The sequence below is a fragment of the Ligilactobacillus saerimneri genome (assembly GCF_036689625.1).
GTDB classification, from domain to species: domain Bacteria; phylum Bacillota; class Bacilli; order Lactobacillales; family Lactobacillaceae; genus Ligilactobacillus; species Ligilactobacillus saerimneri.
This window is the reverse complement of record NZ_CP144759.1, coordinates 1,095,001-1,152,671: the sequence shown is the minus strand read 5'-3', so window position 1 is coordinate 1,152,671 and position 57,671 is coordinate 1,095,001. Positions and strand designations below refer to the sequence as shown.

The 57,671-nt window shown below is 39.4% G+C and carries 45 protein-coding genes, 1 rRNA gene, 1 other RNA gene, 1 pseudogene and 1 CRISPR repeat array (2 of these 49 only partly in view); of the genes and pseudogenes, 42 read left to right on the top strand and 6 right to left on the bottom strand.

All coding sequences use genetic code 11. The features are described from left to right. From trhA to V3C97_RS05530, 14 genes and pseudogenes are all read left to right on the top strand, one after another. A protein-coding gene (gene trhA / locus V3C97_RS05595) for a PAQR family membrane homeostasis protein TrhA (protein ID WP_338433967.1) crosses the window boundary here: on the top strand, positions 1 to 261 show its 3' portion. Its footprint begins 372 nt before the window's first position; only the last 261 of its 633 coding nucleotides appear in the window; its start codon lies beyond the left edge, outside the window; it ends in the stop codon at positions 259 to 261. An 89-nt stretch (positions 262 to 350) separates the two neighbouring features. Beyond that, positions 351 to 689: a metalloregulator ArsR/SmtB family transcription factor gene (locus V3C97_RS05590; protein ID WP_338433966.1), complete on the top strand. Its 339-nt coding sequence runs from the start codon at positions 351 to 353 to the stop codon at positions 687 to 689. Positions 690 to 773: 84 nt separating this feature from the next. After that, positions 774 to 1,472 carry a ribonuclease H family protein gene (locus V3C97_RS05585; RefSeq protein ID WP_338434551.1) on the top strand — a complete coding sequence of 233 codons (699 nt, stop codon included), beginning with the start codon at positions 774 to 776 and terminating at the stop codon, positions 1,470 to 1,472. A gap of 32 nt (positions 1,473 to 1,504) precedes the next feature. Next, entirely contained in the window at positions 1,505 to 2,911 is a 1,407-nt protein-coding gene (locus tag V3C97_RS05580) for a L,D-transpeptidase family protein (RefSeq protein WP_338433965.1), read from the top strand. 50 nt (positions 2,912 to 2,961) lie between these two features. Further along, positions 2,962 to 3,330: a transfer-messenger RNA gene (ssrA, locus tag V3C97_RS05575) on the top strand. Positions 3,331 to 3,916: 586 nt separating this feature from the next. After that, complete coding sequence (locus V3C97_RS05570) at positions 3,917 to 5,626, top strand: type I-E CRISPR-associated protein Cse1/CasA (protein ID WP_338433964.1); 1,710 nt, start codon at positions 3,917 to 3,919, stop codon at positions 5,624 to 5,626. Then, a complete protein-coding gene (gene casB / locus V3C97_RS05565; protein ID WP_338433963.1) occupies positions 5,626 to 6,222 on the top strand; it encodes a type I-E CRISPR-associated protein Cse2/CasB in 597 nt (198 codons plus the stop codon). Before V3C97_RS05570 ends, casB begins: the two co-directional genes overlap by 1 nt. A gap of 15 nt (positions 6,223 to 6,237) precedes the next feature. Further along, the gene (cas7e, locus tag V3C97_RS05560; protein ID WP_338433962.1) at positions 6,238 to 7,317 is read left to right on the top strand and encodes a type I-E CRISPR-associated protein Cas7/Cse4/CasC; all 1,080 of its coding nucleotides are present in this window, start codon (positions 6,238 to 6,240) and stop codon (positions 7,315 to 7,317) included. Next, the gene (gene cas5e / locus V3C97_RS05555) at positions 7,298 to 8,026 is read left to right on the top strand and encodes a type I-E CRISPR-associated protein Cas5/CasD (RefSeq protein WP_338433961.1); all 729 of its coding nucleotides are present in this window, start codon (positions 7,298 to 7,300) and stop codon (positions 8,024 to 8,026) included. The genes cas7e and cas5e overlap by 20 nt, the downstream gene beginning before the upstream one ends. Beyond that, positions 8,026 to 8,682, top strand: coding sequence for a type I-E CRISPR-associated protein Cas6/Cse3/CasE (cas6e, locus tag V3C97_RS05550; RefSeq protein WP_338433960.1), 657 nt, complete (start codon positions 8,026 to 8,028; stop codon positions 8,680 to 8,682). Before cas5e ends, cas6e begins: the two co-directional genes overlap by 1 nt. A gap of 5 nt (positions 8,683 to 8,687) precedes the next feature. Continuing rightward, entirely contained in the window at positions 8,688 to 9,641 is a 954-nt protein-coding gene (gene cas1e, locus V3C97_RS05545) for a type I-E CRISPR-associated endonuclease Cas1e (protein ID WP_338433959.1), read from the top strand. Then, positions 9,641 to 10,506, top strand: a pseudogene (cas2e, locus tag V3C97_RS05540) (type I-E CRISPR-associated endoribonuclease Cas2e). The gene cas1e and the pseudogene cas2e overlap by 1 nt, the downstream one beginning before the upstream one ends. 44 nt (positions 10,507 to 10,550) lie before the next feature. After that, a CRISPR array of direct repeats spans positions 10,551 to 12,535; the repeat unit is 28 nt; unit sequence GTATTCCCCACACACGTGGGGGTGATCC. 673 nt (positions 12,536 to 13,208) lie between these two features. Next, a complete protein-coding gene (locus tag V3C97_RS05535) occupies positions 13,209 to 13,478 on the top strand; it encodes a hypothetical protein (RefSeq protein WP_180848554.1) in 270 nt (89 codons plus the stop codon). 892 nt (positions 13,479 to 14,370) lie between these two features. After that, a complete protein-coding gene (locus tag V3C97_RS05530; protein WP_003709292.1) occupies positions 14,371 to 15,294 on the top strand; it encodes an IS30 family transposase in 924 nt (307 codons plus the stop codon). Positions 15,295 to 15,577: 283 nt separating this feature from the next. Here V3C97_RS05530 and V3C97_RS05525 read toward each other — a convergent pair whose 3' ends face one another. Further along, positions 15,578 to 17,239, bottom strand: a complete 1,662-nt coding sequence (locus V3C97_RS05525; protein WP_056968813.1) for an IS1182 family transposase — start codon at positions 17,237 to 17,239, stop codon at positions 15,578 to 15,580. Between the two features lie 276 nt (positions 17,240 to 17,515). Between V3C97_RS05525 and V3C97_RS05520 the strand changes: the two genes are divergently transcribed. The 10 genes from V3C97_RS05520 to V3C97_RS05475 all read left to right on the top strand — a co-directional run bounded on the left by V3C97_RS05520 (position 17,516) and on the right by V3C97_RS05475 (position 30,615). Next, the gene (locus tag V3C97_RS05520; RefSeq protein WP_338433958.1) at positions 17,516 to 18,139 is read left to right on the top strand and encodes a hypothetical protein; all 624 of its coding nucleotides are present in this window, start codon (positions 17,516 to 17,518) and stop codon (positions 18,137 to 18,139) included. Positions 18,140 to 18,176: 37 nt separating this feature from the next. Further along, positions 18,177 to 20,951 carry a CRISPR-associated helicase Cas3' gene (gene cas3 / locus V3C97_RS05515; protein WP_338433957.1) on the top strand — a complete coding sequence of 925 codons (2,775 nt, stop codon included), beginning with the start codon at positions 18,177 to 18,179 and terminating at the stop codon, positions 20,949 to 20,951. 180 nt (positions 20,952 to 21,131) lie between these two features. Beyond that, complete coding sequence (locus tag V3C97_RS05510) at positions 21,132 to 21,884, top strand: gamma-glutamyl-gamma-aminobutyrate hydrolase family protein (RefSeq protein ID WP_338434550.1); 753 nt, start codon at positions 21,132 to 21,134, stop codon at positions 21,882 to 21,884. Beyond that, positions 21,881 to 23,224, top strand: a complete 1,344-nt coding sequence (locus V3C97_RS05505; protein WP_422392860.1) for a glutamine synthetase family protein — start codon at positions 21,881 to 21,883, stop codon at positions 23,222 to 23,224. The genes V3C97_RS05510 and V3C97_RS05505 overlap by 4 nt, the downstream gene beginning before the upstream one ends. A gap of 8 nt (positions 23,225 to 23,232) precedes the next feature. Then, a complete protein-coding gene (locus tag V3C97_RS05500) occupies positions 23,233 to 24,333 on the top strand; it encodes an amidohydrolase family protein (RefSeq protein ID WP_338433955.1) in 1,101 nt (366 codons plus the stop codon). Positions 24,334 to 24,355: 22 nt separating this feature from the next. Further along, positions 24,356 to 25,678 carry an APC family permease gene (locus V3C97_RS05495; protein ID WP_338433954.1) on the top strand — a complete coding sequence of 441 codons (1,323 nt, stop codon included), beginning with the start codon at positions 24,356 to 24,358 and terminating at the stop codon, positions 25,676 to 25,678. A gap of 107 nt (positions 25,679 to 25,785) precedes the next feature. Beyond that, a complete protein-coding gene (locus V3C97_RS05490; protein WP_338433953.1) occupies positions 25,786 to 26,391 on the top strand; it encodes a tetratricopeptide repeat protein in 606 nt (201 codons plus the stop codon). A gap of 37 nt (positions 26,392 to 26,428) precedes the next feature. After that, positions 26,429 to 28,624, top strand: coding sequence for an RNA ligase (locus V3C97_RS05485; RefSeq protein ID WP_338433952.1), 2,196 nt, complete (start codon positions 26,429 to 26,431; stop codon positions 28,622 to 28,624). A gap of 238 nt (positions 28,625 to 28,862) precedes the next feature. Continuing rightward, complete coding sequence (locus tag V3C97_RS05480; protein ID WP_338433951.1) at positions 28,863 to 29,810, top strand: ATP-grasp domain-containing protein; 948 nt, start codon at positions 28,863 to 28,865, stop codon at positions 29,808 to 29,810. Positions 29,811 to 29,907: 97 nt separating this feature from the next. Beyond that, positions 29,908 to 30,615: a class I SAM-dependent methyltransferase gene (locus tag V3C97_RS05475; protein ID WP_338433950.1), complete on the top strand. Its 708-nt coding sequence runs from the start codon at positions 29,908 to 29,910 to the stop codon at positions 30,613 to 30,615. A gap of 57 nt (positions 30,616 to 30,672) precedes the next feature. Here V3C97_RS05475 and V3C97_RS05470 read toward each other — a convergent pair whose 3' ends face one another. Next, the gene (locus V3C97_RS05470; protein WP_338433949.1) at positions 30,673 to 31,191 is read right to left on the bottom strand and encodes a DUF1836 domain-containing protein; all 519 of its coding nucleotides are present in this window, start codon (positions 31,189 to 31,191) and stop codon (positions 30,673 to 30,675) included. Between the two features lie 150 nt (positions 31,192 to 31,341). Between V3C97_RS05470 and V3C97_RS05465 the strand changes: the two genes are divergently transcribed. The 3 genes from V3C97_RS05465 to V3C97_RS05455 all read left to right on the top strand — a co-directional run bounded on the left by V3C97_RS05465 (position 31,342) and on the right by V3C97_RS05455 (position 34,183). Then, entirely contained in the window at positions 31,342 to 32,181 is an 840-nt protein-coding gene (locus V3C97_RS05465; protein ID WP_338433948.1) for a DegV family protein, read from the top strand. A 143-nt stretch (positions 32,182 to 32,324) separates the two neighbouring features. Continuing rightward, positions 32,325 to 33,197: a UTP--glucose-1-phosphate uridylyltransferase GalU gene (galU, locus tag V3C97_RS05460; RefSeq protein ID WP_009554028.1), complete on the top strand. Its 873-nt coding sequence runs from the start codon at positions 32,325 to 32,327 to the stop codon at positions 33,195 to 33,197. Positions 33,198 to 33,310: 113 nt separating this feature from the next. Then, complete coding sequence (locus tag V3C97_RS05455) at positions 33,311 to 34,183, top strand: YihY/virulence factor BrkB family protein (RefSeq protein WP_157787042.1); 873 nt, start codon at positions 33,311 to 33,313, stop codon at positions 34,181 to 34,183. 141 nt (positions 34,184 to 34,324) lie between these two features. Here the strand turns inward: V3C97_RS05455 and recX are convergent, their stop codons facing one another. Then, positions 34,325 to 35,122: a recombination regulator RecX gene (gene recX / locus V3C97_RS05450; RefSeq protein ID WP_338433947.1), complete on the bottom strand. Its 798-nt coding sequence runs from the start codon at positions 35,120 to 35,122 to the stop codon at positions 34,325 to 34,327. A gap of 93 nt (positions 35,123 to 35,215) precedes the next feature. On the opposite strand from recX, the gene rlmD reads away from it, so the two are divergent. The 5 genes from rlmD (at position 35,216) to V3C97_RS05425 (ending at position 40,775) form a co-directional block, all read left to right on the top strand. After that, positions 35,216 to 36,604 carry a 23S rRNA (uracil(1939)-C(5))-methyltransferase RlmD gene (gene rlmD / locus V3C97_RS05445; protein WP_338433946.1) on the top strand — a complete coding sequence of 463 codons (1,389 nt, stop codon included), beginning with the start codon at positions 35,216 to 35,218 and terminating at the stop codon, positions 36,602 to 36,604. A 21-nt stretch (positions 36,605 to 36,625) separates the two neighbouring features. Beyond that, entirely contained in the window at positions 36,626 to 37,870 is a 1,245-nt protein-coding gene (locus V3C97_RS05440; RefSeq protein ID WP_338433945.1) for a serine hydrolase domain-containing protein, read from the top strand. Positions 37,871 to 37,953: 83 nt separating this feature from the next. Next, positions 37,954 to 38,499: a DUF402 domain-containing protein gene (locus V3C97_RS05435; RefSeq protein ID WP_027826874.1), complete on the top strand. Its 546-nt coding sequence runs from the start codon at positions 37,954 to 37,956 to the stop codon at positions 38,497 to 38,499. A 75-nt stretch (positions 38,500 to 38,574) separates the two neighbouring features. Continuing rightward, complete coding sequence (locus tag V3C97_RS05430) at positions 38,575 to 39,675, top strand: AI-2E family transporter (protein WP_009554018.1); 1,101 nt, start codon at positions 38,575 to 38,577, stop codon at positions 39,673 to 39,675. An 83-nt stretch (positions 39,676 to 39,758) separates the two neighbouring features. Then, positions 39,759 to 40,775 (top strand): NAD(P)H-dependent glycerol-3-phosphate dehydrogenase, encoded by a 1,017-nt coding sequence (locus V3C97_RS05425; RefSeq protein WP_216543381.1) that lies wholly within the window; start codon positions 39,759 to 39,761, stop codon positions 40,773 to 40,775. Positions 40,776 to 40,820: 45 nt separating this feature from the next. On the opposite strand, the gene V3C97_RS05420 is transcribed toward V3C97_RS05425, so the two are convergent. Beyond that, positions 40,821 to 41,309 (bottom strand): GtrA family protein, encoded by a 489-nt coding sequence (locus V3C97_RS05420; RefSeq protein ID WP_027826876.1) that lies wholly within the window; start codon positions 41,307 to 41,309, stop codon positions 40,821 to 40,823. Between the two features lie 157 nt (positions 41,310 to 41,466). Here V3C97_RS05420 and V3C97_RS05415 point away from each other — a divergent pair, with 157 nt between their 5' ends. Together V3C97_RS05415 and V3C97_RS05410 are read left to right on the top strand one after the other, a co-directional pair. Beyond that, the gene (locus tag V3C97_RS05415) at positions 41,467 to 42,846 is read left to right on the top strand and encodes an ATP-binding cassette domain-containing protein (protein WP_338433944.1); all 1,380 of its coding nucleotides are present in this window, start codon (positions 41,467 to 41,469) and stop codon (positions 42,844 to 42,846) included. A 41-nt stretch (positions 42,847 to 42,887) separates the two neighbouring features. Continuing rightward, the gene (locus tag V3C97_RS05410) at positions 42,888 to 44,465 is read left to right on the top strand and encodes a peptide chain release factor 3 (RefSeq protein WP_009554014.1); all 1,578 of its coding nucleotides are present in this window, start codon (positions 42,888 to 42,890) and stop codon (positions 44,463 to 44,465) included. A gap of 54 nt (positions 44,466 to 44,519) precedes the next feature. On the opposite strand, the gene V3C97_RS05405 is transcribed toward V3C97_RS05410, so the two are convergent. Beyond that, positions 44,520 to 45,632, bottom strand: coding sequence for a MucBP domain-containing protein (locus tag V3C97_RS05405; RefSeq protein ID WP_338433943.1), 1,113 nt, complete (start codon positions 45,630 to 45,632; stop codon positions 44,520 to 44,522). 137 nt (positions 45,633 to 45,769) lie between these two features. Then, positions 45,770 to 47,944, bottom strand: coding sequence for an ATP-dependent Clp protease ATP-binding subunit (locus tag V3C97_RS05400; protein ID WP_338433942.1), 2,175 nt, complete (start codon positions 47,942 to 47,944; stop codon positions 45,770 to 45,772). 150 nt (positions 47,945 to 48,094) lie between these two features. Here V3C97_RS05400 and V3C97_RS05395 point away from each other — a divergent pair, with 150 nt between their 5' ends. The 8 genes from V3C97_RS05395 to V3C97_RS05360 all read left to right on the top strand — a co-directional run. Then, entirely contained in the window at positions 48,095 to 48,289 is a 195-nt protein-coding gene (locus V3C97_RS05395; protein ID WP_009554011.1) for a hypothetical protein, read from the top strand. Between the two features lie 162 nt (positions 48,290 to 48,451). Next, entirely contained in the window at positions 48,452 to 48,718 is a 267-nt protein-coding gene (locus tag V3C97_RS05390) for a phosphocarrier protein HPr (protein WP_009554010.1), read from the top strand. Continuing rightward, complete coding sequence (gene ptsP / locus V3C97_RS05385) at positions 48,718 to 50,439, top strand: phosphoenolpyruvate--protein phosphotransferase (protein WP_338433941.1); 1,722 nt, start codon at positions 48,718 to 48,720, stop codon at positions 50,437 to 50,439. The genes V3C97_RS05390 and ptsP overlap by 1 nt, the downstream gene beginning before the upstream one ends. Before the next feature lie 153 nt (positions 50,440 to 50,592). Continuing rightward, positions 50,593 to 51,777, top strand: coding sequence for a glycosyltransferase family 4 protein (locus V3C97_RS05380; protein ID WP_009554005.1), 1,185 nt, complete (start codon positions 50,593 to 50,595; stop codon positions 51,775 to 51,777). Between the two features lie 21 nt (positions 51,778 to 51,798). After that, positions 51,799 to 52,818 (top strand): glycosyltransferase family 4 protein, encoded by a 1,020-nt coding sequence (locus V3C97_RS05375; protein WP_338433940.1) that lies wholly within the window; start codon positions 51,799 to 51,801, stop codon positions 52,816 to 52,818. 5 nt (positions 52,819 to 52,823) lie between these two features. Further along, positions 52,824 to 53,837 carry a lysylphosphatidylglycerol synthase transmembrane domain-containing protein gene (locus V3C97_RS05370; RefSeq protein WP_338433939.1) on the top strand — a complete coding sequence of 338 codons (1,014 nt, stop codon included), beginning with the start codon at positions 52,824 to 52,826 and terminating at the stop codon, positions 53,835 to 53,837. Positions 53,838 to 53,941: 104 nt separating this feature from the next. Further along, positions 53,942 to 56,005: an LTA synthase family protein gene (locus V3C97_RS05365; RefSeq protein ID WP_009554000.1), complete on the top strand. Its 2,064-nt coding sequence runs from the start codon at positions 53,942 to 53,944 to the stop codon at positions 56,003 to 56,005. A 677-nt stretch (positions 56,006 to 56,682) separates the two neighbouring features. After that, positions 56,683 to 57,671, top strand: a 16S ribosomal RNA gene (locus V3C97_RS05360) (it continues 585 nt past the right edge of the window).

Genomic DNA, 57,671 nt, shown 5'->3' with positions numbered 1-57,671 from the left:
ATTATTGGTAACAACCGGTCACAAGCAATCGAGACATTAATTTATATTGGAATGGGGTGGCTGTGCCTATGTGGTGGACGCCAGTTGTTCCAATCTTTGGGCATGACTGGATTATTGTTACTAGTTAGTGGGGGTATCTTGTATACAGTTGGTGCTTGGATATATAGTCGCAAGTGGGGGCGGTATAGTCATGTGTTGTGGCACTTATTTGTATTAGCAGGGGCTACTAGCATGTTTTTTTCATTATACTTGTATATTTAGGGAATAATTCATTATATTTGATATTCATTGCTTTTAATGATACATTTCAGTTAGGGTGTAAGGATAATATTCGAAAGGAGTGTGTTACTATGCCTACAGTTAATGCAAGCATTACCAGGGATGAAGCATTGAACAACTTTGTTGATAACTTTGATATTATTAATGCTCTAGCTGACCGCAACCGCCAACGAATTATTATTCTGCTTTTCCACCATATGGATGATGGAATGACAGTGACAGAAATCACACGGCAAATGTCAATTACACAGCCAGCAGTGTCGCACCATTTAAAGATTCTTCGCGAAGCTAATTTGGTTTCGTTTAAGAAAAATGGACTGCAAAGCTTCTATTACCTGACTCTAGAGCAGCCATTATCGCATTTAGAAAAAGTTATTCACGATTTACATCAGGAAGTAGCTGTAGAATGATTATCACTACTAGATACTAAAGTCCCCGCATTGGTTAGTGGGGATTTTTTTAGTATAATAAATTTAAAGAAATGAGGTGGAATGATGGCCCGAAAATTCTATGCGGTTGCTCGTGGGCGGAAGCCAGGGATATATTTGACTTGGCCTGAATGCCAAGCGATGGTTAGCGGCTTTCCTAAAGCTAGCTACAAGAGTTTTAGCAGTAGAGCTGCAGCAGAAGCCTGGCTTAATGGCGCTTCGCCAGAGGAACCAACGCCATCTAAGAAGCAACCGGCAGTGCCAGCTAAGCGCCCCGGAGAGGTGTTCGTATATACTGATGGTGGTTCACGGAACCATGGAAACGTAAAGGGGCAGCACGTCAAGGCAGATGATAAGGCTGCCTGGGCATACCTGATCATTCTCCCTGATGGTCAGCATGTTAGTGATACTGGGGGTGAATATGGGAGTACCAATAATCGGATGGAGATTATGGCGCTGGTAGCTGCCCTGACTAGGTTATTAGAATTGGGGCAAAAAGATGCCCCGATCACCTTGGTGTTAGATTCACGCTATGTGCTAAACGCTATTGAAAAGGGCTGGCTACAAAGTTGGCAACGACACGGTTGGCGCAAGAGCGATGGTACGCCAGTTCTAAACCAGCCTTTGTGGGTAATTGTCAGTCAACTATTACCACAATTTACCCACTTGCAGTGGTCATGGACTAAAGGACATGCAAATAACAGTGGAAATGTTTTTGTTGATCAGTTACTGAACAAGACGATGGACCAAATGGCATCTTATTGAGATAAGTGCCGATAAAAAGGAATGATTTTAGTATGAAGCGAACACATCGTAAACAGACACGGAGTAACATATGGGTATTGCTGGTAGCATTAGTGATTATTGTTATCGGCATCGGGGGTTTTGTGATGAACCGCCACCAACGTACACATTTCAACCGTAGCGTCAAGATCAATGGGATCGACGTTGGGGGGCTAACTGCAGATGAGGCATTGGCACGTTTGAAAAAGGTACAGTGGAGTAATCAAGTCTACGTAGGTCAGACCCTCATAGTGACTGGGAAAACGACAAGTGCGCATATTTCACAGGCAGATTTGCCAGCACTAGAGAAAATTATGCAACAACAATATAGCTTCTTTCCCCATAAGGTAAACCATAATTACCACCTCCAACCACAACAAAAGAATAGTTACCGGGAGAATGTTTTACGCCAAGCTCTACAAACAAAATTGGAGCAACTAAATCAAAAACGAACTCCGGCCCAAGATGCATATGCTCAATTAGTAAATAATAAAGTGACGGTTGTTCCTGCGCGAAAGGGTAACCAGTATAACGTTGCTAAGATCATGCAGGAGTATGATCACCAACAATATCAAGCAACGATTAGACTTAAAAAGAAAATCGTGCAACCTGTAACGGCAACAAGTGCAACTGTTAAAAGGCAACAACGTAAGCTGGATAGATTGGTCGATCGCCAAGTTGAATATACAGTTGTGGATAAGAAGCACACTATCACAGTGGCGGATGCATTTAGCAAGGTTACTTATCATGATGGTAAGTATGATTATGATGATGCCCCGCTACGTAAGCTCATTACCAAGATTAATAATGAGCAGGGAACTCTGCATAAGCGCTATGATTTCACTACTCCTGGTGGAAGCACTATAGCCGTTCAAAATGAGTCCTATGGGTGGGAGTTGAGCACCACAAAGGCACGTAAGACTCTTTCTCAAGTACTATTAACTGGGAAAAAACAAGTAGACGGTCGGCAAGATATTTATGGTTTAGGATATAATACTGGTGGCTTGGGCTATGGTTTAGATAATAATGGACTTGGTAAGACCTATGCAGTGATCTCGATTGCTGAACAACGTGCTTGGCTGTACCGGGATGGACAGATGGTACAGAGTTTCCGGGTAGTAACGGGAAATCAGGCAACGCATGAGGATACGCCAACAGGCGTGTACTACATTATGTATAAGCAATCGCCGTCAGTTCTGCGGGGTTATGCTGCAAACCGTGGAAAGTATGAGCAGAAAGTAAGTTACTGGGCACAGTTTACGGACAGTGGTTGCGGGTTTCATGATGCTGGTTGGCGGAAAGATTGGTCACCTAAAGCATATTTGAATCATGGTTCAGGTGGTTGTGCCAATACCCAACCAGCTGAGATGGCTAAGGCTTATGGGAATTTAGTTCAGAATGAACCAGTTATTGTATACTGAGTAAATTTTTTGGTGCTATTAATTATCTATGCTATAATTAGTAGCATTACGGGGATGTTATGGATTCGACAGGTATAGGTCGAGCCTAAATTGCGTTTGGTAGGTTGCGACTACCTTAAAACGCTCAGTTAAATATAACTGCAAAAAATAATAACTACTCTTACGCAGTAGCTGCCTAAAAACAGCTTAGCGTAAATCCACCCACGATCGTCCATGTTGTGGTGCTGGGTTTTATACTAAGTGGACTACTTTTGCTTACTTCCACCTGCAGTAGCAAAAAGAGATCATCAGGATAGTTAGTAGTGTTAGCCGGGTTGTGTGGCGGAGCTGCTAGCGAAATTTAAATAACATGACTATGAACGTAGAGGTTTAGGTGGCGATATGCTTGGACGCGGGTTCGACTCCCGCCATCTCCATATTTTATGTTTTTGCCGGTATTGGTGGGTGCTAAAAAGCCCGTCATACCGGCGTTTTCATTTGCTATTTCAGGATAAAAGAAAAAGTGATCAAAAAATGGTAAAACACAACTGAGATAGAATTAGCAGTACTAAGTTGGATATGTAATTAATAAAGGGGTGATGTGTGGGGTTGTAATTGCAAATGGAAGATTCATTAACTAAAATAAAGATGTAGTCCTTACTTATGTAAGGGTGATCCTTTGTTATGTTTTTAGTAGATGGGTAGTCCCTATATAATTAATAGGGGAATATAGCAAGGGATTTTTATCTTTTTCAATTTTTTTGTTGAATTTGTTATGTTTATATTATGTTGTAGTTGGTGAGGAAAAAGTATAAAAATGATAATTCATCATATCTAGATAATTAATATAGAAAAGTTCCTCATTAGTTTACAAGATGAATTAGCAAAATAAGGGGATATAAATCGGACTTGATAAATGCAAAAAAATGTTATCTTTGGGATAGTTTTTGCAGATAAATGTTAGCGCTTTCATTGCAACGTGATATCATTTAGTTAAGATGTTTGTATTAAAAGGAGGTTATATAGGTGAAAAAGAGTTTCAATTTAGTCAGTGAGCCGTGGATTAGGGTGCTTGAAACAACTACTAACGAAGAAACAATGGTATCTTTAAAAGAACTTTTCGCCAACGCCCAGAATTATCGGCAGTTAGCTGGCGATACACGTAGTCAAGACCTAGCGATATTAAGATTTTTACTAGCTATTTTAACAACCGTCTATTCGCGGGTTGATGGAAACGATCAACCGTATGACGGGCTGGAGCTAGATAATAATTTTCGTGTGGTTGATGCAGAAGATTTCTGTGAAGATTTTTCTGAAGAAGATGCCTTAGAAACATGGCATGCTTTATTTGCAAAGGGCATTTTTACTCCAGCTGTTGCACATTATTTAGATGCCGTAGCCGATAAATTTGATTTTTTTGGAAAAAAACCATTCTACCAAGTTACGCGTGAAAACTATAACAAGTTAGTCGAACCTAAAAAAGCAGTTAATGAAAATAGTATCAGGAAGCGTACAGGAACTGTAGCAGTGAAGCAGATAAATCGCTTGATATCAGAAAGTAACAATTCGGCAGCTGTTTTTGCGACAAAGTCGAAGCTATCTAAAAATAGGCTAACGTTAGACGAACTTGTTCGCTGGATAATAACTTACCAAAGTTTTACTGGCGTGACTGATAAGACAAAAACTATTAGTAAGGAAAAGTTTTCTATCTCACCTGGTTGGTTATATAAGCTCAATCCTGTTTACGTTGTTGGGGATAATTTATTTGAAACATTATTATATAATCTGGTTTTATTTGAGGATTATGAGTTATGGTCGCCAATTCAAAAGCCGGTTTGGGAATTTGAAAATATTGAAGCATACGTTAGTGAGATTCAAAAAGCAAATGTCCCAGATAATATTGCGCAATTATATACAATTTGGTCAAGAATTCTACATATTGAATGGGTGGATGATGAACCGATAATTTTCAGTGCAGGACTTCCAATGCCGAACGCTATAAATGCGCGAATCGAACCAATGACGACATGGAAAAGAGTCGATAAAAAAACTAATGACATTCGGCCAGCAACACGTAATTTGGGACAACTTGGGCAAGCAATGTGGAGGAATTTTGGTCAGTATATACGAACAACCGGAAGTGTTAACTCGCCTGAAATAGTAAATTGGCTTGAGGGAGTAACTAACGGTAACCACGATAAACTAATTACGTTAGCTACTGCAGTTTTGATTAGCGATGGAAATGCAACTTCGCAGTCACCAGCAGCTGAATTTACGGATGATTTTGCATTAAATCGTGAAGTTATTTTTGATAAGGAAATGATAAAACGTTGGCCTGAGCGAATCGAAAATGTTATAGAAGTAACACAAAGTGTGGGAAAAAATTATTGGATACTAGCACGACAAATTGCAGATATTCGTGATTTAGCTGATGGAGCAGAGTTTGCTAACCATATTCAAGCCAGATTTTATGAGCGACTAACTGTACCGTTCAAAGAGTGGTTAGCGAGTCTCCGTGTGAATGATGATCGCGATTTGAAACAGCGAGAATGGAAGAGAAAGTTGCAACAAATTGTGTATATATCATTAGCAGAGGATATTGAATCGGTTGCAACTCCACGTGATTTTCGTGGGACCCCAATGCAAGATAATGATAAGCAAGAGCCAGTAAATATTTTTACTGCAATTGCTTCATTTCGTATGCGACTGGCAAAATGCTTTAAGGAGGACGAGTAATGGCAAGACGAATACAAAACGCAACCCAAAATATTATTGATAATTTATTCAATAATGGAGCTGGGTCCCCAGGCAATATGGCAGCTTTAAGAGCTACTAAAACAATCGATGATCGTTATGCACAACGTATATGGCCGTTGATGATGCCGTATTTGAGTGCAGAATGGATCGATAATGACTACAATTATGAATTACAAGCAATTTATCAAACTCTGCGATTATATGCGTTACATCAACAAGGACAAAGTGATTATCGAGGAAACTTATTAATGGTTTCTGCTAGCAAGAAAGATGGAGGCATAGAATTGTTGGAAGCCTTGGCAATACTGCGCCAGGATAGGGATGAACGTGCTGGGGTGGATCGACAGGTTGCCCGAGTTTTAGCTGCTCCAAATTTACAATTTCTAATGAATGCGCTAGTACGACTGGTAAAAATTTTGAAAGCTAAAAAAGGCATGATTAAAATTGACTATGCCCAATTAGCGCAAGATCTATATTCATTCCAATGGGGTGGCGATAGCCTTCGCCATTTACGCTTTAAATGGGGAGCACAGTATTATTATAGTGATGTTTTAAAGAAAGAAGATTTAAAATAAGAAAGGAAAATTATTATGAATAAAAATTTATACCTTTGTTTACATGCTTTGCAAACTGTTCCACCAGCTAATTTAAACCGTGATGATACTGGTGCTCCTAAGTCAGCAACATATGGGGGAGCGTTAAGAGCACGTGTTTCTTCCCAAAGTTGGAAGCGAGCAATGCGCCAATATTTTGCTGTTAATGGACGTGCTAACGCAACTCGAACAAAAAAAATACCAACGATTTTGGCCGAGAAAATTAATACCTTAAACCCAGAATTAGCTTTGGAAGAGGCTCTTGAGAAAGCCAAAGCAATACTGGCCGTGGTTGGAATCAAAAAATACGAAAAAAATAATATTGATACTAAAGTTCTGTTAGCAGTTAGTCCAGGACAACTGGAAAAATTGGCTAAATACAGTTTGGAGCATGAGGAACTAGACAAAAAGGAAATTAAACAAATTTTGCAAGGCGATGATTCGTTAGATTTAGCGCTCTTTGGACGGATGGTCGCGGATGATCCAGAGTTGAATGTTGAAGCAACAGCGCAAGTAGCACACGCTTTATCGACTAATGAAATTACACCAGAATTTGACTATTATACGGCAATTGATGACTTGCAAAGCGAAGATACTTCTGGGGCATCGATGTTGGGGGATATTGAGTACAATTCTTCCACCTTATATCGGTATGCTAATGTCAATGTTCGCGAGTTGATCGCGGATCTTGGTGAAAAAGATGCATTGGCAGGAATTAGTGATTTTATCAAGAGTTTTATCTTATCCATGCCAACAGGAAAGCAAAATACTTTTGCTAATAAAACTGTTCCTGGATATGTCATGGCTACTGTACATTCTGATACACCGGTAAACTTAGTATCGGCTTTTGAGACGCCGGTTCGTTCACGGCAGGGTTACATGGAACAGTCAATTGAAAAACTCGAGCAAGAATATGATGATGTGCAACAATTTATCGAAAAGCCTTTGGCACAAATTATTCTGAGAAAAGGTACTATGGCTGAAGGAAACAAGGTGAATAACTTATCAGAATTATTAGAGCGTGTAGCCGATGTCTTGAATAAGGCGGTGGTTGACGATGAAAACATTAACGGTTAAGCTAGCTGCTCCTTTGCAATCTTATGGTAATCAGGCTAATTATGAACGACGAACCACTGGACGTTATCCAAGTAAGAGTGCAGTAATAGGAATGATCGCAGCAGCATTGGGCTATCATCGTGATGATCCTAGAATTGTTGAATTAAATAGTTTACAGTTTGCAGTACGTGTAGATCAGGCTACATCAGTATTGTCTGATTTTCATATTGTTGAATATGATACCAAGAAACATAAAAGAAAGTTAACCTATCGTGATTACATGCAGGATGCAGTCTATATAGTAGCTGTAGGGAGTGATGATTGCAAAATGATTGATCGGATTGAATATGCATTGCATCATCCATACTTCCAACTATATCTAGGACGTAGGAGTAACCCACCAGCGGGCCCATTGGTTATAAAAATATTTACAGATAGTAATCCAGTAGAAGTTCTTCAAAAGCTAGATTGGCAAGCTGCTGACTGGTTTAAGCAAAAATATGCCTTGCGTGGGCGACAAGACGTGATGCTTGAATTGGTGGCAGATGCAAACTTACTTCCTGAACATAAAGATTATACGGTTCATGATCGTGTAAGGTCGTTTGCAGTCACTGACCGCTGTTATGGATATCGCTTGGCGGCTACGACGCAAGTGACATTACCAATAGCTAAAAAGAAAATTAATACCGAACATGATATTATGGGGATTTTAGAAAGTGAGGGAGATTAATGTATTTATCACGAGTTGAAATAGCAGTGCAGGATGTACAGCGAATGAGGTCCCTCACTCATTTGGGCGCATATCATGATTGGGTTGAGAAAAGCTTTCCCGATGAGATTGAGGCTGGTGTTAGAAAACGACATTTGTGGCGCATTGACCGCCTAAACGATAAATATTATTTATTAATTGTGAGTGAAAATAAGCCTGATTTGGATCATTTAGGGATCCACGGTGTTCCTGGAACAGCAATGACTAAAATATATGATAATTTTTTAGCCAAGATTGCAGAGAAAAAAACTTATCGTTTTAGATTGACGGCTAACCCGTCATATAAAGTGATGCAGCCTGGAAAAAAGAATGGTAGAGTCTATCCACATATTACTGTTGCCCAACAGAAAAAATGGCTAGCAGAGCGTCAAGAAAAACTAGGATTTGAATTTATTTTTCGAGAAACGGATCAAGGAACAGTTCCATCATTTGAAATTGTGGATCGTGATTGGAAGATACTGCGGCGCAAGAAGTCTCGTAAGGTGGAACTTAGTTGTGTTACTTTTGAAGGAACAATAAGAGTAACTGATGCTAAAAAGTTCAAGAAAGCATTAACATCTGGAATTGGACGGGAAAAGGCCTATGGGATGGGCTTGATGACAATAATCCCCAATTAGTGACTATGGATAAAAATATCGGGGCAGAGAAAGCAAAGTTAAGTGAACTGGGGCGTATTAGTGATCGGATAACATTTTTATATATTGAACATGCAAAAATTAATCGCCAAGATAGTGCAATTCTAGTGATTGATAGTCAAGGAACTGTAGCAGTTCCAGCAGCAACTTTAAGTGTATTGTTGTTAGGGCCAGGAGTGGATGTTACACATCGTGCGATGGAATTGATTGGAAACTCCGGTCTAGCGGTTGTATGGGTAGGTGAACACGGTGTGCGCCACTATGCACATGGTAGGGCACTGAATCATTCGTCATTATTGTTAGAAAAGCAAGCAAAGCTTGTAAGTAATGTTCGCTCACGCTTGGCTGTTGCGCGTAGAATGTATCAATATCGTTTTCCGCATGAAGATGTAAGTCGATTAACTATGCAGGAATTGCGTGGTAAAGAAGGTGCAAGAGTGCGGAAAATTTATCGAGAGCAATCAAGAAAAAATAAGGTTCCGTGGTCGCGTAGAGAGTATGATCCGAACGACTTTGAAGCAGGGACTCCAATCAATAAAGCACTAACTTCAGCACATCAAGCTTTGTATGGATTAAGTTATAGTGTCATTGTCGCTTTGGGAGTGAGTCCCGGCCTAGGCTTTATTCATACAGGTCATGACTTGTCTTTTGTGTACGATTTTGCTGACTTGTATAAGGCTGAATATTCAATACCAATTGCGTTTGAAGTAACAGCGCAGTGTACAGATGAAGCAACCATTTCACGTCAGACACGCTTGGCAATGAGAGATGCGTTTCGTGATGGTAAGCTACTAAAACGCATGGTACATGACTTAAAGGATTTATTAGGAGTGACCTTAGAAGCGGAAGAAGTAGATGCCGAAACATTAAGTTTGTGGGATGACAAACTAGGAATGCAAAAAATGGGTGTTCAATACCATGAAAGTACGGAGAAAACATAATGATTGTGATTACTTTGACGAAAGTACCATATTCTTTACGTGGTGACCTGACTAAATGGTGCCAGGAAATCCAAACCGGGGTATACGTTGGCAATGTTAATGCACGTATTCGTGATCAATTATGGGAACGAATTAAGAGGAACGTTGGTAATGGAGAAGCAACGCTAGTATATAACACCAACAATGAGTTAGGGTATACTTTTCTAACAACAAGAAGAGACCATTGGTCGTCGATTATGATGGAATACCTTTAATGAAGAAAGTAGCTACTAAAAAAACAGTAAAACATGGGTTTAGTAAGGCAGCACGATATTATAAGGCGCGAAAGTTTAAGAGGAAAAAAATTGTTAATAATATTCAAAAACGGAAAGAATTTATAGTAGTTGATGTAGAAACTACAGGTTTAGATCCCGAAAAAGATGAAATTATTTCAATTGGTGCTGTTAAACGAGGAAAAACGGGACAAAAAGAATCGTTTTTTCATATAATTGAATGTTCAAAAGTTATCCCGCCGGCTATACAGAAGTTAACAGGGTTAACAAATGAAATAGTTGAAGCGGGAGAACCATTAGTAAAAGTTTTACGGGCATTTAGAAATTTTATTGGTGACGAAAGAATTGTAGGGTATAATTTGCGCTTTGATATCGAGTTTCTAGATTATGCTTTCAAGAAAGTAAAGTTAGAAAGAAAAAGTAACGAATTAGTAGATTTGCTAGCAATAGTAAAAAATAAAAATCGCTTTCTAGATAACTATAAATTGGACACTGTACTTCAAGCATATGGGATAGAAAATAAGCAGCCACATCAAGCACTTGAGGATGCTAAAGCAACATTTCAACTTGCAGAGAAACTAATGGAAAATTGATGTTGGTCAGAAGTGAAATGTTGATTTATAAGGGATCTGTTACTGTATTCCCCACACACGTGGGGGTGATCCCAACGTGGCGCGACAAAATCGCCCTCAGCCTTAGTATTCCCCACACACGTGGGGGTGATCCCATAAAAATAGCGAAAATATGTCCGAGGAGGAAGTATTCCCCACACACGTGGGGGTGATCCTTTTTGCGCCATCTTTTAAGCGTGGTCTTTTTGGTATTCCCCACACACGTGGGGGTGATCCCTATATCGTCAAAGACTTGTCTGATCAGGATAAGTATTCCCCACACACGTGGGGGTGATCCCCTCTTTGTATTGGACTTCTTTTTTGTTGGTGTGTATTCCCCACACACGTGGGGGTGATCCTTATGGTTGCGCAATGGAACTACGAAAAGAAAAGTATTCCCCACACACGTGGGGGTGATCCTATCGCATATGCAGAGGTGCATATGGACGAAACGTATTCCCCACACACGTGGGGGTGATCCCTATACCCCAGTTGTTCATATCCAAAAAGTGAAGTATTCCCCACACACGTGGGGGTGATCCTTTAAGGCGCATAACGGGGCGACCCCTGGTAAGGTATTCCCCACACACGTGGGGGTGATCCTTTTTCAGCTGAGTTTTTTATTTTTTAGATTGAGTATTCCCCACACACGTGGGGGTGATCCTTTCGGAAAACTTTACTTGATGTTGTTTTTTCCGTATTCCCCACACACGTGGGGGTGATCCTCTTATCATAGGCTTCACTAGACCAGTCAAGCTTAGTATTCCCCACACACGTGGGGGTGATCCTCAAGAGATAGCACGTGATAAGGAAGAACTAGCAAGTATTCCCCACACACGTGGGGGTGATCCCGATTCTAGCTTCTTTTTACGCCACGGTCTGTCGTATTCCCCACACACGTGGGGGTGATCCTACCCCTCGTGTATCGTTGGCACTGGCATTTTTGTATTCCCCACACACGTGGGGGTGATCCTTCCATTTAGTGTTCCCTCCAGTACCTCTTTTTGTATTCCCCACACACGTGGGGGTGATCCCAGTTTTTGTAGGGTTTTATTAACAGCCGTAGGGTATTCCCCACACACGTGGGGGTGATCCTTCCGTTCGGGCTGATGTTTTCCGCCCTCACTCGTATTCCCCACACACGTGGGGGTGATCCTAAAAAATGACCCTGGACAGGAGGTAAAAAGCAGTATTCCCCACACACGTGGGGGTGATCCCGTCCTATTATTGAAAAATGAGCGTGAAATATAGTATTCCCCACACACGTGGGGGTGATCCGTCCATTATTTGGCTGTTCAGACGGGCGTTGACGTATTCCCCACACACGTGGGGGTGATCCCTTTGACCCGAAGACGGTAGTCCAAAGTGATGGGTATTCCCCACACACGTGGGGGTGATCCCTTTGACCCGAAGACGGTAGTCCAAAGTGATGGGTATTCCCCACACACGTGGGGGTGATCCCCTGTATATATAATATCTAACTATGTAGGTGTAGTATTCCCCACACACGTGGGGGTGATCCTCGCTTCTAAGGCATTTAATGCTCGTCCGGGTCGTATTCCCCATACACGTGGGGGTGATCCCCGTAATTTCTGTTGCTCGGATAAAACCGAGCAGTATTCCCCACACACGTGGGGGTGATCCCAAGTTAAACGCCCTGGGTATTCCAGACAGCAAGTATTCCCCACACACGTGGGGGTGATCCTTTTACTTAGAATCATGGACGACAAGAACCTTGGTATTCCCCACACACGTGGGGGTGATCCTTTGATCCTCAAGATCAAGTTCAACCGGTAAGGGTATTCCCCACACACGTGGGGGTGATCCTAAGTTCATTGGGATTATTTTTACAATATTCCAGTATTCCCCACATACGTGGGGGTGATCCCATACCAAAACGTGTCAAAGTCTAAGCCTTGGGGTATTCCCCACACACGTGGGAGTGATCCCGAGATTGAGATGCGAACCAAAGGCGAGTATGGAGTATTCCCCACACACGTGGGGGTGATCCATTGCCACAGAAACATTAGCCCCAGTTCCATATGCCAAACCAGTTCTCAAAAAAGATGATCCCGCAGGATATGAACGCTATAAAGCATATAAGCGTTATTCTTCCCTGCGCAATAAAGCTATGAAGTCCCTTACTCTCGATCAGGTATCTCAGTGGTTTGAAAGTGAAAAGCAAAGAATGAATTAGCCTATGTACACCAATTGCTTAAAAATACGATTGTCATGCGTGATGGCAAATTTATTCTTGACTGGAAATCTCCTCTTTATGAGCAAATAGCTCGTTATCTGCAAAATTTGCGGTATAGAAGCGATTCTAATAGCAATTACACTCGGATACATTAAAAGCTCTCAAAACGCTTCTATTTGCGTCTGAGAGCTTTTTGTTTTATATACAAATCAAGCACTCCTTGGTTGGGGGAGTGCTTATTACAGAAAGTGCCACAATATGTGGTTTCTGTCTGTTGTATCAGTAAGTTTATTATACCACACAATTGAAATTTGCTACACTGGTTAGGTGCTTCACGGGGTTGGTTACCCAAGATGTGGAGCATGAGGAGGTGTTCACAATGTGACATCTCTGTGTTGTTGTAGTATTCCCCACACACGTGGGGGTGATCCTGGCAGAGAGCCAACCGAGAAAGAATTAGAATTTATTAGAAAGGTGATGAAATAGGATGAATAGGTTAGATAAAATAAGTGATTTAATTGAGTCAATGGAAACTCAAATGGAGATTACATTTAACTATGATAATGTTCCTTATTTTTTAGAACCGGACTATATAGATAATTTTAATATAAAGGGTTGGATTCTTAATAACAATAAAAACTTCAGTAGACAGAAAATTTCTAGCACTGACTCTAAAGAAGTATTGCAGTTAGCATTATTGGAAGATGGGCAAAGCGTCCTTTCTCAATGGAAAAATTTAGATATGATAATTTATTGAAAAATTAGGTGAAATAGTATGGCAAGTTACGAACAAGTTGCTACTAAGATATTGAAATATTTTCCACACACGTGGGGGTGATTACTTTGAGTGAGCAAGAACAACGCATTGTTATCTTGCATAAATTAAGACACGTTGTCCTCGACAGTTGTGATCTTTGTTTATAAATCTTACTAACGCTATGAAGCTAAAAATGGAATGTTGTACCGATATACTCATAATTTAATAGCTTGTTAGATCCAATTTGAATGGAGTTAGTACTGTTCCAGAATCATTTAATCCTGGATTTCATGAAACAAGGTGATTCTTAGTAAAGATGAAAGTGTTGCCGAGAAAGTTATTAGAAAATATTTGTCAGAAAATGAGTTTTTAGATATGGAGAACTTAGAATAAAATTGGATGATATAAATATGGATACATTCGGATTTATTTTTATTGTCTTGGGTATCTTTTGTATTGTTGTTATTGGATTTGGGATCACATAGATAGTCAGTACAAATTCTATTATTTTTTAATACTTACTAGCAGGAGAAAACAAGAATATATGGCTGCATCAAAAGATTCCAGCAAGATTATGAATACATGGTATTTATGATTTTAGATAAAAATAATATGGCACATGACACCTAGTATGATTATGTATTTGACAATGAAAGTAATGAATCATCGTTTATTGAAGCAGTGGAAAGCCTATCATCTTACGATATTACGTCCCACTTAAAAAGAATGCGTTTGGAAATTTCAGGTCTAATACTGATGATATGAAACTCTACGCTAGTTATTATCAAAGGGGCAGATTGTAAAATTTAAGTTGAACATTTTAGTGGACAGAAAAACCCATAAAGGTCTTTAATGGTGTCGTTACAACATTCCATTAGAAAGAAGGACCTTTATGGGCACCACTATCTTATCATTTTCAGACCGCATTGTCATCGAAACGCTTCGTCATGAAAAGCGATCTCTTCGATATATCGCTGATTACCTGGGCTTTAGTAAGACTACTATCTTTAATGAAATTCACCGGTTAAAGGGTGAATACCATGCGACTAGTGCGCAAGCCGACCACGAAACTAAACTTAGTTATCGTGGTCGTAAATGCTCATTAACGGCTAACCTCAAGCGACTAATCGAAGACAAGATCAAGATTCAGAAATGGTCAATTGAACAAGTAGCCCATGTGGTTAGGATCGCCTACAAGACTATCTATAACTGGGTCGATCAAGGACTTCTAGATATTCGGATGACTGATTTACCTGACCATGGTATTCGTCGTAAGCGTGCTAAAGAAACCCGTGGGACTTTCAGTCATGGTCGTTCGATTGAAGATCGTCCAGCTGAAGCTTCTGATCGTAATATTGCAGGCCATTTTGAAGCTGATACAGTTTTATCTGGCAAGCGCAAAGGTCAAGCAGTAGCCACGTTTGTCGAACGCAAGAGTCGCCTTACTATCGTTAAACGGCTTGGTGGACGAGATAGCACTTCAATGACTAAGGCTATCCTTGAGTTAGCTAATCAATTAGGAACTAATCTCAAGACACTGACGGTTGATCACGGGAAAGAGTTCGCCAACTACCAATCAATTGAGAAAAATACCGGCGTGCCGTTGTACTTTGCCCATGCTTATTCTCCGCATGAACGTGGTAGTAATGAGAATCGTAATCGAGTGTTACGGCGATTTATTCCTAAGGGTCAGCCAATTGAAGAGATTAGTGATGATGAATTGATTCAGATTAACTGGTATCTGAATTCACGGCCACTCAAATGTTTGAACTGGCGAACTCCAATTGAGATCTTTTTGCTTAATCTGCGTCATTAAATTTGTTCAAGTTATTTATTGCAATCTACCAAGGTGAAATGTTTTTTATTGTGAGACCTATCAAGTAAGAGGTACAACAAGTTTACCTCGAACATGATGACTATGAATCAGCTATCAATGATTGCTTTACTAAGATAAAAAGCTTTAGTAGTGATACTAGTGCGGAAATCTCTAAATAAAACAGTTTGCAATCCACACAGCATGGCCGCCTTGCTCATATTTTGCATAGGGAGTCTTGAATCCATAAACAAATAGGAGGAGGCTGGGAATTAACTATTATTTTCTAGCTTCTAACTAAGAAAATGCGAACTATGATTTTTGATTTAATCAAAAATTGTAGTTCGCATTTTTGGTTATTTACTAAAAAGGGTCTTAATTGGTTGATCATTTTACCCAATTTCGTTAAGTTCAATGCCATTAAGGTTAATCCGACATCATTTTCCACAGCCCGTTGGCCGCGCAAATGAGTTCGGCGTACGCCAAAATCCCTCTTCATGCGACCAAAGACTGGTTCAACGTCGAACTTGCGTCGACGATAGATCATCTTACCTTCATCGCTTGAGAGGGTCTCTTTGACTTTTGCTTTGTAATAATTCCAAGTTGGATTAACCTGGATGTAGCGCTGACGCTTACCTGGCGTTTTAGCTAACTGATCTAACTCTTCTGATGATTGATGTGTGTCAGCACGATAGAGTTTAAGATCGCGCTTAAATCCATACTTATCAGTTCGTTTACTGTAGCGATAAAAACTGAAGCGAACGCCTAAATGATCAATATAGTAGTCATCTTCGGCATTGTACTGCCAATTCTGAGGTTTTGTTGGATCATTTTTGAACTTACGCTTCTGCTCTTTTTGATAGGTGGTGTATGGAATGAGTGGTTGCTTATCGAATTGGTCAAGCAGTGTTGTGTAATTATATTCACTACCGTAACCAGCATCAGCTACCACGTGTGTAAAGAAATCCAAGCCATGGAATTGCTTAAGAAATGGCACTAAAGTCCTAGTATCAGTAGGATTGGAAAATAAAGCATAATCAAGGACAAACTGATTATGCGTGGCAATCTGAAGATTATATCCGGGTTTGAGTTCTCGGTTCATCATCGGATCTTCTTTCATGCACATAAAAGTTGCGTCGTGGTCTGTTTTCGAAAAGCTATTTCGTCCTTGAAAAATATCTTCGACACGTTCATATTTTTTAGCCCGTGGAATTAAGTCTTCTCTCAGTTGACGACGAAGCTTCTTTAGAAAACGTCGCCGACGTTTTCTAACTGAACCACCTTTAATTATTTTCGGCTCCTGTTTAATGGCTTCGTCTAGATTAGTGATTTCTTTTTCCACTTCTTCAGCCATTAATTCCATACCGTCGATAGATTCAATCATTTCTGGTTTCATCTCTTTGATGACTTGCTTTTCTACTAACTCATCATAAATACTAGCCGTCTTTTCTCTCAACTTAGCGTGATACTTTTCTATTGCCCGACGCCAAGTAAACGAGTACTTATTAGCATCCGCTTCAACCTTAGTGCCATCAATAAAGACTGCATCATTTTGAATTAGCCCATGGTCCGTAAGAGCCATAGTAAAGTAAACAAAGGTACGTTTTATTAAGTTCCTGGCGTGCTCACTCCGTCGAAAGTTATTGATGGTATGGTAACTGTATGAATGATCACGGGCTAACCATCGCATTGGTAAGTTTTCTTCTAACAAGGTTTCTATTTTCCGGCCAGAATAAGTTTGACGAGAGTACGCAAACAACAGAATTTTTAACATCAGTGCAGGGTGAGAAAGTGGGCGGCCGGTGACGGCCACGTTCTCTTCTAACAAAACCTCTTGTGGAATGGAATCGACAAAAGTATCAATTAACCGAACCAGATGATTTTTTGGCACATTGTAGTCATAATTTAGTACGAATTCTGTTTGTCCCGTGATATAATTTTGATACATGAAAATCGCTCCTTTATGTTTGTTTTTAGGGGTAATTACATCATATCAGGAACGATTTCCTGTGTACATAAGAAGCCGGACGATGAACCAAGATTTGATTCATCGTCCGGCTTTCATTTTGGACTGAGAGTTTTTTCCCAGCCTCTAATAATGTTGTAAATAGTACATAAGACATCAAAGAAATTTTAGATAATAGTCCCAAAACTTACCCCTCCATAATTTTCATACCTAATATAATTATTAAATAAAGTTTGATCTTTTTTTAGGAGGAATAACATGGAAAATATAATCACGATCTTGTGGATAGTATCCATTCTTAGTTTGATTGGATTGATAGGAATGGCAGTTACCTGGATTATTGGAAAGGTTGTTCATAAAGAAACAACAATCAAAGTGGGAAAAGTTGGGATGCTATGTATGCTAGTGCTTGCGGTGATAACTTTTGCTGGCGCTCAAGGTGTTCAAAAGATTTGGGATAACAAGCTGGCAAATAACCGTACAGAATTTAGAAAGTATGCACGAAAATTTCAAAAAGACTACAACACAACGAGTAACATGATAGAAGTAACACATTCAGATATTGCTGATAAGTGGTATGATGCTTTGGATGGTGATTTTGACACAGCTGTGGATGAGGAAATTGCTCTGCAAGATGATTCTGACATCAAACAGAATTTTAAAAATATGCGGAATGATATTACAAGGATGAAAGTTTTTGATACCGCTGATATGGACATGGACTATAAAGATTTTCAAAGCGCATATAATAAGTTACACCAGTATTATGAGTTAACCTTTGAACCTGGTGGTGAGAGCTATGACAGTTACCAATCTAAAGAAAGCAAGTATGATACTTCGATTAAAGATTACTATTCAAAAATGCAAGCCTTCAATGAATAGAATCTCTATATCGAATTAATTATGAAAGGAATTCACAATGGTATCACAACGAACAAAAACTCTGTGGGCCAAAAAGCGTAATGATAATGGAAGAGAATTATGGTTACCGTTGTTGGTTCATCTAATCGACACCCAAAATGTTATCAACTATTTATACTTACATTGGTTAAACGATGGACAACGTACTTTTTTACGGCAAGGGTTCGATACAGATGATGACGCTGTAGTGCAAAGATTAATCAAATTCATTGGTTTTATTCATGATATTGGGAAGGCTACACCAGCTTTTCAAACAAAAAAATCATATCGGTTTAATCCTGCTCCTGAATTGGATCAGGAATTAATAGAACGGCTGATTCAAAGTGGGTTTACCGATTTAGATCAGGTATATTTGGCCGAGCCTAATAAATCTCCTCACACAGTAGCGGGAGAAGCATTATTAGCATATTGGGGTGTTCCAGAAACAATCAGTGCAATTATCGGTGGGCATCATGGAAAGCCTCTGCGAAAAAATGAACATCCTCAAGGACAATTAAACAACTACGAAAAAAACTATTGGCAAGTTGATTCTAGTAGTGGAGAAATTTCACTTAAGTGGCAAAGCGTGCAAGAAGAATTATTTGAAGAAGCACTACGAAGTTCAGGTTATAGTGATATTTCTGAGATTCCTCAAATGATACCCAAACCACAGGCTGTTATTATTGAGGGACTTTTAATTATGGCTGACTGGCTGGCCTCTACTGAATACTCAGATGATCAGGTGGAATTGTTTAACTTATTTCCCTTGACCACTACCTATGATGGTATTGATACTCAAACGCGCTTTCAAAATGCAATGATAACTTGGGAGCGTACCAGTCGGTGGAGTCCACAGCGAATTATTGATGGAAAAGAATTATATGCTAAGCGGTGGGGTTTTACCAATGTTCGTCCTGTTCAAGGAAAGATGACGGATGCAATTGGTAATCTCCAAGATCCTGGGATTATCATTGTTGAAGCGCCAATGGGAATTGGAAAAACAGAGATTGCTTTGGCTGCAGCTGAACAATTAGCGGGACAAAAGGGACTATCAGGGGTCTTTATTGGTTTGCCAACACAAGCCACTACTAATGCAATGTTTAGTCGGGTAAAGGAGTGGACTGACAGCATTGCTCAGGATGAAAATATCACTTTGGATATCCAGTTACAACATGGAAAAAGAGCACTAAACAAAGAATATCGTCGGCTTCCTCGTGCTCAAACAATTATGGACGACGAAACAGAGAAAGATTATTTGAGTTCGACGGGACAAGTGGTAGTCGATAGTTGGTTCAATGGCAAGAAGTCTATCCTAACTAATTTCGTTGTAGCGACAATCGACCACTTATTATTAATGGGCTTGAAGCAGAAACACTTATTTTTACGGCACTTAAGTTTCAGTGGTAAAGTTGTCATTATTGATGAGGTTCATGCGTATTCGGCATACATGAATTCTTATTTGCAAAAAACACTAGAATGGTTGGGCGTATATGGTGTGCCAGTAGTAGTTCTTTCAGCTACCCTACCTAAAGACAAAAGAAATGAGTTAATTAAAGCCTACTTGAAAGGACATTCTGGGAAGAGAAAGCCTAAACTTGCTCCAGAAAATTGGCAGGAGAACGAAGCTTACCCATTACTGAGCATGACAGATGGAGATCAGCTTATCCAAATTACTGATTTTCCACCAATGACTGAGCAAAAATTACAAGTTGTGCGCGAAGACATTGATAACGAATCACTCATTAGTGAAATAACCTGTCTGCTTGAAAAGGGAGGAATAGCAGGTTTGATTGTTAATACGGTTCAGCGTGCACAAGAACTTGCACAATTAGCTACGAAAATAGCACCACATCTTCCAACAATTATTGTACATTCTCGTTTTGTCGCTGCCGACCGTGCACTTATTGAAGACAAGTTACAATCTTTAATTGGTAAGTATGGGAAGCGTCCAGATAAGTTATTAGTAATTGGAACACAGGTATTGGAACAATCACTAGATATCGATTTTGATGTGATGTTTACAGATATTGCTCCAATGGATTTGCTCTTACAAAGAGCCGGACGATTGCATCGACATACTTTGCAACGCCCACAAACCTTTACAACGCCTAAATTGTATGTTTTGGGGATTTCTAAGTATGGAAATTATGGTGATGGTAATGAAGCTGTTTATGGTAAATACTTGCTGAAAAAGACAGATTACTTTTTGCCGGTTGAGATTACGCTACCAACTGATATTTCACATTTGGTGCAAGTTGTATATGATACTAGTACTAATGATGAGGTTCCTAAGCTTACGGATGACTACGAGCATTTTAGAAACAAAATAACTGAAAAAGAAAATGCAGCTCAAGCTTTTCAAATAGGAAAACCATGGATGGGAAAAAGCTTGCACGGCTGGCTTGACTATGATGCGGGTAACCTCAGTGATGAACGTGCTAACGCCGCGGTTAGAGATATAGAAGAAACCCTTGAAGTAATAATAACTCGGGCATCTCGTACAGGTGACGAACTAGTTGATGGGCGGAAGTTAGAAGATCTCAGTAGTGAAATAATCGCTGCACAAACGGTTCAGTTGCCCCGCGTATTTTCACTGGACAATAAAAAAATAGAAAAAACAATCGCAAAATTGGAAGAACAAACAGCTATGCATTACCCTCATTGGCAACAAGATAGCTGGTTACGCGGGACGTTAGCCTTACGTCTAGATTCAAACAATCAAGTCCTCTTAGACAATTATCAGCTGACATATCTTCCTGACCTTGGCTTAAGTTACAAAAAAGTCGAACAATAAGCAATAGAAACAAGGATATCACATGCTTAATATAGCAGTGATATCCATGTTTTTATTTGTAAAAGGAAAAATTACGAAAATTAATTAATATAGTTCAGAGAAAATTAAACCTTTATATTGATTTTAGGCTGATAATTGGCTAGCATTTTAAGAGAAATTGTAAGAAAGAAGGAATGAATGATGAAACCTGTTATTGCGATGCCAAGCGATCAGTTAATCGAAGTTAATCCTCGCATGCCCGGGGACTATCCGGCTTATGCTCCCCATGATGTAAAAGAAGCCGTAATGAAGGCGGGCGGAATTCCGATCATCATTCCATTTCCAGATGATGAACGGACGGCAGCACACTGGGCAAAAGAAATGGCACCATTGTATGATGGTTTGCTACTTCCAGGTGGTCCAGATATTGATCCACGTCTCTTTGGGCAACAACCTATCAAAGAAATTGGGATGACCTATATTGCCAAAGATTTATTTGAAATAGCCTTGATCAAAGAAACATTGGCTGCTGGTAAGCCGATTTTAGGTTTATGCCATGGTTTACAGATTCTTAACGTTGCTTTAGGGGGAACTGTATACCAAGACATTCATACTCAAAATCCGGATGCTTATATTCAACATACCCAAGCTACAATCGGGAACTTTTTGACTCATACAGTAGATATCAAAGAAGGAACGGTTTTGCATGAGTTGATGGGATCTAGTCAAGAAGTCAACTCACGTCATCATCAGGCCGCATGGAAAGTTGCACCAGAATTAGTAGTATCTGCGACTGCTCCTGACGGAGTGATCGAAGGTTTAGAGTCACGTGACTCTGATCAAATCGTTGCCGTGCAATGGCATCCAGAAAACTTATTTAATAAGTATCCCGATCAATTTACAGTTTTCACTAATTTTATCGACCGGGTAAATAAAGCAAAGAAGGGATCATAATGCCAGAAGAAATTCTTGCAGATTTAAAAAGTAAAGGTGTTATCTTATTAGAATTCATTTACGTTGATTATACTGGGATCGCCCGTGGTAAGACGATGTTCATTGATGCTGTTGGCAATCGTCTCACTGATGGGATGGGGATCACCAAAGCGATGCCTGCTTCTACAATGCGGGATGAAATTGTTGCAGTTGAAGGAATGAACGCGATTGGTGAGTATCGTTTAGTTCCTGATCTTAGTTCATTGCGGATTCTTCCCGGTGGAAAAATAGCTACAGTGATGTGCGACTATACCACACTGGAACATGAACCATGTTCATTTGACGGACGGGTAGCGCTTAAGAAAGTTGTTGCCGAATATGCTGAACTGGGCTATGACATTCAAATGACATATGAAAATGAGTTTACCTTATTTAACCAGGATGAAGAGGGAAACTGGCACCCTGACGACCCAGAAATTTGTTTTGCTACTGAATCAATGGAGCGAGCATATGAATTTTTACCTGAGTTAGTTACTAATCTCAAGCAGGTGGGAATTAAGCCAATTGAATACTATCCAGAAGCTGGAGCAGGGCAACACGAATTACCAATGGCTCCGACAGATCCAGTGACAGCTGCGGACAACGAAATTTGGTTTAAGCGGATTGTTAAGACAACCCTTAAAAAATATGGATTGCAAACATCATTTGCACCTAAGCCGTTAGTTACTTCTTCTGGGAGTGGGGCGCATATCCACGTTTCTTTGTGGGAAGGAAAGCGTAATGCTTTCTTTGATTCAGCTGACAAGAATCAACTCAGTCAGGTGGGTTATTGGTTTATTGGTGGTGTTCTCCACCATCTCGATGCATTGCTTGCTTTGACTTGTGCAAGTGAAAACTCATACCAACGCTTGCAGCCATCACATTGGAGTTCGGCATATGCAATTTATGGTAAGGATAACCGTGAAGCAGCGTTACGGATTCCATCTACCTTCTGGTCAGATATGGAAGCAAGCATGAATGTTGAGTTAAAAACGTCAGATGCTACGGCCAACCCGTATGTCGCTTTTGCGGGCTTGTTAGCAGCAGGATTGGATGGGATTAAAAATCATATTATGCCAGTAGCAGCTGCTGATTTTGATCCGGCAACGTTGAGTGAACAGGAACGCCAGGAGCGGGGAATCAGCAGGTTGCCACACGATTTAGCCACCGCGTTGCATGCATTAGAAAAAGATAAACTTTTTGCTGAAATGCTCTCTGATATAGGACTTGAAACCTATCTCAAAGTAAAACGGGCTGATGTTGCTTACCTGCAAGGGAAATCGGCTACTGAAATCAGTAAATATTATCGCCAAGCATACTAGGAGGAGACATGGAACTAAATGAATATATTGACCAGTTACCATTAGTTGACCATCATTGTCACTATCTGATCAAAAACGTAGCTAACCGTGACGAGCGCCTGGCACGGGTGTCGACTGAAGCTGATGATGAGTATCCATTGTTTGACATCAAAAATCGGCTGGCATATTGGGAATTTAAAGCCGAAGCACAAAAATTCGGTAGTCCTGCGATTGTACCTTGGGCTAATGACGCCGAATATAGTGCATATAACCAACGTCTTTTTAGCCATTATCATTTTAAACGTTTATTTATCGATGTTGGTTTTGTTCCGGATGATGCCATTCTGTCATTAGAGCAAACAGCAGCTATGACGCAGACAGAAGTAGCTCCTATCTTACGCTTAGAAACTACGGCTGAAAAAATTATGACAACTAGTGCTACATTTGATGAATGGTGGCAAAAGTTACAAGTAGCAGTTAAAAATGCCAAGCAACAAGGATATGTTGGGTTTAAATCAATTGCTGCATACCGCTTTGGCTTAAAACTGACAGATGTTTCCCGGGCTGATGCTCAAGCAGCATTTACACAATGGAAGAACAGTGGGGTTACGCGGCTAACAAGTTCAACCGTGATTTCATATTTAGTCTGGAATCTTTCACCGTTAATTATAGCTACTAAGTTGCCCCTGCAATTTCATGTAGGCTATGGGGATGCTGATACCGATATGTACCAGGGGAACCCGTTATTAATGCGTGATTTTCTTAATGAATGGTCTCATCAGGGATTGAAAGTAGTTCTACTTCATTGTTATCCATATCATCGCGAAGCTGGTTACCTGGCAAGTGTATTTCCTAATCTATATTTTGATATCTCTTTGATTGATAATTTAGGTCCATCTGCTATGGAGCGTGTATTGGATGAAGCCTTGGAGTTAGCCCCATATTCACGTTTCTTATTTGCTTCGGATGCTTCGACCTATGGGGAGATGTATGCGGTAGCTGCTCACCGTTTCAAGCGGGCGCTAACTCGGCATTTAACAAAACTGGATTTTGTTCCAGAAGACCAATTAAAGAACTGGGCAGCACAAATTTGTTATCAAACAAGTGAAAGAATATATTTAGAAAAATAAAAGGGAAAAGTAGGAGAGAAAAGTGAAAACAAAACTTAATTTGCTGGAAGTGCTCGGACTTTCAGTCGCAATGTTGGCTCCAACGGGAGCAATGGCGTTTAATACTGCAGGAGCTGTTCAAAACGCAGGGATTGTTGCGCCAATTGGCTTTTTATTAGCAGGTTTAGGGATTTTATTTGTAGGATCATCTTTTATTGAGTTAGGACGTGAAATTCCTGGTGAAGGATCAGCTTATGCGTATAACCGAGTGGCCTTAGGTGAAAAGGCTGGTTTCATTTCTGGTTGGCTACTTGTTTTTGTTTACGTTACGTTTGCATACAGTAGTTCTGCTGTAGTAGGAAACTTCTTAGATGTATTTCTCAAGCACTTTGGCATTCATTTTCCTATTACATGGTACGTAGTATTGGTGCTAATTGTTGGTGGCTTATTGAGTCATATGGGGATTGAATTTTCTACCCGTTTTGCTTTAGCGTTGGAATTCATTGCTGTTGGTGCCTTGATTATTTTGACAGCAATTATTTTAGCCAAAGGTGGGGCTGCTGGTTTATCAACTAAACCGATTAACCCAGGTAATGGTTCTATTACTGGGATCGGGATGGGAATGGTTTTTGCCCTGATGTCATTTGCTGGTTTTGAAGGTTCAGCAACGATTGCACCGCGGGCTCATGATCCGAAAAAAGCTATCCGGATTGCTATCTTGGGGGCAGTTGTCTTTGCAGCCTTTTTCTATTTTGTTGTTTCTTACACTGAAATTATCGGTTTTGGGACAAGTAATTTATCTGACATGCAAAATTCAAGTGCGCCACTGAACTTTTTAGCAACAAAATACATGGGAAGTTGGATGGCGGTCTTTATTGATTTTGCTTCTGTATCAAGTTACTTTGCATGTTATTTTGGTGCCTTGAACGCCGGAGCGTTTGTCTTAGAAGCTCTATCCAATAATGGGTACCTAACACCTTGGTTAGGTGAATTAAAAGGAAAGAAAGCTACGCCAACTCACGCACTAGATTTGATTACGGTGACTGCGTTGATTTTTTGGGCAATTTTTGGTTTTGGAAAGAAAGTTTCTGCTGGCGACTACTACAACTACTTTGGTTCAGTGGGAGTTATTGCATTATTGCTCGTTTATGTTTTAGTTTGTGTTGGGGCAATTGTTTATTTTGGCAAACAATCAAAACGTTCTTTCTTGAAGCATATCTTGGCGCCAATTTTAGGGATTATTGTGATGCTTTATCCAATTTACAGTAATCTATGGCCAATTCCAGCCTGGCCAGCAAACATCTTCCCATATGTGGTATTAGCATGGTTAATTATTGGTTTCTTTATTCCTAAGAAAAATAACTAATTGATTAATTATCTGGTCCTCTACGTTAGTGTTAGTAGAGGGCCATTTTTTGTACATTGCACATGGTAAAATGCTATTAGAAAGCGCTATCGAGGAAGGTGGATAAAATGGATATTAATGAATTAAAACAATTTGCAATGTCTGGCGATGCAGAAGCAATGAATAATTACGGGGCAACTTTTTACAATAAAGGGGATTATGTGACTGCCGAAAAATGGTATCAAAAGGCAGCGGCTGCCGGTAGTCACTGGGCATTAAATAACCTAGGGTATGTGTATGCGTATGGTCGCACCGGTAAGGTTGATAAAGAGCAAGCATTCTATTATTTTACCCAAGCTTCATTGATGGGTAACGTCCAAGCAACGTATAAAATCGGGGATTTTTACTATTATGGTGATTTTGTTAAGCAAAATAAAAATGTTGCTTTCTTGTACTATCAGCAGGCAGCATTTATGAATGAAGATGAGGATGACATTATTTCTGATATTCATTACCGGTTAGCACGGGCATATTTCTATGGTGCGGGGATAAAAGCAGATGATTTTGAAGCTCTCAAACACATCAATATTGCTGAAACTGCCTCATATGAGGATCGGTTTGCTAATAAGTTTCGTTGGGAAGGCTTAGCAAAGAAAATTACTCTGCTAAAGCAAGATATTATTACTAGTTTAGATCAGCAGTATCACAAACTACATGATATTGATATTTCATAATTACTGCATACTAATAATGTAAAGAGGAGGGTGAAAGATGAGATACTTATTTCTTACATATGGAGCTCCAGGAAGCGGTAAGTCAACCTTTATTCAAAATAATCACTTAGAAAAATATACTGTTGCCACAGATAATGTCCGTGAATTAGCAGGAAGTTTTCAAACTAGATTAGAAGCAGATGAATTGAACGGATATGCTATTGCCTCTGCTAATGAAACTTTTGTGTGGCAAACAGTTTATAAAATGGTCGAACACCGGATGCAAACGGGGATAACAACATTTGTTGATGGCACACACTTGTATCGTGGGGCTTTTCGCGAATATCGTAAGTTGGCGCGAAAATACCATTATCAAATTATAGTAGTAGACTTTATGCGTGCTCTTTATGAAAAATGTCACCATGATCCGCAAACAATGATTGCTAAATTAGCTCAGCGGGATAAGCAACGAAAAAAGCAGCAGCAACGTTTTGTGGGGCAGCAAGTTATCAGCAAATATATTGACCGGTATTTTCAGATGAAGAATGATGCTTTACAGGAACTGAAGGTAATCAGTCCCGAAGATTGTCAGCACCTAATTCGCACCACACTTACAAATGTTAGTTATCAAGATTTCAATCGGTTTGAACGCATCAAAATAATTGGCGATATTCATGGTGAGCACACTGGTCTCCAAGAAATATTTGCAGACCACCAACGAGGAACTGCATATATATTTTGTGGTGATATATTGGATCGCGGAACCCAAAACCTTGCTGTCTTAGAATTTATTAACCGGCTTAAGGGAAATAATCTCTTTTTTATTCGGGGTAATCACGAGGATCGAATTGATGAATATCTTACGACAGGAAAATTAAATGGACAGTTTGGACGGCATACTTATCCCCAACTCTTAGAACAAGTAGGAAGCAAAGAACAGTTAGACAATTTATTAGCAGCCTATATCAAGCGGCTAGTTCCATATGTTGCTCTTACCTTTGGTAAAAAGAACAATATTCCCCAAAGATATTTTGTAAGTCACGCGGGAATTGAACCTGCATTATGGACCAACGATCAGTTTTCCTTGTATTTAACTGAAGAAAGGAGCTTCACTCTTGGGGTTGCACCAGATCCATATGCAAGAAATGTCGATGAATTGTGGAACCAGACTTCACCATCGGATGATGTAGTGCAGCTTCATGGACATCGGAATAACTTTAATGTTGCATTGACCCAATATACAACTATTTACAATTTAACAGCCGACAACGAGCTACGTTACGTCACCTTAACTAAAAAAGGCATTAATAATCAAGTGTGCTGTACCCCGTATGCACTAAAGCGTCAGGATTTGCCAAATTTTGTAGAGCAGTTACAAAGGGATCCTGATATTCGCCAGGTGGAGTTAACTTCTGGGATTATTGCTAATAACTTTACACGGGAAGTGTTTAACAATAACCGGTGGACGCCTAATACCACCAATGCACGGGGACTTTTTACTCGGGAAAATGAAATTGTTGGACGAGGCTTTAAAAAGTTCTTTAATGTGGGACAAACTCCGGAAGCTCGAATAGAGAATGTTGGATTTCCAGCACGAATCTATCGTAAGTATAATGGCTTTTTAGCGATTGCGTTCTGGGATCATACTGTTAATCAAGTTCGTGCTTTTACTAAAGGTGGGTCTCAGCGGTACGCGGAGATAATTCAGCGGGCATTTGCTGTCAACCAGACAAATGATCAATTGAAGCAATATTACGCACAAAGTGTAAATCAGCAGACATCAGTTCTTTTTGAGATTATTGATGTGCAAAATAATGAGCATATTGTTGACTATTCGACTAGTGGTAAAGATTATTTGGCTATCCCATTGGCAATTATCGATAATGATGAAAAAGGACGGGTTCGGCTGGATCTTATGGATCAGTATAGCGAACTTTGGTCAAGTTTGGGAACGTATCATGTTGCTAATAATTTGACAGAATTGACAACATATATTGAGCAGGATAGGCAAGCCAATCCTCACGAGGAAGGAGTGGTCATTTACGGGCAGAATATGATGCTTAAAGTTAAATATCCGTATTATTTGAAAGCGCGTGAACTGCGGACGGCTTTGAAGATGAAGAAAAAGAGAAAGCACTGGGTTTATGGGGCAAAAGAGTGGTACAAAGCGGTTAAGCAGCTGGAAAAAGAACAGGGAGCACCAATTTCTTTCAATCCTAAATTACCGTTGGAACTAGAGAAAAAGCTTCATTAAATATAATGGGAGGAAAATCATGCAGGAAGGTGAGCCAGTAAGAGTGTACTACTGTACACAAATAAAGACGCAAACGAGAGAATTGCTCTATACAATAAGAAATAAGGAACTGGCGAAAATTGCTCCAAGAATGGTGCTATATGATCTAGCGGGACAACCGTTTCGAGTTAAAGGCATTGCTCACATGCGTTACCGGACTGAGGCTTTAACCACTTGCAAATATAGCGAGCTACAAACAATGATAATGTTAGAGTCGTTAAGTGGTGCGCGGGTTGTAGGAAATATCCTTACTCGCGATAAGCAACAAATTGGCTTTATCTTTTGTGCCCATCCGCTAACATCCCGAAAACCAGATGATGATTATCAGGATGAATATCTGGCAGTCAAGGATGATTTTCCATGTGCGTTAATTGACTATGATGCTTTACAAGCAGGAAAGTTAAAGTTATTGGGGAAAGTCAGTGGTGTCATGATTTATCGTGGGTGGATGTTACGTCCTGAAGTTTACCGTAGATTTTATCAGTTACTTGCAGATAGGGGAATATATTTACTTAATGATCCCGAAGCATATGAACACTATCATTTATTACCTAACTGGTACCCAGATATAGAAAGGGGGCAAACGCCCCTATCCTATTGGACTAAAAGCGTTACTCCAGAGAGTATTTCTAAGCTAATAGCGCCCCTTAAGGGGAAATATATTGTTAAAGATTATGTTAAAAGCCGTAAGCATGAGTGGTATGATGCAGCATATATTCCTGATATTAAAAATCGGGATGAAGCTCTACGGGTAATCAACAATTTCATTCACCGTCAGGGGGAAAGCTTGGTCGGTGGGATAGTCCTCCGCAAATTTGAGCGATTACAGCAAGTGGGTTACCATGCACAAAGTGGCATGCCTCTTTCTGAAGAGTATCGCCTCTTTATTTTTGGAGGAACAATCATGACATTGGATGATTACTGGCTTCATGGCGAAGGACAGGGGATAACGCTGGAGGAACGACAGTGGTTGAAGCAAAGCGCCCAAAAGATAGCAAGTGGTCTGGTTACACTTGATGTTGCACGAAGAGCAGATGGAAAACTAATAATTATGGAGATGGGGGATGGGCAAGTTTCAGGGCTGCAAGAGTTAGATCCATGTGATTTTTATCACAGTTTAAAGCAACAGTTGCGACTAATTCACTAAACCCAAGTCTAGTTGATCTAATTACATTTATACGTATACTAGTAGACAGAGTGTAGGAATAAAAATTGGAGAATTGATTGAAAGGATTGACGGGAAAATGAAAAGAGTTACTAAGGGAATTGATGCACCTTGGGGACTATTAGGTATGTTAGTCGCAGCTGTAATTTTTTTGTTCGAAGCATGGCGATCAGGAATTGTCCTGAATTATCTTTGGGGGCTATTGGTTCTGTGTTCAGCTGCCACATATTGGCATACGACAACGCGTGGCAAGTATCAGATCGGAATAACCGCAATCAAGCAATTAGCCATCAAGCCAACAGACCAGGTTTTAGATTTAGGAACTGGGCATGGCTTTTTACTATTGGAAGTGGCAAAGTATTTACGAGCTCCTGGTCAAGTGACAGGGATTGATATTTGGAGTCAAAGAGATCAATCACGTAATTCATTGCAAGCGACACAAAATAATATCAAAGTTGCAGAGGTTGATGCAGTAGCAACAGTCAAAACGGCTAATATACTAAATCTTCCGTTTGCTGATCAGAGTTTTGACAAGATTGTGACAAGCTTTGCATTGCATAATCTCAAAACCAAAGCGCAACGAAAACAGGCACTGCAAGAGGCCTTACGAGTATTAAAACCAGGTGGAAAATTGCTAATAATTGATTTGATTTTTGGTAAAGAGTACCAAACTGCTCTGACAGATATGGGAGTTAGTCAAACGATATGTCACGGAGCTGGTTTCAACGGTTGGTGGGGCGGCCCGTGGATGATGACAACAATTGTTACTGCTACAAAAAATGAATAAAACAATGTAAAAAGCTCTGGGAATTAAGGTTTCTCAGAGCTTTTTAGCTAGCTGTTATTAACCGTTAGCCATGCTTGTATGGGCAGCAACAAAATACATGTCAATGTATACTTTATAACAAACGGTCATGATGATACTGCGTAACATTTTTTTATATTCGTTATGGTCATGTCCAATTTCATCTAAATTTTCCTTCAGACCAAAAACATAAGCCAAAACATTTTCCAGTTCGCAAACAAAGTAATCATAGGCAACTGCGGTTGAGTATGTCTGGCGTTGTAATTTGATTGCAACTTTTAGGTCGTTAAGAGGAAGAACATTTTTAGCTACTGCAATAAAGAAAAGTTCAGCCAATTGTTCAGCAGTATAACGCTTTTTGACGGGACGCTGGATCAGTTTGTGTTTAACATAGTTGCTGACCATTGAGCTCGTGATCTTGACGTCACCCAAAGGAGCAAGGTGATCATGTAGGTAAAGGGTTACTTGATCTAAATATAGTTCCACTGTGGGGAGTTCGTGATACCGGGGTAACCGAAATTTCTGAATAGCTTGTTGCATTTTTTCTTCTCGATCCATTAATAAAACCTCACTTATAAGTAAAGTATATAAAAACTTGAAACATTTCTCAAGGCATAACCTTAATAAGAGTTTTTTAAAAACCGTTGACAGTGTTTGTGATACGATATAAGCTGAATGCGATAATAAAATGAACAGGAAGATAAAAATATGAAAAAAATTATTACTGATTCGGCAGCTAATATATTTGCGAACAACATTAATGGAATTCCCCATCAAAGTGTTAGTCTGGCATTGCTATGTGGGCAAGAAACATTTTGGGACACCCCGGATTTTGACAAGGAAAGCTTTAAGCAAAAAATACAAATGGAAAAAATACCAATGAAAACAGCTTGCCCCAGTGCGGAGAGCTACTTGCAGGCATTTGGAGATGCTGATGAAGTATATGTTTTTACCATTTCAGCAGCTCTGTCGGGTTCGTATAATGCTGCGCAAGTTGCCAAAGAGATGGCCCAGGAGAAAAATCCTCACCAAAAAATATATGTATTTGATACGCGGGCTGCTGGACCAACAGAACGAATGGCAGCTTATCAGGCAAGTTTATTGATTAATGAGGGACAGAAATTTAGTGATATTTGTGTAGCAATAGAAAATTATCTAGCGCATGCTAAAGTCTTTTTTATTCTTAAATCGCTAACTAATTTAGCTAATAACGGTCGGGTTAACAAATCAATTGCCAAAGTTGCACACGCATTGAATATTAATGTGTTAGGTTGGGCAACGCCTGAGGGACAAATTGAGCAACTGACCAAAAGTCGTGGAGCCAAAGGAGCCCGTAAAAAGCTGTTGGCATTGCTTGAACAGGTCAACTTTGATGAGCAAAAATTGGTTATCGACCATGCTGACAATTTAGCGGGAGCGGAAGCATTGAAAGAATTAATTCAAGCAAAATATCCTGCCTGCCACGTTGAAATCGGACAATGTCAGGCTTTATGTCGCTTTTATGCTGAAGAAGGTGGCTTGATTATTGGGTGTACTGTCACTCAATAATGAATGGAAGTTTTTTACGTAGCAATAACTTATTATCCGAAATTTTTTTGTAATTAAACCGGTTACTTGATATAATTAGCGTGATTGAAACTAACGATAGGTTTGGGTTTAGTTTCGTAATTACTATTTGAGGAGTAAGTTATATGAAAGTTAGAAAAGCTGTTATTCCTGCTGCGGGGTTAGGGACACGTTTCTTACCAGGTACTAAAGCTGTGCCTAAAGAAATGTTTCCTATTATTGACAAGCCAACTATTCAATATATTGTTGAAGAAGCGCGTAAATCAGGTATCGAAGATATTCTGGTAATCACAGGGAAAAACAAGCGTCCGATTGAAGATCATTTTGATTCTGTGCCTGAATTAGAGCAAAACCTAAAAGCCAAGGGTAAGCATGAGTTACTGGAAAAAGTTGAAGAAACAACGGATATCAACCTGTACTTTATTCGGCAGTCGCATCCGCGAGGCTTAGGCGATGCCGTTTTAATGGCCAAGGATTTTATTGGGGACGAACCATTTGTGGTAATGCTGGGTGATGATTTGATGGAAGACGATGTTCCATTGACCAAGCAATTAATGGATCGTTATGAAGAAACCCATGCTTCTACTTTGGCAGTAATGCGAGTTCCACATGATGAAGTGAACAAATACGGGATCATTGATCCGTCTGCTGAAACTAAGCCAGGCCTATATGATGTAACTAGATTTGTTGAAAAGCCAAACGTTGATGAAGCACCAAGTGATTTAGCAATTATTGGACGTTACTTATTAACACCAGAGATTTTTGAAATGCTTGAAACTCAAGAACCAGGCCAAGGTAACGAAATTCAATTGACTGATTCAATTGATCGTTTGAATAAGATTCAACGGGTCTTTGCTCACGAATTTAAAGGTCAGCGCTATGATGTAGGATATAAATTCGGTTATCTGAAGACTTCAATCCAATTTGGATTACGTCATCCTGAAATTAAAGATGAACTGAAAGATTACATTAAGGAACTGGCTCAAGAAATCGAATAATGAGTGGCGAAAAGATTGGGACCGTCCCCAATCTTTTCTTCATTTATTAAGAAAGGATCTCTATGCACAAGCTACAATTAATTAAACAAAATTTACATAGGTATTTTCAAATTATGGCTGAACGCATAAAAGATGCCGATATTAACAATTATTCAATTGTCATTGCGTACTATACTCTATTGGCAATTTTTCCCTTATTTATTTTGTTGGGAAGCGGGATCAAGGTTGTCGGAATTAATGCTCAAACGATAATGACTTATGTTCGTTATTTGATTCCAGAAACAGTTTATGCGCTAATTGGTCCCTTTATTAAGGACTTTCTTCAAAATGGTTCAGTATCATTGGTGTCTATCACTGGGATATTGACGCTATGGGCTGCTAGCCGTGGGATTAATGCTGTTAAGCGTGCGCTAAATTATTCTTTTGGGATTAAAGAAACACAACGTTATCTCACTAGTCGAATCGTTTCAATGGTTCTAACTATTGCTTTCGGAATAATTATCTTTGTTATTTTTATTGCCTTTAGTTTTGGACAATTGATTTTAGACTACATTATCCCGCGGTTCGATTTGCCATTGGATTGGTTAGAAACGTTTATGCGATTGAAAACACCAACTGCTTTTATGGGGATTGCATTAGTATTAACTGCATTGTATTATATTATCCCTAATTGCCGAGTTCACTTGCGAACTATTATTCCAGGCTCGTTGTTGGCGACAACAGGGTGGCTTATCTTATCACAGGGGTTCTCTCTGTATATTAAATATTTTGCCAAAAGTGTTATGTCTTATGGGACAATTGGTACCTTTATTGTGTTGATGTTTTGGTTGAACTATTCAGCTTGGATCATCATTTTTGGAGCTGTAGTTGGTGCCAGTAATGAATATTATTTTTACGACGGCATAACGATGAAAACAACTAGTATCAAGCATATTATTCAGCAGCAAGGTCAAAAGGTTGTTGGTAAGCACCAAGATGACGAATAGTAAAGTAAAATGAGCGGAGAAGATTGAATTTCAATCTTTTCCGCTCATTGTTTCTTTAGAAGCTTAAGATAAAGTAATTTCTTGCAAAGTTAGTAGCTTTTAGGCAGGCTTTCGCTTTAAATATTACTAATGAATAGTTACTTAATAGTCATTATTTTCGGCAAAAAAACGATCAATAGCATCACGCGTAAATCCGTGGCGGTAAAGGAGTTGTTTAAGTTTGAAAGCTCGGTCGATGGGGGCTAAACGAGCTAGTTTATTTTGTTGCTTACCCACATAGGCTACAAGATGTTCATACTCTGCATCATCATCTTGAGTAAGATTTAGTTGATCAATGATAGTGGCAATTATGTCATTATCATATCCTTTTTGATATAAGCCACGTTTGATTTTTTGCATTTGGACGCGGAAAGGATCTTTCTGATACCGGCGGGCAAGCTTCTTTGCTAATTTATTTCCGTTGACTATTTGGTTAGCTGGAGCAAACTCCATCAATGCTTGTGTGATTAAAGCAGGAGCAATTCCTTTTTGAAGAAGCTTTTGCTGAAGATATTTAGGTCCTTTGTCGCTTAGTCGTGCCTGTGTGCGAACATAACTTTGAGCATAATTCAGGTCATTTAGGAGGTTAAGTTCCTTGAGTTTGGCAATAATCGCTTGCTCGTCAGTATCTTTTAGTTCAAATGTTTGTAAAAAAATACGGACTTCACGTTCACTTCGTAGTTGGTGTGAAAGGTAGTCAATGGCGCGTGATTTAGCCTGAGCTACTTGATCAGCTTGTTTGAGTTGAACGATTGCCTCTTCATCTAGTTCCATCCCTTTAGTGAGGTGAAACTGAATCAAGACATCTTCATTGAGGGCAAAAGCATACTTACCATCCAAGTAAATATTGTAGCGTCCTGGACGCTTTTGAGTTTTTATCATAGTTATTTTTTTAAACATTAATATCCCTCCTGCTGATAGTCATATTATTATGATAACAATTTTTATGTTATATTCCTATGTGGTGAAGATACAGGAGAAAAGGAGCAAAAAATGAAAAAGAAACGCACAAATGGCCATACGCAGATGTATGTTGGTCAGAAATTTCCTTTAACAATTAAACGCTTGGGAATCAACGGTGAGGGCATCGGCTACTATAAACGTAAGATTGTCTTCGTGCCTCAAGCTTTACCTGGTGAAATTGTGACTGCGAAGGTAACACAGGTTAAGAAAAATTATGCCCAAGCACAGGTTAATCGGATACGGCAGGTTAGCCCTGACCGAGTTACCCCCAGGGATAATTACGATGTGGGGGGAATTGAATTAGCACACCTCGCATATCCAGCACAATTACAGTTTAAGCGGGATGTAATTAAGCAAGCTCTATCCAAGTTTAAACCACGTGCGTATGAAGAATACGATATTCGACCAACTTTAGGGATGGACGAACCATATTATTATCGGAACAAAGCACAATTTCAAGTGCGACGTGATGCAAACGGCCAAGTGGTAGCAGGACTTTATCGGCCTAATAGTCATCAGTTAGTGGATTTGCCAACATTTTCAACACAACGTCCTTTGACTATGAAAATTATCCGTACAGTATGTTTAATTATTCAAAGTTTAGGCATGAGCACATACAACGAAAAAACCAACAAAGGGGCGGTAAAAACGATTGTTGTACGCGAATCGTTTGCAACCGGACAAGCCCAGTTAGTGCTAGTAACTAATACTAAAGAATTACCGCAGCGGGAACAGTTTGTAGCTCAGGTACAAAGCAGACTACCTGAAGTGGTTTCGTTAATGCATAATATTAACCCGGGACGGACATCGTTGGTGTGGGGGGAAGAAACCAAATATTTGTGGGGGCAGGAATATATTACAGAAAAGTTGGGGCAAATTACATTTCGGTTGTCGGCGCGCGCTTTCTTCCAATTAAATCCCACACAAACTAAAGTTTTGTATGATGAAGTAAAGAAAGCTCTAGAATTAGCACCTAACGAAACCCTGATCGATGCCTATTGTGGTGTAGGGACCATTGGCTTGTACGTTGCCCGAGATGCTAAAGAAGTCCGCGGAATGGATATTATTCCGGAAGCAATTACGGATGCGCGGGTAAATGCCCGTCTTTCAGGATTGAGTAATGTTCAATATGAGGTTGGTGGAGCAGAAAAGTGGATTCCGCAATGGAATCGTTTGGGTTTTGTTCCTGATGCATTAGTAGTGGATCCGCCACGGACAGGTTTGGACCAACAACTGATTGAAACAATTATTAAATATCGCCCCCGCAAATTTGTTTATGTATCGTGCAATCCATCAACATTAGCCCGTGATTTAGTACAACTGACAAAAGTATACGATGTGGAATACATTCAGTCAGTAGACATGTTTCCACAGACGGCACGTTGTGAGGCGGTCGTAAAGTTCTCACTGCGTGGATAATATTTAGGGAGAGTAAGAGAAATGATGACACGGAAATCGTGGCTAGAGCAAGGATTGATATTAATAGTAATCTTTGCTTTAGGGATTATATTAGGGCGGAAGGTCTATATTTCTTGGCATACGACAAAAACAGGCCCGCAACAAGAAAAAAAGATGAGTTTACGCAAACAAACAACACAACATGACAATGTTGTAGCTGGGACGTTACCGGTAAATGTATACCAAAATTTACAAAAGGAAGTAGTGGCAAGTGCTGCGCCGAAAACAATTGCCTATGTCAAAAGGCAGCTACAAGGACACGATTTCACCGGAACGGTAACGGTGATTAGTCATGGGCGTTTGTTGTACCAACAAGGAATAGGGTATGCTGACCGCAAAAATAAGATCCCCAATACAGCTACTACTGCTTATCAAATTGCTTCTATTCAAAAAGGAATCACTGCGATGCTGTTGATGAAGCAGGTTCAAGCTGGAAGGGTTAAACTAACTGATAAAATAAGCAAGTATTACCCGCAGATAAAATATGGCAACCAGGTCACACTAAAAGACATGATCAATATGCAGTCAGGAGTTACTGCATCACCTTTACCTAAACAAGAGATGAACCGAAAAAAATTTGTCCAATGGGTGGCAGATAATTTTAAAATTGATCCCAAACAAATTAAAAAACCATCATATCAACCAAGCAATTATGTACTATTGGCTGGGATTGTTGAACGAGTGAGCCATCAGACCTATGAGCATTTGTTTGAACGGCAGATTGCTAAGCCACTAAAATTGCAGCATGCTTTTTTCTATTCACAAAAAGACCAGTATGCTGGGCAATACGCACTAGGATACTACAATCAAACACGACCAGATGCTCCACCAGTAAAAGAAGAGGAACGCGACTTTACCAACCAATTTGGTACAGGTAATATCTACATGACGAATGGAGATTTATACCGGATGTTAGCGGCGTTTGTAACTAGCAAACTTTTACCACTGAAGTATACGGAGCAAATGTACCAGTTAGACGGAAAAGTTAATAGTTATGCTGCGGGGACATATTGTCTTACCAAAGGAAGCTTTAGCAATATTGATTTGAAGTATGCAGGGTACCATTTTAGAGGTACTGAATTTGGTTACGACTCATTTGGTGATATTAGTTTAGATGGGCAAACATGCATCATTTTTCAGTCAAACACTCGAAGCTATCAAATGCCATTTAATAGGGTCACAGATGTGAATATTTATAAATATTTGATCGACAATAAAATCCAATAATAATGCGCAACCATACTTATTCTCTGGTATAATGTTATTGATATCGGTGTAATTACACCTGTGAACTAGAAAGCAGGGGTCATATGCGTCATTTGAAAGGGCCACGTGAAGGCGACTTTATAACCATTAAGAGTTATAAGCATGACGGTAGCTTACATCGAACATGGCGTGATACCATGGTGCTCAAGACAAGTGAAAATGCCCTGATCGGCTGTAATGACCATACTTTGGTAACAGAAGCAGATGGACGGCGGTGGGTTACACGTGAGCCTGCGTTAGTTTACTTTCATAAGCATTATTGGTTCAATATTGTCACCATGATCCGCGATAACGGGGTGTCGTATTACTGTAATTTGGCTTCACCCGCTGTCTTAGATAAAGAAGCGCTTAAATATATTGATTATGACCTGGATGTTAAGGTATTTCCTAATGGCGAAAAACGATTATTGGATGTAGATGAATATGCTGCTCATAGTGCGAAATGGCATTATTCTGCTCAGACCGATAAGATTTTAAAGCATAATGTCCGGACCCTAGTTGATTGGATTGATAATGAGCGAGGGCCTTTTTCTAAGCAGTATGTGGAGATTTGGTATAATCGTTACCTCGAATTATCACGGCGACAGTAATATACCAGGTTTAGCTTAATGGTTTGAGGTTGTGACATTTGTCACAGCCTCTTTTTAATAATGGAGAGGATACAAATGAATAAACATCAAAGTAGATTATTATTTTGGTCACTTGAAATTTTACTAATAGTACTCATCATTTGGGGATGTACGCAGATTGATTTTATTTTTCGCCCAATTGGGACATTTTTCTCTACTTTATTTGCCCCAGTTTTAATTGCCGGTTTTTTCTTTTACGCGCTCAACCCATTGGTCAACCTATTAGTGAAGATACACTATAAGCGAATTCATATTAATCGTGGATGGGCGGCCTTCATTACTTTATTGTTGCTATTAGGATTGGTTGGGATAGCATTATATACTTTCATTCCCAAGATAGCCTATCAGATTGAACAATTAGCGCTTAATATGCCGACTTATTTGCAAGATATGCAACACTATTTTAATCATCTGACTGATAATGATAATGCGTCTAAAATTGCGCATTCAATAGATCTGGAAACTTATTTTAACAATATTCAGGCGTCATTAACGGTTATGCTACGTAAGGTAATGTTGTCAATGACTAAGAGTTTGGGGACGATGGTTGGCATGGTAACCAGTGTAACCGTTACGGTGATTACTGTTCCATTTATTTTGTTTTATATGCTAAAAGATGGGCCTAAGCTATTGCCTGCTATTCAAAAATATCTTCCCGAAAAAACAGCAGTTAGAGCGGGAGAGCTATTAGGACGAATGAGTCAAACGATTGCGCGGTATATTTCTGGCCAAGTAATTGAGTGTTTATTTGTAGGAACATTTTCCGCTATCGGATATAGTTTAGTGGGGATTAAGTATGCACTTTTAGTGGGAGTGGTTGCTGGTTTGACTAATATTATCCCCTACGTTGGAGTTTATATTGGTTTAGTACCAGCACTGATGTTAGCGATGCCCTTAGGTGTATCGGGGATGGTTTGGGTAATAGTTGTCTGCGTGATTGTTAACCAAGTTGATGGTAACCTGATATATCCGAATGTTATTGGTAAAACCCTAGATATTCATCCTCTGACAATCATTATCTTATTGTTAGTGGCAGGTAATATAGCGGGGCTACTAGGGGTAGTTTTGGCGGTACCATTCTATGCTGTGGTCAAAACTATTGTGCAGTATTTTTATAGTATTTATCGCTTACAGTAAGGGCTCATATTGCTAAAGTGTGTGGTTTGTGTTAGGTTTAAAAAGTAGGTTTAAAAAATTATTTGAATGAGGAATGTCATTTTATGAAACAAAAAATTGCAGTTTTAGGTGCAGGTTCATGGGGGAGCATTTTGGCCAATGTTTTAGTTGAAAATGGCCATGATGTTAAGCTCTATACTAATAGTGAACCGCAAGCTCAAGAATTGAATGAGAAACACACTAACGAGCATTACATTCATGATTTCACTTATCCTGAAGCATTAGTTGCGACAACTGATATGCGGGATGCGGTGAAGGATGCAGCTGCAGTCCTGTTTGTTGTCCCAACTAATGTTACCCGGTTAGTTGCTAAGCAATTGGCGGAAGTATTGCGGGATATAAATACGCGCCCACTAATCATCCATGCAAGTAAGGGTTTGGAACTAGGCAGCCACAAACGTATTTCAGAAGTTATTGCTGAAGAAATTCCTGCCGACTTACGTTCCGGACTAGTTGTTCTTTCTGGACCAAGTCATGCGGAAGAAGTTGCTAAAAAAGATATCACTTTAATTACAGCTGCTAGTGATGATATTGAAAATGCTAAGACGGTGCAGAACCTATTTATGAACAATTATTTACGGATCTATACTAATACAGATATTGTTGGTGTAGAGATGGGAGCAGCTTTCAAGAATATTATTGCTATTGGAGCTGGTGCTTTGCACGGTCTCGGGTACGGAGATGATGCTAAGGCAGCTTTAATGACACGGGGGCTTGCTGAGATTAGTCGATTAGGGATTGCTTTTGGTGCAGATCCACTGACATTTATCGGCTTGTCTGGGGTTGGTGATTTGATCGTGACATGTACTAGTGTCCACTCACGGAACTGGCGTGCCGGTAACCAATTAGGACAAGGTAAAGGCTTGCAAGAAGTCATTGATAACATGGGAATGGTTATCGAAGGGGTTAATACTTGCAAGGCTGCATATGAATTAGCAGAACAAAAAAATATTGAAATGCCAATTACTGAAGCGATTTATCATGTGCTTTATGACGGTAAAGATATTAAAGATGAAATTGCTTTATTGATGGAACGCGAAGGAAAAGCTGAATTAGATTAAGTTTTTACTTCTATGGACAAAACACAAGAGCGGAATCCAGAAGACCTAGATTCCGCTCTTGTGTTTATTTTTATTATGGTTATGAGAAGCTGATTTTTTAGACCACCGCGCCTTATTCCAAAGCCAACGATCGGTTGTTCTAAAGATAAACCATTTACTAAAGTAGTAATTAAGGATTCCAACCAATACTTGGTCAATAAATTTAACTAGGTCAGGATGGTGGGGAATAAAATGAATCCCTAAAACCATTAAGCCCATGTCAAGTCCGAAAGAAAATAAACGGACGTTGATAAACGTAACGAATTCATGAATAAATTTTTGCCATGAATCAAAGCTGCTATGGAAGACGTAGTATTTATTAGTAATAAAGGTAAAAATAATCGCTATGATGTACGCAACAACATTAGCAATCAAATAATAAATATGGCAATTTTCTGCAAGAATATGAAAAACCAGCAAATTAATAAGGCTGGCCAAAGTACCATAAAAAGTATAGGAAATAAAACCACGGTATTTAATGAATAACTTTTTCATGTAGATTGTTTCTATCTTTATCAAAACATTTTAAATTGTAGATGTACCACTTCAAATGATAATATATTTCAAACACAACTGCAATTTGATTAAATATTAGTGATCGGGTATTTAAAACAAAAATCTATACTGTATAATTAACATGGTGATTTTTACAATGAAAAAAATAGAATTAAAATATATAACAAAAAAAGCAACATATCAGTCTGATAATGAGGAACATACATGGTGGCCTTTGATGGGAATATCACTCAGTGTCGATGCTGGTGAAGCCCTGGGGTTAGTTGGTAGTAATGGCTCTGGAAAGCATACACTTTTGGAGATCATTGCGGGGCAAAGAGTGCAGACTACAGGTTTTGTTACGCATGAAGTCCCAGTTACTTATGCTGGGATGGAAACGGGGTATAACCCGGATTTGTCAGGGCTGGAAAACATTAAGCAAGCTGTTGCCAAGTCAGATATTGATTCATATAAGCGCGAACATATTATTAGCAATGTCTTGGATTTTGCTGAATTAGGGAATTGGGCCTATGAAAAAGTGTCGAGTTATTCTTCTGGTTTGCAGGCACGGCTGGTGTTAGCAATGGCCTTAGAAATTGATCCGCAAATTGTTGTGATCGATGAAGTGATGTCCAAACTTGATTTGCCTTACTACACTAAAGTTGTTCGCCGTATTCAAGAGTTAAAGCGTGCTGGGAAGACATTTATTGTTAGCGATAATCGGGCGGTTGTAATTGAAAATCTGTGTGATCGGGCCTTATGGTTGCAGTTTGGTGCTACTCAAGATTATGGGGAAACGGCTGCAGTGGTTCAACAGTATGAATTAGCCAACAGCTGGTTTAATTCACAAGATGTTTTAGCTCAAACTGATTTTCTTGCGCGGGGACAGGAACGTCAGGTTGATTTTGATGTCCAAAAGCTTTATGAAGAATTCAAAAATGAACAGTTTCAAAATGGTGTGAGCCGTAAAGATGAAAAGAAGATGCGGCGCGCATTCTTTGAAGATCGTGGTAGTGACCCAATTGAAGCGTTTAAATCCAATAATGGACAATCAGCGCCAAGCAAAACTACTTTTAAATGGCAGTACCTAGTATTGCTTTTGGCCATTTTGGTTGTAGGGATTGGAACTGGCTGGGCAATTTCAGCACAGCACAATGCTCAAGATAAGAATTCAAGTGCATATGTTGCCTCCAGTAAAAAGAATAGTCAAAAGACAGCAAGCAGCCTAAGTGTTGCTAAGGCAGCAAGCGAAAGTAAAGCTGAAGCCGAAAGTGAAAGCAAGGCTAAGGCAGCAAGCGAAAGTAAAGCCAAAGCTGAAAGTGAAAGTAAGGCTAAAGCAGCGAGTGAAAGTAAGGCAGCTAGCGAATCCTCTGCTAAGGATGAAAAGACACAAACCATCTCTGTTCAAGAGGGTGATACTGTTGGCTCAATTGCCGAAAAGTACAATACTACTGCTGACAAGATTCGCCAATTAAACAACATTGGCTCAGATGACATGATCCATGTTGGTGATGTTTTAAAAGTGCCGGCTGAATAACTTTTATAAAGTGAATTATTAATAATTAGAGAGAGGAAATTATGGATAAAAAACAATTAGAAGCATCTGTCGCTAAAAGACGGACGTTTGCAATTATTTCACACCCTGACGCGGGTAAAACAACGATTACAGAACAATTATTATTATTTGGTGGAGTTGTACGTCAAGCCGGGACTGTTAAAGCTCGGAAAACTGGTAATTTTGCTAAATCAGACTGGATGGAAATCGAAAAGAAACGTGGTATTTCGGTTACCAGTTCTGTGATGCAATTTGATTATGCTGGTAAGAGAATTAATATTTTAGATACACCAGGGCACGAAGATTTTTCTGAAGATACCTATCGAACTTTAATGGCTGTTGACTCTGCTGTGATGGTAATTGACTCTGCTAAAGGGATCGAGCCTCAAACTAAAAAATTATTCAAGGTCTGCAAGATGCGGGGAATTCCAATTTTTACTTTCTTCAACAAGTTGGATCGTGATGGGCGCGAACCTTTGGATTTATGTGCGGAATTAGAAGAAGTTTTGGGAATCGAGTCCTACGCAATGAACTGGCCAATTGGTATGGGTAAGGGTCTCAAGGGCCTATATGATATCTATAATAACCGCATTGAACTCCATCAGCGCGAAGATAAGGGACAAGAATACCTGCAATTGGATGATAATGGCGAAATTATTGGCGACCATCCTCTTAAAGAAGATAGCTTATACCAACAAGTTTTAGATGAAGTAGAATTGGTTAAGGAAGCGGGAAGTCAATTCGATGAGGAGAAGATTGCTCAGGGTGAATTAACCCCGGTTTTCTTTGGATCTGCGTTGACAAATTTTGGGGTTAAGACTTTCTTGGATGCTTACTTGCAATTTGCTCCAGCTCCTTCGCCCCACAAAATGGAAGATGGGAAAGAGGTTGCACCTAACAACGAGGAATTTTCCGGTTTCATTTTTAAGATTCAGGCGAACATGAACCCGCGTCACCGGGATCGGATTGCATTTGTACGGATTTGTTCTGGTGAATTTGAACGTGGAATGGATGTTACTTTAGAACGGACTGGCAAAGCATTACGGTTGTCCAATTCAACCCAATTTATGGCAGATACGCGAGAAACTTTAGAAACCGCAGTAGCAGGAGATATTATTGGGTTGTATGATACTGGGAATTTCCAGATTGGGGATACGATTTATGCGGGGAAAGAAGCGCGAAAATTTGAAAAGTTACCCCAATTTACACCAGAATTGTTTGTCCGGGTAACAGCCAAAAATGTTATGAAGCAGAAATCCTTCCATAAGGGAATCAATCAGCTAGTTCAAGAGGGAGCTATTCAGCTTTATCGGAGTTACAGCACAAACGATTATATTTTAGGTGCTGTAGGACAACTGCAGTTTGAAGTTTTTAAATTCAGAATGCAAAATGAATACAATTCTGAAGTAGAGATGGCGCCAATGGGACACAAGATTGCGCGGTGGATTGCTCCTGATCAATTAGACGAAAAAATGTCATCATCACGTAATTTACTGGTTAAAGATCGTCAAGATCAGCCACTCTTCTTATTTGAAAATGAATTTGCTGAACGCTGGTTCCAAGACAAGTATCCAGATGTTAAATTAACTGCAAAGTTATAAAAAAAGTCGAGAGAGATGCTATAAGCTAACATCTCTCTCGACTTTTTTTGTGACCTATTGAAAATGTAAATAATACTCAGTCGTCCACCCTTCATTTGCAACATAGAACCAGTTGATACCCTCAAGATGAATAAATCGGGTAATACGAACTTGTTCATTATTTTTTATACTACTGCTTTTCTTCCCAAAGGGACTATTGAACAGCAGCAACTCTTTACCAGCAATAAAATCAATTGTCGCGTAAAGGTCGACTTCCTGAACGGGTAATAAAGGAAGCTCTGGCTTCATATCATATGGATGGATATATGTGATATCCGCCGTTTCCTTGATCCAGATGTTTCCGCCGATGTTGTGCCATAGACTACGATCAGCCATTTTAACTGATAAGAAGGTTTGCCAAACAGAGTTCTTGGCCAAGGGGGTTGCTAGGGCATTACCACCAATATCATCATAACAAGTGACATAGCTCTCCATTCGTAACAAATGAGAGACAGTCGTGACATCAACCCAATCAGCCCGTCGGAAAAAGTAAGTGACAGTTTGTTGTTTTTCGGTGAACTGTCCCTTCAGTTTGCCATTAGCCTTAAGAAAGACATAGTTGGGTATTTGGGGAATAGCCAATGAATACGGCTTGCCTAGTTTTCCTTTGTGGAATTGTGGTTTAGTCAACAAACGGTAATTATCGTAGTTACGGCTAAATTGCCAAATTATTCCGCCATCGTGCTTTTCATAGGTGAGAGTTAAAATTGCTTTGTGATGAACAAAATTTGCCGTATATCCCACGATTTTATTAAGAGTATAGCCAGCAAACTGACGAAATTTAATATTAGTAGCATCCCCAATTTGACCAGAGATAATCTGCGGATCAGCTAACGCTTGATGCTTTTGATCCTGATAAATGATGATAAGTTGTGCAACTTTTTCATCAGCCGATTGCACACTGGCAACATTGGTTTCATCAGCCGATGGCATTAAAGGGATATCCTCATTTGTGGTATTAGTAGTTGGTAAAACGTCAATTGTGGTGGGTACTTTTCGCTTTGGTGGCTGTTGCCACTGCTGCCGACGTCGCTGTCTTTTACGTCGCCGTGAATGCTGCGGAAATAGTGCTGTTTTATTATTACTAAATAAACGGGCAAATTTTGAAACGTTCTCCCAAATAGACAATGATCTCACCTCCATATTTCTTAATTATAGCATATACGGTTGTAGACACTACGCCAAAATAAAAACCACTTTAGAAGAGGTGTGAACACCAATTCTAAAGTAGTTTAGCAGGCAATTTTTACAATAGTAGATTCAAATTAGTCAGAAGTGACTTCTTTTTTAGATGAAATTTTAATTTCATCTTGATCCATGTTGGCCACAAAATTAGTTACATCTTGGTGGTCAAGGTAGAAATCTGCAACCTTATCCTCAATTTGCTCTTGGATAACACGACGCAATGGCCGTGCCCCCATTTTTGGATCATAACCAAGATCAACCAACTTTTCCGCAACTGGTTTAGTTACATGGATGGAAAGTCCTTGTTGAGCTAACATTTGGTTAACATCATCCAGCATCAATGTTACGATAGACATCAAGTCTTGCTTAGATAAAGCATTGAATTCAATGATGTCATCAAAACGATTAAGGAATTCCGGTTTAAAGTATTTGGTTAATTTGTCCATAATAGAATTAGATTTGCCGGCTGCATTAGCACCAAAGCCAACGTTAACAACGGAATCTCCTGAGCCAGCATTACTTGTCATGATGATGATGGTGTCTTTAAAGGAAACAGTTCGTCCTTGAGAGTCAGTCAAGCGACCATCATCGAGAATTTGAAGGAACATATGCATGACATCAGGGTGAGCTTTTTCAACTTCGTCTAGTAAAACTAGGCTATATGGATGGCGCCGTACTTGCTCGGTTAGCTGGCCAGCTTCTTCATAACCAACATATCCTGGAGGGGACCCGATCAACTTTGAAACGGAGTGCTTTTCCATGTATTCAGACATGTCAAACCGAATCATTGCATCTTCATTACCAAAGAGTTCCCGGGCTAATTGTTTAGCTGTTTCGGTTTTACCGACCCCAGTTGGCCCGACAAAGAGGAAGGAGCCAATTGGACGACCAGACTTATTAAAACCAATGCGGTTTCGCCTGATTGCGCGGGCAACCTTAGCCACAGCTTCGTCTTGACCAATAACGTGAGCCTTCAATGACTTAGCTAAATCACGTAACTGTTCTTTTTCTTTAGCTTTTAGCTCACCAACTGGAATGTTTGTCTTTTCTTCGACAATTTTTTGCATATCCTGTTCGGTTACTGTCGGTGCCTGATCATCGCTAGTATTGTTTTCCTTCATCTTTTCAAACTTGTTAACTTGATCCCGATAGTAAGCAGCCATTTCGTAATCTTCGTCTTGAAGAGCTTTTTGCTTTTTAGCGTCAGCATTAGTAATTTTCTCGTCAATTACCCGTGGATCTAGGGCGTGAATTGTCAAGTTTTTGCGCGAACCTGCTTCATCTAGCAAGTCAATAGCCTTGTCTGGTAAGAAGCGGTCTTGAATATAGCGTGCAGAAAGAGATACTGCTGCTTGAAGAGCATCATCTGTATATTTAACGTGGTGGAATCCTTCATATTTTGTCTGAATTCCCTTCAAGATCTGTAAAGTTTCTTTTTGACTAGGTTCGCTAACATTTACTGGTTGGAAGCGTCGCGCGAGTGCAGAGTCCTTTTCGATACGCCGATATTCATTGAGGGTAGTAGCCCCAATAAGTTGAAGTTCTCCCCGAGCTAATGCAGGTTTTAAAACATTCCCCGCATCCATTCCGCCTTCTGCAGAGCCAGCACCAACGATTTCGTGGATTTCATCAATGAATAAAATTATATCCTTTGCTTGACGTAATTCTGTCATTAATTGTTGCATTCGTTGCTCGAACTGTCCCCGAATTCCTGTTCCCTGAACCAGAGAAACTACATCTAAACGGATTACCTTTTTATCAAGTAATTTTTGTGGCACATCACCATCAACGATCTTTTGAGCTAAGCCTTCGACTACGGCTGTTTTACCTACACCTGCTTCACCGATAAGAACAGGATTATTCTTTGTACGCCGATTTAAGATCTCAATGATGCGAGCAATCTCCTTATCACGGCCAATAACGGGATCAATCTTACCATCTTTAGCTTCTTGAGTTAGGTTAACTCCAAATTGAGCTAATAAAGAGTTACCATTATTTCTTCCATTATTACCCGTGCCACTTTGACTACGAGGAGGAACTTGTCCGCGGCGCTGATTCATTTGTTGTCCTTCCATAGCTCGGAAAAGATCATCAAAATCATTACCACCAAATGCAAATCCAAATGGATCGCTAAGGCTCTCTCCTTGAATTTTACGGTAGCAATTTTCACAAATATCAATGGTTTTCCGTCGTCCATTAATCATACGGGACAAATGGATAGTTGCCGGATTCATATGGCAATTTTGACATAGCACTATAAATTCACAACCTTTCATTAATTAAAAACTAGGTTACCAAATTTTGTTTGACCAAAATTGACCTTTGGCTATTATTATACAAGTCCATATATAAAATTCAAGAATTATGATTTTGAATGCTATACTCGAGAAAAAGGAGTGTTATTAATGACTAAAGATTATCAACAATTATTAACCGATTTATATAACGGAAAAATTAGTAAACTAGAGATTGAACGAGATGAATTTATGGATTTTCAACCTATTTATATGTCATTTCAGTTTCGAAAGGGAATTGTTGGAACTGCTAAGCGAGGAGGAGGAGCAACTTATCGACGTTATCAAGATAAGCCGAAAGCATAGATAGTAGGTAAAATAGGACTTGGTGCACCGAGAGTTTTTAATAACAAAAACTTGTAATGAAACCATTTCCATGATAACATTTTTCTAGCAGGATTACGGGTTGAGTCATATTCAATCTGGTGTCCGTACTAAATTTACCCATACAAAGGAGAATGATTAATTATGGAAAAGAAAGAATTTCACGTTATTGCAGAAACAGGTATCCACGCACGTCCAGCTACTTTATTAGTTCAAGCTGCTAGTGGTTTTAACTCAGACATTAACTTAACTTACAACGGTAAGTCAGTTAACTTGAAGTCTATCATGGGTGTTATGTCCTTAGGTGTTGGTCAAAATGCTGATGTTGAAATCACTGCTGAAGGTGATGACGAAGCAGAAGCAATCGCTGCTATCACTGAAACAATGACTAAGGAAGGACTTGCAGAATAATGACCAAGGTACTTAAAGGGATCGCAGCTAGCGATGGGATCGCTACTGCCAAGGCATATATGCTGGTTCAGCCCGACTTGTCATTTTCTAAAAAGACGATTGAAGACGCAGATGCAGAAATCAATCGTTTAGCTGCTGCGGTTGAAGCTTCTAAGAAAGAGTTGGAAGTTATCAAGCAAAAGGCAACTGAAAATCTTGGGGAAGAAGAAGCTCAAGTGTTCGAAGCACACTTAACAATTCTTTCTGACCCTGAATTGTTTGGTCAAATTAATGACCAAATTAAAAACGACCTTGTTAATGCTGAAACCGCACTGAAGAACGTAACAGATATGTTTATCTCTATGTTCGAAGCGATGACTGATAATGCTTATATGCAAGAACGTGCGGGAGATATCCGTGACGTTACTAAGCGGGTGATGGCCCACTTATTAGGGGTAACTATCCCTAACCCAGCATTGATTGATGAAGAAGTTATCATTGTTTCTCATGACTTAACTCCATCTGACACAGCCCAATTAGACCGGCGCTATGTTAAGGGTTTTATTACTGATATTGGGGGACGGACTTCACACTCAGCAATTATGTCACGGACATTAGAAATCCCAGCTGTTGTTGGTTCAGGTTCTGCTACAACTGATATTGCTGAAGGAACTACTTTGATTCTGGATGGGATTAATGGGGAAGCTTTAATTGATCCAACTGCAGAAGAAGTAGCTGAATATCAGGCTAAAGCCAAAGCATTTGCTGAACAAAAAGCGGAATGGAAGAAGCTTAAGAATGCTGCTTCTACTACTGCAGATGGCAAACAAGTTATCTTAGGTGCTAACATTGGTACACCTGATGATGTTCAAGGTGCCAATGATAATGGTGCTGAAGCAGTTGGTTTATTCCGTTCTGAATTCTTATATATGAACTCAGACGAACTTCCATCTGAAGAAGAACAGTTCCAAGCTTACAAGGCTGCGGTTGAAGGCATGAATGGTAAGCAAGTTGTCGTTCGGACAATGGACATTGGTGGGGATAAGGAATTACCATATTTACCTTTACCTGCTGAACAAAATCCATTCTTAGGATATCGTGCTATTCGGATTTCTCTTGATCGGCAAGATATTTTCCGGACACAATTGCGGGCATTATTGCGGGCATCTCACTATGGTAAGTTAGCAATTATGTTCCCAATGATCGCTACTGTCCAAGAATTCAAGCAGGCCAAGGCAATTTTTGAAGAAGAAAAGGCTAAGTTAGTGGCTGGTGGTGTGCCAGTATCAGACGATATTGAAGTCGGGATGATGATGGAAATTCCAGCAGCAGCAATGATTGCTGACAAATTAGCTAAGTATGTTGATTTCTTCAGTATTGGGACTAATGACTTGATTGGTTACTCAATGGCTGCTGATCGTGGGAACGAACGAGTATCCTACCTTTATCAACCATATAACCCCTCCATTTTGCGGATGATCAAGAACACTATCGAAGCATCACATGCTGAAGGTAAGTGGACTGGCATGTGTGGGGAAATGGCTGGTGACCAGGTGGCCGTACCTGTGCTCTTAGGTTTGGGGCTTGATGAATTCTCAATGAGTGCAACTTCCATCTTAAAGACTAGAAGTCTGCTCAAGAAGCTAGACTCCGCTAAGATGCAAGAGTTAGCCGATAAGGCTGTTAATGAATGTGAAACTAGTGATGAAGTAGTTGCTTTGGTAGAAGAATATACAAAGTAATAGTTCATTTATAGGTATTTACACAGATCACGATTTTTTAATCGTGGTCTTTTTATTTTATTTTAAGAATCACGGCAGAAAAGGGAAAAGATTGCAATAAGTTTTCCAAACCAATATAATGAAAAATGACTGATTACAGTGAGGAGGATAGACGTGAATATCGGAATATTTACAGATACTTACTATCCACAAGTTAGTGGAGTTGCAACTTCAATTAAAACTTTGCGACGCCAGCTAGAACGTTTGGGACACACTGTATATGTTTTTACGACAACAGATCCAAATGTAGAGAAAAATGTCTATGAGCCAAATATCTTCCGATTTAGTAGTGTGCCATTTATTTCGTTTACTGATCGTAGGATCGCTGTACGGGGTGTTTTTCAAGCTCTGCAAGTGGCTCGTGAATTGAATCTGGATATTGTTCATACACAAACAGAATTCTCTTTGGGGTTGATTGGTAAGTTTGTAGCAAAAAACCTTAAAATTCCATGCGTCCATACCTACCATACAATGTATGAAGATTATTTACATTATGTTGCTAAAGGTAAATTATTGCGACCAGTGCATGTTAAGCAAATGTCGCGTAGTTTCTGTCAAAATATGAGTGGAATTGTTGCTCCAAGCGAACGGGTATTAAATACATTAACACGGTACGGGATAACTGCTCCAATTAGTGTGATTCCTACGGGGGTAGATATTGCTCGTTTTAGTAAAAAACACAATACTCAAGAACTGCGGGTTAAATTAGGTTTACAGCCGAACCAACCGGTATTATTGACGTTAAGTAGATTGGCTTTTGAAAAAGATATTGATAAACTGATAGCGATAATGCCGCAAGTTTTTCAAAAGATTACTGATGCAAGGTTAGTTATAGTTGGCGATGGTCCTGCGCGTCAAATGTTAGAAGATCAGGTTGCAAAATTAAAAATTGCTGATCAAGTGATTTTCACAGGTGAAATTAATAATGATGATGTTGCATATTACTATCAGATGGCTGATTTATTTGTATCAACATCTGTCTCAGAGTCACAAGGGCTAACATATATTGAAGCATTAGCTTCTGGGTTACCTGTCTTGGCTACACACAGTCCTTACACCGATCAATTGTTAGATGATCCAACACTCGGTAAAACATTTGCACAGCCTGATGAGTTGGTTGCTGATATTTATCAATACTTAGCATATGATAAAGAATATTTTGCTTCATCTTATCGAAAAGATAAATTGCATGCTATTTCAGCTACACGCTTTGGAGAAGCTATTGTTGACTTCTATGATGACAGTATGCTTTTTTATGAAAAACATATAGCTGGTAAGGAACCAGACCAAATTAGCTAATTTAAGTGAGGGATAACAGTAATGTTAAAGATAGCTATGTATTCCGCTGCTACCAAAGTCAAGGGGCAGGGAGTCGGTAGTGCTTATATTGAGTTGATTCAGATGCTTAAAAAGCATTTTCCTGAAGAAATGGAGATTACCATCAATAAGTTAACCAAAGCACAGGTAAGCCACTACCATACCGTCAATTTTCCCTATTACTTATCAACCTTTCTCCCAGGGCGGGGATGTAAGGTGGGATATGTGCATTTCTTACCAGAAACATTGAAAGGTAGTCTTAAGCTACCTTTTTTTGCTAGTAAGATTTTTGATAAGTATTTAATTTCTTTCTACAAACGAATGGATCAACTAGTGGTAGTTAATCCTTCATTCATCCCTAAACTAGAAGCATATGGGATAAAAAAAGAAAAGATCACATATATTCCTAACTTTGTGTCACAGGCGACTTTTTATCATCAAGATCAAGCAAGAGTTAGCGCTTTTAAGCGGAGTCTAGGAGTCCCGCCAGAAAAGTTTGTAGTTGTTGGGGTGGGACAAATTCAAGAACGTAAAGGAGTTTTTGATTTTATTGAATTATCCCGCCGCTTACCCCAAATTCAATTTATTTGGGTGGGAGGATTCTCATTTGGTAAGATAACCGATGGCTATGAACAGTTAAAACACGTAGTTGATAATCCGCCAGTTAACCTTCTTTTTCCTGGCATTGTAGATCGAAATGAGATGGCCGCATATTATAACGTCGCAGACTTATTTTTACTTCCTTCATACAATGAACTATTTCCAATGAGTATCTTGGAAGCTTTTAGTTGTCAAACGCCCGTAATGGTACGGGAACTAACCTTATATCATTCTGTAATTGCTGGTTATTATGAACCAGCACAAGATGTAGAAGAAATGGAAGAAAAAATTCTTCAATATAGTACTGAGCCACAGTATTTAAAAGAATTACAAGAAAAAGCTCAGCAAGCGGCGCATTTTTACTCGGAAGATAGGCTAGCAAAGATATGGTATCGCTATTATAACGACGTTGCCAAGAGGTGAATGAGATGACAAAAAGAAACAAAGTTGTCTTAGCAATAATGATTTTGCTGGGATTGGGAATCTTTTGGTATTCAGTTCGCAATGTGTCGTTTGCAGTTATCGCTAATGACTTTCTCCATATGAACTGGTGCTGGTTAGCAATAGCATGCCTATGTATGGTTATCTCGTTAGTTCTGGAAGCTTGGGTGGTAAAAGTATTGATTCGGCGTCAAGGAGTTGTTTTTTCAATGCGTGAAGCCATTCGAGTTCCATTGGTTGAACAACTATTTAATGGGATTACTCCGTTTGCTTCTGGGGGACAACCGGCACAACTGTTTGTCCTGTTACAATCAGGTGTTGATGGGGGACGGGCCGCTTCTAGCCTGTTGATGAAATTTGTTGTTTACCAGGCGATGATTGTGGTTAATTTTGTTCTCTGTCTTTTTTTAGGTTTTCATTTAATTGCTGATAAACTGCATACCTTATCTTGGCTAGTATTGATGGGTTTTTTGGTTCATTTTGCAGTCATTTTGGGTTTGTTAATGGTGATGTATTGGTATTCGTTTACCAAAAACATGAGCCTATTACTTTTAAAACCAGTAAAGTGGATAAGGAAAGACCTCTACAAAAAGTGGAGCTTAGGTTTACTTCATAAGATTGACAGTTTTTATCATGAAGGGCAGCAGTTAAAAAGAGATTGGCGACTTTTGCTTAAGATGTGCTTGATAACAGTTGGGCAACTGATGTTTTACTATGTTATCCCATATTTTATTTTGTTAGCATTAAATGTTGAACATGTAGATTTGATAATGGTAATGACGATGCATGTTCTGATTGTGATGGTGATATCGTTATTTCCAATCCCCGGGGGGACTGGCGGCGCTGAATACAGCTTTTCAATGATTTTCACAACATTTGTTCATACAAATAGTAAATTGATTTTAGCGATGATTTTATGGCGGGTAATAACATATTATTTAGCTATGTTTAGTGGGATGATTGCATTGTTGCTTCAGCCTACACAAACTAATAGTGAGTAAAAAAATGTTAATTATTAGTGAAGAATGGTATATATTATGTAGATACTAATAAAAGTTAGCTATAATCTAGAATAAAAAGGATATATTATATTAGAGGTTGTGTGATGAATAACTTTTTGAAGAAACTATATGCAAAGTTAAACACTAGATTTGGGTTCTTTACGCTAGTGTTATTTGTTTTTTGGATTAAGACCTACTTGGTATATATAACTAAATTCAATTTAGGAATTGCAAGTACCTACCAGATGGTACTGGCTTTTATTAATCCGTTGCCATTTGCATTATTAATTTTGGGTATTGCTTTGTATTTCAAAGGCAAGAAATCCTATTGGCTATTGTTGGTTTTAGATTTCATTTGTAGCTTATGGATGTTTGCTAACATTTTGTACTATCGGGAATTTTCTGACTTCCTATCCTTAGGAATAATCAAAACATCTGGTACAGTGTCTAATAATCTAGGTCTCAGTATTAGTGAAATTCTTCACGGAACGGATTTTCTGGTTTTTGTCGATGTAATAGTTTTTGCACTATTATTAATTTTTAAGCTAATCAAGGTTGATTATTCACCTGTCAAATATCGCGTGCCAGCGGTAATCACGGTGTTATCAGTTGTATTGTTTGGATTGAATTTAACGGCTGCAGAAAAAGACCGGTCACAGTTATTAACGCGGACTTTCGACAATAATTACATCGTGAAGTACTTAGGTTTGAACTTTTATGCTGGTTATAATGCCTACCAAACGCACAAACAAAATGAAACACGCGCGCACGCTTCTAGTAGCGATATGGACAAGGTTCTCAAATTTATTAATAAAAACCGGACAGAAGATAATATTCAATATTTTGGTAAGGCAAAAGGAAAAAATGTCTTTATTTTCCACTTGGAAAGCTTCCAACAATTCTTGATTGACTACAAGGTGGATGGTAAAGAAGTTACTCCTAATATTAATAGTTTTTATCATAACCAGAACACTTTGTCGTTTGACAATTTCTTTAACCAGGTTGGACAAGGGAAGACGTCTGATGCTGAAACAATGCTAGAAAATTCATTATATGGATTGCCATCAGGTTCAGTAACTTCTACATATGGGACTGATAACACATTCCAGGCATTACCAGCGATGTTAAGTCAACGTGGTTATACAACCGCTTCGTTCCATGGGGACGTAGGAAGTTTTTGGAATCGAAATAACACTTATAAGTCATGGGGATATCAGTACTTCTTTGACAAAGAATTCTACAAAGATAAAGCAGATTACAGTGTAGGTTACGGCTTGAAAGATAAAATCTTCTTGAAACAAGCGGCACAGTACATTGAACAGTTGCCACAACCTTTTTATGCCAAGATTATTACTGTAACTAATCATTACCCTTATCAAATTGATAAGCAGAATCAAGATTTTCCTAAGACTACAACCGGGGACAATACTGTCGATGGGTATGTTCAAACGGCTCATTATTTAGACCAAGCGTTTGGAGAATTTATATCCTATTTGAAGAAGACAGGTTTATATGATAATTCAATGATTGTGATGTACGGTGACCACTACGGAATCTCTAATAACCATAAGAAGGCGATTGCACAGTTACTAGGGAAAGATAAGGTAACTGACTATGATTTGGTAAACTTCCAAAAGGTTCCATTTATGATTCATATGAATGGGTTACAAGGTGGAATTAATCACACATATGGTGGCGAAATAGATGTTATGCCAACATTGTTAGATTTGATGGGGATTAAGAACACAGATACCATTCAATTTGGGCAAGACTTGTTAGCTACTAATAGAAGACAGGTTGTGGCATTTAGAAATGGTGATTTTACTAGCCCACAGTATACGAAGGTAGGAAGTACTGTATATAATAACAAAGGTGAAAAAGTGACGGATAAACTGAATAAGAAGGAAAAGAGCATCATTGATCAAGACCAAGAGTATGTGACATCTTCATTAGATCTATCAGATAAGGTCATTACTGGTGATTTGCTGCGCTTCTATACCCCGTCAAACTTTAAGAACGTTAATAAGCAAGATATAACTTATAACTATACCAAGTCAATGGCACAACTAAAGCAAGCTCAAAAAGATAAGAAGTCAAGCTTGCTTTACAAGAATAATGACAAGTCTACGGTTGATTTGTATAGCACGGATGCGCCAGAATTGAAATGAATTAAAAGTAGTAGGGTTACGATATAACCTTAAGCAAAAAACAGCTAGTTCCTGTGATAATGGGAAGTGGCTGTTTTTTTGTATATTGTTTTTTAGTTATAGCTGAACATGTAGCATAGTAGATAAACAAAACAAGAATACAAAGATCTTAAGATGACTAATAGACTAATTGCCTGGGCTTGTATGATACGAATGTAAACAAGAAAGAATTATTGTAAAAGAAATATTTTGAGGAAGAGTGGTAAAGGACATATGGATAATAGCTGCTTAAAAAGGATTCCATAAACAATTTCGAAGGAAAAAGCTATTGAAGAAATAAATTTCAAAAAAGTGTTGACGTAATTTTGCTAAGTTGGTATGATAGTAATCGCTGTTGAGGTAACAGGTTAACGATTTGAAATAAGATAAAAAAAGTTGTTGACAATTAATTCCTTAATAGATATACTAATAAAGTTGTTTCAAACAAATATTTAATCAATAAATCAAAAAAGTTGTTGACTTAATCGATTTTGAATGATAAAATTAAATAGTTGTTTGTAGCCAAAAAGTAGATCTTTGAAAACTGAACAAAGTTTCGACAAATCAAATGTGTAGGGCTTCTTGCTAGACGCAAGAGCAAAACATTTGCGAATGTCAATTCGCTAGTAATTTTTACGAGTCTAATCGACTTAAGATTTTAAATCGAGAGTTTGATCCTGGCTCAGGATGAACGCTGGCGGCGTGCCTAATACATGCAAGTCGAGCGCATCGGCCCAACTGATTGAAGATGCTTGCATCCGATTGACGATGGTTTACCGATGAGCGGCGGACGGGTGAGTAACACGTAGGTAACCTGCCCAGAAGCGGGGGATAACACCTGGAAACAGATGCTAATACCGCATAGGTCATTTGACCGCATGGTCAAATGATTAAAGATGGCTCTGCTATCACTTCTGGATGGACCTGCGGCGTATTAGCTAGTTGGTAAGGTAACGGCTTACCAAGGCAATGATACGTAGCCGAGTTGAGAGACTGATCGGCCACATTGGGACTGAGACACGGCCCAGACTCCTACGGGAGGCAGCAGTAGGGAATCTTCCACAATGGACGCAAGTCTGATGGAGCAACGCCGCGTGAGCGAAGAAGGTCTTCGGATCGTAAAACTCTGTTGTTAGAGAAGAACACGGGTGAGAGTAACTGTTCACCTGTTGACGGTATCTAACCAGCAAGTCACGGCTAACTACGTGCCAGCAGCCGCGGTAATACGTAGGTGGCAAGCGTTATCCGGATTTATTGGGCGTAAAGGGAACGCAGGCGGTTCTTTAAGTCTGATGTGAAAGCCTTCGGCTTAACCGAAGATGTGCATTGGAAACTGGGGAACTTGAGTGCAGAAGAGGAGAGTGGAACTCCATGTGTAGCGGTGAAATGCGTAGATATATGGAAGAACACCAGTGGCGAAAGCGGCTCTCTGGTCTGTAACTGACGCTGAGGTTCGAAAGCGTGGGTAGCGAACAGGATTAGATACCCTGGTAGTCCACGCCGTAAACGATGAATGCTAGGTGTTGGAGGGTTTCCGCCCTTCAGTGCCGCAGCTAACGCACTAAGCATTCCGCCTGGGGAGTACGACCGCAAGGTTGAAACTCAAAGGAATTGACGGGGGCCCGCACAAGCGGTGGAGCATGTGGTT

Excerpts from the sequence above, each read along its gene's own strand:
- V3C97_RS05590 (WP_338433966.1), top strand. The coding sequence starts at position 351 with ATGCCTACAGTTAATGCAAGCATTACCAGGGATGAAGCATTGAACAAC.
- V3C97_RS05585 (WP_338434551.1), top strand. The coding sequence starts at position 774 with ATGGCCCGAAAATTCTATGCGGTTGCTCGTGGGCGGAAGCCAGGGATA.
- V3C97_RS05580 (WP_338433965.1), top strand. The coding sequence starts at position 1,505 with ATGAAGCGAACACATCGTAAACAGACACGGAGTAACATATGGGTATTG.
- casB (WP_338433963.1), top strand. The coding sequence starts at position 5,626 with ATGGCAAGACGAATACAAAACGCAACCCAAAATATTATTGATAATTTA.
- cas7e (WP_338433962.1), top strand. The coding sequence starts at position 6,238 with ATGAATAAAAATTTATACCTTTGTTTACATGCTTTGCAAACTGTTCCA.
- cas5e (WP_338433961.1), top strand. The coding sequence starts at position 7,298 with ATGAAAACATTAACGGTTAAGCTAGCTGCTCCTTTGCAATCTTATGGT.
- cas6e (WP_338433960.1), top strand. The coding sequence starts at position 8,026 with ATGTATTTATCACGAGTTGAAATAGCAGTGCAGGATGTACAGCGAATG.
- cas1e (WP_338433959.1), top strand. The coding sequence starts at position 8,688 with ATGGATAAAAATATCGGGGCAGAGAAAGCAAAGTTAAGTGAACTGGGG.
- V3C97_RS05535 (WP_180848554.1), top strand. The coding sequence starts at position 13,209 with ATGAATAGGTTAGATAAAATAAGTGATTTAATTGAGTCAATGGAAACT.
- V3C97_RS05530 (WP_003709292.1), top strand. The coding sequence starts at position 14,371 with ATGGGCACCACTATCTTATCATTTTCAGACCGCATTGTCATCGAAACG.
- V3C97_RS05525 (WP_056968813.1), bottom strand. The coding sequence starts at position 17,239 with ATGTATCAAAATTATATCACGGGACAAACAGAATTCGTACTAAATTAT.
- V3C97_RS05520 (WP_338433958.1), top strand. The coding sequence starts at position 17,516 with ATGGAAAATATAATCACGATCTTGTGGATAGTATCCATTCTTAGTTTG.
- cas3 (WP_338433957.1), top strand. The coding sequence starts at position 18,177 with ATGGTATCACAACGAACAAAAACTCTGTGGGCCAAAAAGCGTAATGAT.
- V3C97_RS05510 (WP_338434550.1), top strand. The coding sequence starts at position 21,132 with ATGAAACCTGTTATTGCGATGCCAAGCGATCAGTTAATCGAAGTTAAT.
- V3C97_RS05500 (WP_338433955.1), top strand. The coding sequence starts at position 23,233 with ATGGAACTAAATGAATATATTGACCAGTTACCATTAGTTGACCATCAT.
- V3C97_RS05490 (WP_338433953.1), top strand. The coding sequence starts at position 25,786 with ATGGATATTAATGAATTAAAACAATTTGCAATGTCTGGCGATGCAGAA.
- V3C97_RS05485 (WP_338433952.1), top strand. The coding sequence starts at position 26,429 with ATGAGATACTTATTTCTTACATATGGAGCTCCAGGAAGCGGTAAGTCA.
- V3C97_RS05480 (WP_338433951.1), top strand. The coding sequence starts at position 28,863 with ATGATAATGTTAGAGTCGTTAAGTGGTGCGCGGGTTGTAGGAAATATC.
- V3C97_RS05475 (WP_338433950.1), top strand. The coding sequence starts at position 29,908 with ATGAAAAGAGTTACTAAGGGAATTGATGCACCTTGGGGACTATTAGGT.
- V3C97_RS05470 (WP_338433949.1), bottom strand. The coding sequence starts at position 31,191 with ATGGATCGAGAAGAAAAAATGCAACAAGCTATTCAGAAATTTCGGTTA.
- V3C97_RS05465 (WP_338433948.1), top strand. The coding sequence starts at position 31,342 with ATGAAAAAAATTATTACTGATTCGGCAGCTAATATATTTGCGAACAAC.
- galU (WP_009554028.1), top strand. The coding sequence starts at position 32,325 with ATGAAAGTTAGAAAAGCTGTTATTCCTGCTGCGGGGTTAGGGACACGT.
- V3C97_RS05455 (WP_157787042.1), top strand. The coding sequence starts at position 33,311 with ATGGCTGAACGCATAAAAGATGCCGATATTAACAATTATTCAATTGTC.
- recX (WP_338433947.1), bottom strand. The coding sequence starts at position 35,122 with ATGTTTAAAAAAATAACTATGATAAAAACTCAAAAGCGTCCAGGACGC.
- rlmD (WP_338433946.1), top strand. The coding sequence starts at position 35,216 with ATGAAAAAGAAACGCACAAATGGCCATACGCAGATGTATGTTGGTCAG.
- V3C97_RS05440 (WP_338433945.1), top strand. The coding sequence starts at position 36,626 with ATGATGACACGGAAATCGTGGCTAGAGCAAGGATTGATATTAATAGTA.
- V3C97_RS05435 (WP_027826874.1), top strand. The coding sequence starts at position 37,954 with ATGCGTCATTTGAAAGGGCCACGTGAAGGCGACTTTATAACCATTAAG.
- V3C97_RS05430 (WP_009554018.1), top strand. The coding sequence starts at position 38,575 with ATGAATAAACATCAAAGTAGATTATTATTTTGGTCACTTGAAATTTTA.
- V3C97_RS05425 (WP_216543381.1), top strand. The coding sequence starts at position 39,759 with ATGAAACAAAAAATTGCAGTTTTAGGTGCAGGTTCATGGGGGAGCATT.
- V3C97_RS05420 (WP_027826876.1), bottom strand. The coding sequence starts at position 41,309 with ATGAAAAAGTTATTCATTAAATACCGTGGTTTTATTTCCTATACTTTT.
- V3C97_RS05415 (WP_338433944.1), top strand. The coding sequence starts at position 41,467 with ATGAAAAAAATAGAATTAAAATATATAACAAAAAAAGCAACATATCAG.
- V3C97_RS05410 (WP_009554014.1), top strand. The coding sequence starts at position 42,888 with ATGGATAAAAAACAATTAGAAGCATCTGTCGCTAAAAGACGGACGTTT.
- V3C97_RS05395 (WP_009554011.1), top strand. The coding sequence starts at position 48,095 with ATGACTAAAGATTATCAACAATTATTAACCGATTTATATAACGGAAAA.
- V3C97_RS05390 (WP_009554010.1), top strand. The coding sequence starts at position 48,452 with ATGGAAAAGAAAGAATTTCACGTTATTGCAGAAACAGGTATCCACGCA.
- ptsP (WP_338433941.1), top strand. The coding sequence starts at position 48,718 with ATGACCAAGGTACTTAAAGGGATCGCAGCTAGCGATGGGATCGCTACT.
- V3C97_RS05375 (WP_338433940.1), top strand. The coding sequence starts at position 51,799 with ATGTTAAAGATAGCTATGTATTCCGCTGCTACCAAAGTCAAGGGGCAG.
- V3C97_RS05370 (WP_338433939.1), top strand. The coding sequence starts at position 52,824 with ATGACAAAAAGAAACAAAGTTGTCTTAGCAATAATGATTTTGCTGGGA.
- V3C97_RS05365 (WP_009554000.1), top strand. The coding sequence starts at position 53,942 with ATGAATAACTTTTTGAAGAAACTATATGCAAAGTTAAACACTAGATTT.